Consider the following 56647-nt stretch of genomic DNA (forward strand, 5'->3'; position numbering starts at 1 on the left):
TCACTGTGGTTCCCGATATCTCACTGACCGTTCCTGACGAGAACGTCGATCTGTCTTCGCTTCTGAAGGACTCTACGCTCAGTGGTATTAGTGGTGCGTCACAGGTCGATGTGTTGACGATCAAGGAGACCTCGGGGGACGGCCAATTTGTGGATTCTGGTAAGGGGCCTCTCCAGTCCGCCATTTCCGCCGATGGCAAAACTCTGGTGCTGAGTGGCACGCTGGCAGAACTGAAAGCCGATCTTGCAAGCGGCGCGATCACCGCTACGGATCCCACGACGGCCGCGGGCACTACTGGTGGAACGGCGTCGCTGTCTTTCACTCTCTCACAGGATGCCGACAGCGCCACGGCTTCCGCAGACGTGGTTCTGCCGGGTTCCATGGTGACGAATATCGTCGATCCTGATGCTGGCAGCACGATCACAGCAACGGCTTCTGCACCTCTTACTGTGGTCAATGACAACGCGAGTCTGACTCAGGGCAGCACTTTTGTCCTGCAAGATGGGAGCACGGTCAGTGCTACGGAGACAGGGCGTAATGGTGACACGTTTGCCATGGGAGTGGACGGCGGAAGTTCCGCGTTAAGTTTGGCTAATACGGGCGAGGGTGTCAGCACGGTCGTCACCGCTGGCGGTGTCCAGACGGTGGATGCGTCGTCGAGCACGTCGCGGGTTACGGTTTTCAGCGGTGCGCAGTCTGTGGATTTCAAGGGAGGCACAGGCGAACTTGTGTCCAACGGTTCGGGCGATACGACCGATTGGACTGTTACCGGTACGTCCGGTGGTGACAACCAGCTCTGGCTGGGCGACGGGACGGCCACGATCAACGCGGGTGGCTTCAATCAGGTGATTCTGGGCAATGGTTCGGGCCTGAACGGCACGGTGGCCATCACGGGGGGCACGTCAGCGGATCAGGAAGAGGTTGATCTGTGGAATGGTTCGGGCACGACCGGAACGGTGACGCAGACGGGCGATTCCTATCTCACGGTGTTTGGCAGCAGCGCGGGCGGCACGAACGATGCGACGTTGAGCAATGGCATTGTGGCGCTCTCGGGTGACACAAGCGAGATCACGGCGCAGGATCAGGGCACGGTTCAGGTATGGGCCAATGGTGGAGCGACAACCTTCACCGATGCGGGAACGGGCGATGCCCAGTTCTATGAAACCGGTTCGGGCACCTTCTCCGTCAAGGACACCGGCGCTTCCACGGGTACCTTGACGATTGGTGTGTTCGCCGGTGCGAATGCGACGTGGACGGCGACGACGGCGGCTCGTCAGACCATCATCTCGGTGGCATCCGGCAACGGAACGGTTGTGACGGGCGCTGGAGTGGTAACGGCCCAGCAGATGGCCGATGCTGCCGTGACCTATAACCTTGGACAGGACGGTGTGTCGTCGCAACTCGATCTGACAGCGACCGGGAAGAACGCGGCCCTTATCAATACCGCTGGCGGTGTCCAGACGGTGGATGCGTCGTCGAGCACGTCGCGGGTGACGGTTTTCAGCGGTGCGCAGTCTGTGGATTTCAAGGGAGGCACAGGCGAACTTGTGTCCAACGGTTCGGGCGATGCGACCGATTGGACTGTTACCGGTACGTCCGGTGGTGACAACCAGCTCTGGCTGGGCGACGGGACGGCCACGATCAACGCTGGTGGCTTCAATCAGGTGATTCTGGGCAATGGTTCGGGCCTGAACGGCACGGTGGCCATCACGGGGGGCACGTCAGCGGATCAGGAAGAGGTTGATCTGTGGAATGGTTCGGGCACGACCGGAACGGTGACGCAGACGGGCGATTCCTATCTCACGGTGTTTGGCAGCAGCGCGGGCGGCACGAACGATGCGACGTTGAGCAATGGCATTGTGGCGCTCTCGGGTGACACAAGCGAGATCACGGCGCAGGATCAGGGCACGGTTCAGGTATGGGCCAATGGTGGAGCGACAACCTTCACCGATGCGGGAACGGGCGATGCCCAGTTCTATGAAACCGGTTCGGGCACCTTCTCCGTCAAGGACACCGGCGCTTCCACGGACGATGCGACGCTGACAGTGATGGAATTTGCTTCGGCGTCCGCCAGCGGCACGGTAACGGGTGGCAGCAAGAAGCTTGACGTCACGACGGGCGGCGGCACTCTGGATGTTGTTGCCGGTTCCGGCGGGCTTGATCTTTCCACTGCAGGCACGGGCGCGCTCACGCTCGATGTGACACAGGGATCGGACCACATCACGATTGCCAGCGGACACACCGGGGATGTCACGGTGATTGGTCGTAACCTGAATGCTGATACCAGTTTCTCGATTTCTGGCACGGCGAGTCAGGCGATGGTGGGAAGCAACCTGGTGGTCAGTCTGGACGATGGCCACACCGTAACGTTTGTGGGGGATGCCAGCAGCAATAATATGTCCTTGTTTCTGGCTTGATCCTATGTGGGGAGAAGCGGGCCTGATATGGTCCGCTCACGTCCTCGATAAGAAAAAGAAGTAGAGAATACTATTCGTTCTGAGCGAGGAGTTTCACAAATTTCTGTGCTCCGGGATGTCCGGCCTGCGCGGCCTCGCGCAGCATGGTGAGGGCGCCCTCTCTGTCTGAAAAGGACGGCTGTCCTTCCAGAGTCAGGCGTCCATACATATAGAGTGCCCCGGGATCTTTTATGGACGCACCAAGATGGAACCAGTTCATGGCCTGTGTCATGTCTTTGGGTTCCGCAATGACGGCCCAGTAATCTCCCAGCACGCAGGCGGCCCGGCCATGACCGTTTTGTGCCGCGCGGCGCAGCAAAGTTTCGCCGCGTGTCAGGCGGCGTAACCGTTCACGTCGATCCGTTTCATCTTCAACGGGGGGAGGGGCGTGATTTTCCACCATCAGGCACTCACCGAGCAGCGCTTGCGCGTCGAGATGATCCGTAGATGCGGCTGTTTCAAGATGGTGTCGCGCGAGGATCGCATCGCGCGGCAGAAATTGTCCCCGCGCGTACCATTGCGCTAGCAGATGATGTGCTGCCCCGAGCCCGGTTTGCAAAGGTTCTTTCAGGCGCTCCATGACGGACTCGACAGAAGCACCGGAGCGCGCTTCCAGATCGGCGAGCGCCGTTACCGCAAGCGGCAGACCGGCCTGCGCTGCGGCTTGCAGGGCTTCTAGCCGTTCCTGAGGAGCCTGCGTGCGTGTCCGGTCAAGCAGCCACACAAGGAAGAGAGAGGCTTGCGGGTTGGCGTGCGCGTGACCGAGGCGGGCCAGCCGGAACGCTTCCTGTGTCCGAGGGTGTTCTCTGCGTGATGCCTCAAGAGCTTTTTCGTCCGGAACCACGCCTTCCCATGCCAGTCGGGCCGCAGGATCGCAGGCTGGCCCGTCTCCCTTTGCTGCGGCCTGTTCCAGCCACCAGGCCGCGTGGCCGTGATGCGGCAGCGTCTCATGAGTGCCCAGCAGATAAGCCAGTCCGACGGTGCGCATGGCCTGAGCGTCTCCCTTGCGTGCCGCTTCAAGGGTTTTTTGGAGCGGGGTTTTTCGTTTCAGAAACCGAGGGAGAAGGTCACGCACGCAAGGAGCTTTCCAGATAACGGCAGAAGACGTCGGCCTAACATGTCCGCTTACAAGGGTCAGCCTGTCAGTCTTATGTCGGCGTTAATGTGTTGCTGGTTAGGTGTCTCACGAAAACGACATGTTGCGACAGGTGAGAACACGACGCGATGGAGCGGCTGTTTACATTCCTTCTCAGTGGACAGAATGCAGAGTCTCATCTGAGTGTCATTGCGATAGCGATCCTGACATCCGCTCTCGCGATCTTCTTTCTCTCGCGGCAATCGTTGCAGTCTCGTGAAAGCGTTCTCGCTTTCGGTGCCACGGTCACCCTTGCTGAACTTGGGACGTTTTTCGACACGTTCTGGTCGACTCATTCCAGTTTGTGGGGGACCAGTCCGGAGCCGGCGACAGTCCTTTCCGGGCTGGTCATCTGGGCATCAGCCACAGGGGCGGGGTGGCTTTATCGGTGTCATAGGCGGACCATAAAATCAGTCATTCTTGCGGGTAGCGTGCTCGCGTTCGGAATGACCTTTTCAGCGTTCTATATTCTCTGTGCGGCGGTTGAGCCGGGAGTGCTGGCTTACGATCTCTGGGTCGTGCTCTTCGTGCTGGTGTTGAGTGCCACACTCTGCGGTTTTGCTTTCTGGGAACTTGGCAGTCAGGCGGCCTCGCGTCCCCGGCTTGTGGCCACAGCCCTTCTTGCTCTGGCGCTGACCCTGCTTCCGTTGGGATGTATGGGGTCCGTTCTGCCGTTCGATCAATGGCTGACGCTCGTGCAGCAGCCCGACAGCGCATTATTTTCGCCGCTTGCCGTGTTGTGTCTGTCCGGTTTTACCGCCCTCATCCTGCTGTTTTGTCTCGCCTCATTGCTCGATATTCGCGTGGCCATCGCCCAGCGGCAGGAAAGCGATCGCATGAGGCATCTGGCGGATGGTACGTTTGAAGGGCTGCTCATCTGCCGAAATGAAACAATCCTCGATGCCAACAACCGTATTCAGGAAATGCTGGGGCTCGATCTTCCACAACTCCAGGAGAAGCGGCTGTCGGATTTGTTCCAGGACACCGGTTCCAAGCAGGATCATGTCTTTTCTGTTGGCGATCAGTTGAGGGTGGGAAATCCGGAGCAGAGGGAACTGCTCGGACCGAATGGGCGCCGTATTCCTGTTGAGGTTCTGTCACGCGAACTGCCGTATGTGGACGGGGAAGCGACCATTGTTGCGGTTCGTGATGTCACTGAGCGGAAAGCAGCGGAAGAACACATTCGTTATCTGGCTCTGCACGATTCGCTCACCTCTCTCCCCAATCGTCGCGCTTTGGAGAGTGTGCTGGGTCAGATTCTTGAAAAGTCCCACGGTGACGACGGGCCGCAGGCAGCCATTCTTGGGCTGGATCTGGATGGGTTTAAAGCCGTCAACGACACGCTGGGTCACCACGCAGGCGATCTGCTGCTCAGGGAGGTCGCGGAACGGTTCCAGTCCCAGCTTCGTGACTCTGACTACATTGCTCGCATCGGTGGAGATGAGTTCGTCATTGTCCTGCGTGGCGTCACATCGCCTGCCGATGCTCAGCAACTGGCTCAGCGTCTGTTGGCAAGTCTGTGGCAGCCGTTCAAATTGGGTGGCCATGATGCCTATGTGGGCGTGAGCATCGGTATCGCCATCTGTCCTCGCGATGGGCATTCGGCGCAGATGCTGCTGAAATGCGCCGATATCGCCATGTATCAGGCCAAACTTGCCGGAAAAGGGCAGGTCTGTGAGTTCCAGCGCGGCATGGATGTGGCGGTGCGGGAACGGCATGATCTCGAACTGGAGCTGCGCGCCGCGATCAGTCGTCATGAACTCATGCTGTATTATCAGCCGCTTTTTGGCAGGGACGGAAAGATCATCGGTTTCGAGGCGCTGGCGCGTTGGCCGCATCCGCATCGCGGTATGATCCCTCCCGATCGTTTCATTCCATTGGCCGAGGAAAGCGGTCTTATCGTGCCGTTGGGTGAGTGGGTGCTGCGCACCGCCTGCTCGGTGGCTGTCAACTGGCCTTCCGACCTCAGTATTGCGGTCAATCTGTCCCCCACACAGTTCCAGCGTGTCGATCTGGTGGGGACGGTGCGCGATATCCTGCATGAGACGGGACTGGCACCCTCCCGGTTGGAACTGGAAGTGACGGAAAACCTCCTGATGGAGGATGTGCCACGCGCTCTGGCGCTGGTGAAGGATCTGCGGGCGCTCGGGGTGCGGGTGGCGCTGGACGATTTCGGCACCGGCTATTCGAGCCTTGCCTATCTTCACGACTTCCCGTTCGACAAGGTGAAGGTGGATCGTTCCTTCATCAACAAGATCACCAATGATGCCAATGCCTGGACCATCGTGGAATCGATCATTGTCATGAGCCACAAGCTCAAGCTGCGCGTGACAGCGGAAGGAATCGAGACGGGCGCCCAGCTTGAACTCCTGACCGACCATGATTGCGACGAAATGCAGGGATTTCTGCTCGGTCGGCCCATGCCCGAGGAAGAGGCGAGCCGTCTCGCGGAAGTGGTGCGACAGGATTGCGATGCTGCCGATTGAGGCTCCTGCCTCGTGAATATCCACCCTGCAGGGTCATGGCATTGAGGCACTCGATCCTGTATCAGGAACGGTATGAACGACGCACGCACCGCCACATTGCATCGGGTCACCGGCGAGACCGATATCACCGTCACCATCAATCTCGATGGCACGGGCCGTGCGGTCATCGACACGGGGATCGGGTTTTTCGACCACATGCTGACGGCGCTTGCGCGTCACGGCATGGTGGATATCGACGTGACGGCCAAGGGCGATCTTGAGGTCGATTTTCATCACACGGTCGAAGACGTGGGCATCACGCTTGGGCAGGCGTTCCGCAAAGCGCTGGGCGACAAGAAAGGCGTGCGGCGGTTTGGGCATGCGCTTGTGCCATTGGACGAGGCGCTGGCCGAAGTGGTGGTGGATCTGTCGGGACGTCCATTCCTCGCATGGGATCTGCCGTTTCCGACTGAGAAGATCGGCATCATGGACACCGAACTATTCGAGGAATTTTTCCGCGCCTTCGCCATGTCCGCAATGATCACCCTGCATGTCACGCGCAAGGTGGGGCGTAACAGTCACCACATCGCGGAAAGCGCGTTCAAGGCAGCCGCGCGTGCCTTGCGTATGGCTGTCGAATTCGATCCCCGCGCGGTGGGCATCGTGCCTTCCACCAAGGGTGTGCTGTGAAAGTCTGGTCGGTCTGGGTGCCGGGGGCAGCCTTCGCAGGCCGCGCGGCGGAGCGGGAACTGCCAGTCGTGGTGCCGCAGACCGTTCGCTGGAGCGTGCTGTTTCTGGGCGGCATCGGGCTTGCGGGTATTGGTGCGCGTATCCCCGGAATGCTGGTGATCGCGCTCTCGGTCGTGCTGGCGGTGGTTTTGCGCGATGTGCCGTTGTTGCCGGTGATTGTCTTCGCGGGGCGCTTCGCGCTGGCGGCCTTCGGCAGCGAGCTGGTGGAGTGGAACCTTCGGCTGCGGGGCTACGTTTCGGCTGGCAGCGTGGTGGGGTCGTCGCGGGAAATGGCTCTTTTGCGCTATCTGGATGGACAGCACAGACGGGGGGCAGCTCAGCCTTCGGTCAGCGCTGTGTCGTCGATTCCGGATCCCTTCGCGCTGGCGGCGTCTGGTGGACACGGGCGGTCATGACGGAGAAGCGGATGTCCTCTCAGCGCGTGGTGGTCATTGATTATGATGGCGGCAACCTCGCTTCTGCCGCCCGGGCGGTGGAGGAAGCCGCGCGCCGTGCCCGCCTGCCTGTTACGGTCGAGATCACGAATGAGCCGGCCGCTGTCCGTGATGCGGATCGCATCGTCCTGCCGGGGCAGGGTGCATTTGCCGACTGCGCACGCGGAATCGAGGGCGTGCCGGGATTGAGAGACGCCATCATGCAGGCGGTGGAGGGGGGTACGCCGTTTCTCGGCATCTGTGTCGGTATGCAGTTGATGGCCGAGCGTGGGCTGGAGCATGGCGAGACAGCCGGCTTTGGCTGGATCGCCGGTGAGATCGCGCCCATGGAGGTTCCCGGCCTGCGCCTGCCGCAGATGGGGTGGAATGAACTGTCTTTCCCACAGGCGCACCCTTTGACAGAAGGGTTGGGAGCGCAGCCGCACGGATATTTCGTGCATTCCTATGCTCTGCGTGGTGCGCGTCCGGACGATCTGCTGGCGACCACCGATTATGGTGGCCTGGTTCCCGCCATCGTGGCGCGAGGCAATGTCGCGGGCATGCAGTTTCACGTCGAGAAAAGCCAGACTGTGGGTCTGCGGATTCTTGCCAATTTCCTTCGCTGGACGCCCGGGGTTGTGCCGGGATGAATCGGGTGTTTTCCGCAACCCCGCCGCCAGCTCTTGCCGCCGAGCGTGCGCAGGAACTGGACGACGATGATATCGACGCCTTGTGCGAGGCGGTGGACGCCGCAATTCTCGATGGGGGCGGTTTTGGCTGGGTGAAGCCGCAGGGGCGCTCGGTGCTGGAGCGCTATTATCGTGGTCTGCTTCTGGTGCCGGAACGAATGCTGTTCGTGGCGCGGCATCGGGGCGTGATCGTGGGGTCTGCCCAGCTTGTCCGTCCGCCGCGCAATAATGAAGCGCAGGCGATGAATGCCAGCGTCATGCATTTTCACATCGCTCCCTATGCCCGCGGTATGGGGCTGGGGCGGATGCTGCTCGACGAGATTGTGCAGTGCGCGCGGGCGATGGGCTATCAGTTCCTCAATCTTGACGTGCGCGAGACGCAGACAGGCGCCATCGCCCTGTTCCGCAGCATGGGGTTCGAGCAGTGGGGCACGCACCCGTCCTACGCCCATGTCGATGGCCGCATGTTGCGGGGCCATTATTTCGTGAAGCGGCTTCAGGAACAGAGCCGCATCGCGCAGAACGGATCCGACACCCCAGCCGATACGGGAAGACCGAAATCCATGAGCACCCGCGCCCTGACTCTCTACCCTGCCATCGATCTCAAGGACGGAGCCTGTGTGCGTCTGCGCCGGGGCGAGATGGATGACGCCACCGTCTATTCCGACGATCCGGGCGCGCAGGCGCGGGCATGGTGCGATGCGGGATTCAGCTGGCTGCATGTGGTGGATCTCAACGGCGCGTTCGCTGGACATTCGGCCAATACGGACGCCGTGAAAAAGATCGTGGCCAATGCGTCCGTGCCCGTACAGCTTGGAGGGGGGCTGCGGGACATGGCCGGGATCGAGGCGTGGCTGGAGGCGGGGATCACCCGCGTCATCCTCGGCTCGGTCGCGGTGAAAAATCCGGCGCTGGTGAAGGAGGCGTGCAAGGCGTTTCCCGGCCGTATCGTGGCGGGTATCGACGCGCGACAGGGACTCGTTGCGACCGAAGGCTGGGCGGAAGTGTCCGACATGCAGGCGACCGATCTTGGACTGCGGATGCAAGACGCGGGTGTGGCGGCCATCATCTTTACCGAGATCACCCGTGACGGCATGCTGGAAGGACTGGATCTGACCCAGACGGCGGAACTGGCGCGAACGGTGTCCATCCCCGTAATCGCCAGTGGTGGCGTGGGATCACTGGATCATCTCGCGGCGCTCAAGCGCGTGGCGGAAGAGACGCCGGGCATTGAGGGCGTGGTCGTGGGGCGCGCGCTGTATGATGGACGCATCACACCGGCAGATGCGCTGCGGGTTCTGTCCTGATGCTGAAACTCCGCGTTATCCCGTGTCTGGATGTGAAGAACGGGCGCGTCGTGAAGGGCGTGAACTTCGTGTCCCTGCGCGATGCCGGTGATCCGGTGGAGCAGGCGGCGGTGTATGACGCCGCGGGCGCGGATGAACTGACGTTCCTCGACATCACGGCCAGCCATGAGAACCGCGACACCATTCTGGATGTGGTGAACCGCACGGCGGAACGCATCTTCCTGCCGCTGACGGTGGGCGGAGGCGTGCGCACGACCGCTGACATGCGCAAGCTTCTGCTGGCGGGCGCTGACAAATGCGCCATGAACTCGGCGGCGGTGAAGCGGCCGGAACTGGTGAACGAAGCCGCCAACAAGTTTGGTAGCCAGTGCGTGGTCGTGGGTGTGGATGCGCGGTCCAACGGCAAGGGCGGCTGGGAAATCTACACACAGGGCGGTCGCGCGCCCACCGGTATCGACGCGGTGGAGTGGTGCCGGGAGGTCGCGGCGCGTGGCGCTGGTGAAATCCTACTGACCTCCATGGACCGTGACGGCACACGCTCGGGATTCGACCTCGATCTGCTTCGGGCGGTGAACGCTGCCGTGCGCCTGCCTGTCGTCGCATCGGGCGGGGTAGGAGCGCTGGAACATTTTGTGGAAGGCGCGAAGGCCGGGGCGACGGGTCTTCTTGCGGCGAGCGTGTTCCATTTCGGACAGTTCACCGTGCCTGAGGTGAAACAGGCGCTGACTGACGCCGGGCTGCCGGTGCGTCCCCCCGTGCCGCCCCTGACATTCTGAGACTGACCGGAAAGATCATGGCCAAGACACCCGAAAAGAAGAATGCCTCCTCCGCCAAGGTATTGCAGAAGGAAGCCGCGCGCCGCAGTGACGTGCCTGTCGATGCTTCCGTTCTCGACAGGCTGTTTGCCGTCGTGGAGAGCCGCAAGGGCACCGATCCTTCCATCAGTCATTCGGCGCGGCTGCTTTCGCGGGGCACCCGCAAGGTGGCGCAGAAATTCGGTGAAGAGGCAGTCGAATGTCTGATCGAAGCGGTCGCGGGGCGGCCGCATGAACTGATCGGGGAGAGCGCGGACGTGCTCTATCACCTTATCGTTCTGTGGGTGGACGCAGGGGTCACGCCCGATCAGGTCTGGGCGGAACTCGCCCGGCGCGAGGGCACCAGCGGGATCGCGGAAAAAGCGTCCCGTTCGTCCAAGACACCCTGAAGCGGAGGGAGTGCCGTCATGACGACAGATTATGATCCGAACAATATCTTCGCGAGAATCCTGCGCGGTGAAATCCCGTGCAAGAAGGTGTTCGAGAACGAGTGGGCGCTGGCCTTCCATGACATCGGGCCGAAGGCGCCGGTGCATGTGTTGGTAATCCCCAAGGGCGCCTATGTCTCCTACGCGGATTTCTCGGCAAAAGCCTCTTCCGATGAAATCGTGGGCTTCACCCGTGCGGTCGGTCATGTGGCGCAGATGCTCGGGCTTGAAGAGAACGGCTATCGCCTCATCAGCAATGTGGGGCCGCATTCCGGTCAGGAAGTGCCGCATTTCCATGTGCATCTGCTTGGCGGTGGACCGCTGGGCGCATTGATCGGACGCTGAACACACAGAGCCCGCACCCCTTGCTCCCATGAGCGAGGGGCGGCAGGGTGAGGCTTCCTTTACGGATCATCCAAGCAGGAGGTTTCCATGTCCGACACTCCCGAATCCCGTCTGGCCGCGCTCGGCATCGAACTGCCCACCCCGGCGGCTCCTGTCGCCAACTATCTGCCCTGGACTCGTTCGGGCTCCCTGATCGTGGTGTCGGGCCAGCTTCCCCTCAAGGACGGCAAGCTTCTGACCACCGGAAAGCTGGGTGCAGCCGTGTCGTCCGAGACGGGCGCCGAGGCGGCCCGTTACTGCCTGATCGGTGTTCTGGCGCAGCTCAAGGCCGCGATCGGGGATCTTTCCAAGGTCACGCGCGTGTTGCGTCTGGGTGGGTTCATTTCCTGTACGCCCGAGTTCACCGCCCATGCCGGTGTGATGAACGGCGCCTCCGATCTGGCGGTGGCGGTGTTCGGCGATGCCGGTCGTCACGCCCGTTCCACGGTCGGCGTGCCGTCCCTGCCGCTGGACGCGCCTGTCGAGGTGGAAGGTCTGTTCGAGATCGGCTGATGACCGGCTGGACGGTTTCCCTTCATGACCGGATCGGCAGTCTTTCCGCCAGTGAGTGGGATGCCTGCGCCGGAGATGGGAATCCGTTCGTCAGTCATGCTTTTCTTTCGGCCATAGAGGACAGTGGTTCCACCACACCGGAAACCGGCTGGCTCCCCCAGCATGTCGTGCTGCGGGATGAGGCGGGACACCTCGTGGCCACAGCACCCACCTATCTGAAGGCCCATTCCTACGGCGAATATGTGTTCGATCAGGGATGGGCCCGCGCTTTTGAGCAGGCGGGCGGGGATTATTACCCCAAGCTCCAGACAGCCGTACCGTTTTCGCCCGTTCCCGGCCCGCGTTTGCTGGTGCGGCCAGACGCGCCGGACGGCACAAAGGCCGCATTGGGGCAGGCACTTGCGCAGGTTTGCGGTGAACTGGCGCTGTCCTCGGTGCATGTGACGTTCTGTTCGTCCGAGGACGCCTCTGTGTTGACAGAGGGTGGCTGGTTGCCGCGTCTGGGCCTTCAGTATCACTGGCACAATCACGGTTATGGCAGCTTCGAGGACTTTCTCGGCGCGTTGGCGTCGCGCAAGCGCAAGGTGCTGCGGCGGGAGCGACGGGACGCCAACGCCTGCGGTCTGACGTTCCGGGCCGTGCGAGGAGCGGAGATTACGGAATCCCTCTGGGACGCGTTCTTTGTGTTCTATCAGGCGACCGTGGATCGGAAGTGGGGAAGCGCCTACCTCACGCGTCTGTTTTTCTCGCTGTTATCCGAACGGCTTGGCGATCGTGTCGTGCTGATGGTCGCTGAACAAGGAAACAAACCCGTTGCCGGTGCTCTGAATCTGATGGGCGCTGATACGCTTTATGGCCGCAACTGGGGATGTGTGGGGGAGTGGCCCTTCCTCCATTTTGAGCTGTGCTATTACCGGGCCATCGATTTCGCCATTGAGCACGGGTTGGCCCGGGTAGAGGCGGGAGCGCAGGGTGAGCACAAGATCCAGCGAGGGTACCTGCCTGCGCTGACCCACTCCGCGCATTGGATTGCGCACCCTGCGCTAAAGCGGGCCGTGACCCACTTTCTGGTCGCTGAGCGACAGGGCGTGCTGGCGGAAAAAGCGGCTCTGACGGAACTTTCTCCCTACCGACAGGATGGCTGACGACACGGTTATTCATGTTTTTGCATGACAGAAATGTGTTTTGCGCCTTGTGGGGCCGCGCGCGATTCTGTCATGGATAATTGTACGCATACGAATGATTCGTGTGTTGTCTTTTCGTGTGGGTTCGAACCGTCGCGTGTCAGATTCCATTGCCCCTGTGCAGGAAGCGTTGCCATCCCTGCCTTTGCTGAGACGCCGCTTCGGCCATCGACTGGCCCGTCTGGCGACGCATTGGCGGCGTGAGATCGATCACGATCTGCGCCGTTTCAACCTGACCGATGCGACGTGGCGCCCGCTTTACTATCTCGGCACCCTTGAACCGCCCGTGCGTCAGACCGATCTGGCACGCGCGCTCTCGGTCGAGGCGCAATCTCTCGTGCGGGTGCTCGATGTGCTGGAGCAGCGCGGCCTCGTCACGCGTGAGGTCGATCCGGATGACCGTCGCTCGAAACTGGTCGTACTGACACAGGAAGGGGCAGCCATGGGAAAGGCTGTTCTTGCCGTGGCGGATGACGTGGCGGCGCGGGTGCTCAGCGATGTGTCCGAGCGGGAGCTGGTTCTCTGTCTTGATGTGTTCGAGCGTGTCGGGGCAGCCCTGAACGCGGAACGGGACGATGAGAAAGTGAGTGGGTCGGTCTCCTCGTCTCTTCGTGCAAAAAAATCTGCATGAGCGCCGCAACTGGTGTTCTCTCCGATACACCGCCCGGTTTGTGGGCGGAAGTCGGCCGTGATCTGCGACAGCTCTGGGTGCGTAGTGGCCCCACCGTGCAGTATGCCCTGCGTGTCGGGCTGGCCATTGGTCTGGCGCTCTGGCTGGCCGGGTTCCTTATGCTGGAAAACCCGATCTCGGCCGTCACCACTGTTCTGATCGTGGCCAACCCCACGCCGGGCGCCCTGATTTCCAAGAGCATGTGGCGCATCGTGGGCACGCTAGCGGGCACGACGCTGGGCATCACGCTGATGGCGTCCTTTCCGCAGCAGCCAGTGCTGTTCTTTGCCGGTCTCGCTTCACTCATCGGTGTGGCGTGCGGCGTCGCCACGTTGTTGCGGTTCTACCGCGCCTATGCCGCCGTGCTCACGGGTTACACCATCATCATCATTTCGGTCAGCGCGTTTACGGACCCGGACCGCATTTTTGAAAGTGCCATGTCGCGCCTTTCGGTGGTGGTGATCGGGATCGTCAGTACCGCCATCGTCTTTCAGATCACCACTCTGCGCAGCCCCAACACGGCCACGGAGCGCATCGAGAAGCTGCTGCGCGATGTGCTGGCCCAGTTTGTGACGCTCACGGCGGTCGAGCGGGATGCCGCCGATCCACGCTCCGATGAGACAGGGCAGGCGGGCGCGTTCCGCGAGTTCGACACATCTACCTACAGCGCCCGCGCCCGGCTTCTGGCACAGGCGGGCGCCGTGACGGAAGCGATCGATTACGCCTCATCCGTGGATTATCAGGTGAACCGGCGTGCGGCGGCCCTGCATCAGGGTGTGGCGCGGCTGCTGGGTCTGCTCAGCACTCATCACGCTGCCATGCGGGCTGTCCCATCATCCGATGCGGCGCGTGTGCTGCAGGCGCGGATGATCTCCAACCGTCTCATGCGCGAACTGGCGGATATGCCCATGGAGCAGTTGCTCCACGGCGATCCCACGGTCATCCGCCAGCGTATTCGCGTCGCTGTTCATGGGATCGAGGCTCTGGCGCTGGAAACGCCGGATCTGGCCGGTCTGGCTGCGATCGATACGGAGCGCGATATCCTCGTGCAACTGGGGCTGGCGGTCGACAACCTGTCCGATCTGGCGTGGCATGAAAAAGGCGTGCGGCTGATGCCGCTGTTCGAATGGCCGGCAGCTCTGCGCAACATGTCGCGTGGCGCGCTCATCACACTGATGGGGTGTCTGACGTGGTACATCCTGCACTGGACGGCAGGCCCCAACGCTCTGGTCTATCTTATCTGCGCGTCCTGCCTTCTGGCCACGGCGCCTTCGGCCACCAAGGCCGCCGTTATGCTTTCGAGCGGCACGGCGCTGGCAGTGCCAGCATGTTACGTGTTCCGCACGTTCATGCTGCCGCAGACGGATGGTTTCCCGCTGCTGTGGCTCTCGCTCTATCTGTGCCTGCTGCCGGGAATCTGGATCCAGTTCCATCCGCGTTACGCCCTGCGCGGCTTCGGTTATGCCGTGTTCTTCAATGTCATGACGCAGGTGTCCAATCCCGTTCGTTATGAGGATATTCCGCTCATCAACAGCTGGTTAGCCTACTGGGTGGCGTGTGTGGGCATCGCGCTGGTGTTCCGGGTGATCCTGCCTGCGGACCAGCGGCTGGATGTCGCCCGGCTCGTGACGGCGCTGTGCCGCGCCGTGCAGCGATTCGCACTGCTTCCGCTGCGCTATCGCGTGATGTGGCTGAACTGGGAATATCTCCAGATGCAGCGTGTGCTGCGCCTGACCATGCGTCTGTCGCTTGTGGAGCGGCCGGAGCGTGTCTTTCATGTCACGGATGCGGCTCTTGCTGCTGTGGCACTCGGGCGCGTGGTGATGCGTCTACGCGGTCTTCTGCGGCTTGATGGCCGAGTGACATTGGCGCAGGAAAAACTGGTGGCAGAGGCCCTTGGCTCCCTGTCGGGACTGCGGCAAGACCCGCAGGCAACCGCCACCTGTCTGCGTCAGGCGGCCGCTCGGCTCCTTCCGCCGGAGGCGGCACGGGCGCAGGCGGGAGCGGCTGGAAAGGCGCGCGGAGAAGAGGAGATGAGAAGCGTGAGCACCGTCAGACGCATGGCTGCCTGTCTTGTACAGGCCGCACAGCTTATCGACGCCGTGCCGGGTTTCTTTCATAAGGGTGGCCCGATGCAACAAGGAGCCGAGCATCCTCTTGCTCAGGCGGACTTACGCCAGTTGATCATGCCTCGTGTGAAACGACCCGATTCGAGAACAGCCGGATGCTGACCGAGTTCAATCTCTTTGGTGTCTTCATGGCGCCGATCGTGGTCTATGCCCTCGTGGCGCTTCCCATAACGATGGTCCTGCGCTTTCTGCTCTGGTGGAGTGGACTCATGCGCTGGTTCTGGCATTTCGCCCTCTTCGAGGTCGCGCTCTATACCTGCGTCCTCTGTCTTTTGATTCTCTACGTCTGAGCAACCCGTCGCCAAAGGTTTTCGAGACACCACAATGCCTCTGCTCCGCACACTGATCCGCGTGATCCTGACACTGGCCGTCGTTTCTCTGGCCATCGTCCTTGGGGTGACTCTCTGGAACACCTACATGATCGCGCCGTGGACCCGTGACGGGCGCGTGCGTGTCTATGTGGTGGATGTCGCTCCTGAAGTCTCGGGCACAGTGGTGCAGGTGCCGGTGGTGGACAACCAGTTTGTCCACAAGGGCGACCCGCTCTATGTGCTCGACCCGGTCCGTTTCCGTCTGGCCATCCGTGAGGCTCAGGCCCGTCTGGACGGGGCGCTCGAAGACCTCAAGCTCAAGCAGAATGACGCACGCCGCCGTATGGGGCTGTCGGGTATTGTCTCGGCGGAAGAGCAGGAAGTCTTCAACTCGAACGTGGCCACGCAGGTGGCGGCGGTGGACGCAGCCCGCGCAGCGCTCGATGTGGCGAAACTGAATCTTCAGCGTTCGGTGCTTTATTCCCCGGTGAACGGTTACATCACCAACCTGAACCTACGGGTGGGTGACTATGCCACGGCGGGACAGGCGCGGCTGGCCGTGATCGACTCCGATTCCTACTGGGTTTACGGCTACTTCGAGGAAACGAAGATGTGGGGCGTGCATGTGGGGGATGAAGCCCGCGTCAAGCTGATGGGCTACAAGCAGATCATCCCCGGCCATGTCATCTCCATCGCTCGCGGTATCAACGACACCAACGGCAACCCCGACAAGCTGGGCCTTCAGGACGTGAACCCGATCTTTACATGGGTGCGTCTGGCACAGCGTATTCCGGTGCGCATCCATCTCGATCAGGTTCCTGAGGGTGTGACGCTGGCTGCCGGCATGACGGCGACGATCAGCGTCGGGCCTGAATCCCTCAGTCGTCGCGGCAAGCTGACCTCATGGCTGCAGGATCATCTGTGAGGCCGATGGACGTGATGATGTGCAGCATGTCCACCACGGCGGAGAGTTCTTCCTCCGATCAGCCTGCGTTCCGTCGCAAGGCGTCGCATCGTGGTCTTCTCGCCACTCTGCGCGGGCGTGTGCTCCCTACTCTTCTGAGTGGCTGCATGTTGGCGGGATGCACCGTAGGGCCGAATTTCCAGCCTGACCGCATGAAGGTGCCGGCGGGCTTCAAGGAGGCGGCAGAAGAAAAGCCTGCGACACCGGAGCAGATCGCGCGCACCGACAAGGAAATGACCGAGTGGTGGGCGTCCTTCAATGATCCGATCCTGACTCGACTGGTCGAGGACGCGATCAAGGGCAATTACGATCTGCAGGAAGCCGGGCAGCGCATCCTTGCCGAGCGTGCCCTGCGCGACAAGGCGGCTTCGGCCTGGTATCCGCAGATGGACGCCAATGCGGGCGGCGGCGATGTCCGTTATTCCATCAACATCGACAACTGGCCCCTGCGTCCTGGTAATCCGGCCAACCAGCCCGAAGCGTCCATGCTGACCTATGGCATGTCCGCGACATGGGAAATCGACGTGTTCGGACGTATCCGGCGGGCCGTCGAGGCGCATGAACGCTCTGTTGAGACATCCATTGAAGGTCGCCGCGCCCTTTTGATGATGCTGCTCTCGGAACTGGCCAACGATTACATGCTTCTGCGCGTGACGCAGTTGCAGATCCAGATCGCGACCGACAACATCAAGGTTGCGAAGGACAGTTTCGATCTGGCCAACCGCCTCTATCTCGAAGGCGTGGGGAATACGCTCCAGACCGCACAGGCGCAGGCCGAACTGGATTCCCAGATCGCGGCACGCGAACCGCTCAAAACGCATGTCTCGCAGATCTCCCACGCCATTTCGGTTCTGACAGGCAAGATGCCGGGCGAACTGGAGGATGAACTCAAGGTCGTTCGGCCATTGCCGAAAGTTCCTGAGTTCCCGGCCACTATGCCGTCCATCGTGATCGCCAATCGCCCCGATATCCGGGCTGCGGAGAAGCAATATGCGATGGCCACGGCCGAGGTCGGTGTTGCGGTGGCGGATCTTTACCCGCACTTCGTGATTCCGCTGAACTTCAATCCGAACGCGTCGGCCATGTATCAGGCGTTTCAGGCCAATGCGATGAGCTGGCAGTTCCTGATGATGGCCAGCCTGCCGCTGATGCACGGCGGCAAATACACAGCCACCATCCGCGCAGCACAGGCGGCGGCCGAAGCGTCTCGTCTGCATTATCGGCAGACCGTCCTCAACGGCTTCAAGGAAGTCGAGGATGCGATGGCCGCGTGGCATGACGACATCGAATATGCCGAGCAGTTGCATAAGGCCTCGGAAGACAGCGCGCTGGCGCGTGATCGGGCTCGTAGGCTCTACGCCGCCGGCCTGATCGGCTTCCTCGATGTTCTGACGGCAGAGCGCACCACTCTCGATGCGCAGAATCATGAGGCTCTTTCGCGGCTTGAGCGTCTGCGCGATGCGGTCAATCTCTACACGGCCATTGGCGCGGGCTGGCGTGGCGTGGCGCTCACGAGTTCCAGCCTGCCGGTGTCGTTGCAAACCCAGAACGCGTGGGCGCAGGCCTTCCAGCAGTAATGCGTGGCTGAACTCCAGTCGTGTCGGGACGTTGGGGAACGACCCCATTCGTTCCAACACATTTTTCCACGAAAGGATCAGGCCCATGGATGATGAGCCGAATTACGCCCGTCGCCTGGCCTTGATTCTGGGTGGTTTCATGGTGGGCTTCACCCTGATCGTCGTCGATACGTGGACGTTGATCGCCAATCCCGGTTACGGGCAATCGCTCTTCGTACTGATCCTGCGTTATCTGCCGCTGGTGGCGGGTGTCGCCATCATGATTGGCGCCTTCGTGCTGCTTCGCAAGCCGGTTGAGGACGATCCCGGCGTTGCGCCTGACGATGTGGACAACATGGACGGCGCCTGAGCGTCTTTACGCCGCGAAGGGCAGTTTCTTGAGGAAGGCGGAGAGTTTGTGCCGCCGCAGTTCCGAGCGGGCCAGCGCTCCGGTCTCCATATAATTCAGCTGGATCGTGTAACGCGGTCCGGCGTAGCGCCGGTGGCCGTGCCACGTTGTCGGACCGTTGGGAAAGACCAGAAGCGTACCGTTCACGGGTGGCACCTCGACAGCATAGTCCTCCACATCGTCCGGTCCGTTCAGAAGACGTAGACAACCGTCCTGCCGTGCGAACGCTTCCGTCGCCGGGTTGAGATAGAGCAGCACCGTCACGCGCTTGGCGGCAGAGTCGCAATGGATACGCCCGTCCTTTTCCCGTGTCCGGCCGCGCACGGTCAGCATGGTGGGGGCGTCATGCAGGTCGAGACCGAATTTTTCCGCAATGAGCCGCCGCAGTTCCGGCCCTTCCATCTGTTGGATCAGGTTTTGCATGAGCGGTGTGAGTGACAGGGATTCCGGCGGAAAGGAGCCGCCTGACTCGATCTGGGGCAGTGAGACATACAGCGCCTTCAGATCATCGGGACGGATGAAGTGCTCGACCACCAGATGCGCAAAAGGAGTCTGCACGACCGGTGCCGCCGCGAGAGCCGCGAAATCGGGATGAACGGAAGCAACGGTCACGGCGGTTCTCCTGCGCATGCGCGGGGGCTGGGTTTCAGGCGGCATCATAGAGGCACGCGAACCCGGTTTCCATATTTCGAGGCATTGCGAAAATGAGAGTTTGTTAAGGGAGTTGAGGGAAAATCGCGCGGGATATGAGCGTCATTCCCGCATCGCTGTCCCGGTTTCTCCGATCCGGCGTTCATCTGTTCATCGTGAAAGGCGTGCTGGAAGGGCGATGGCTCACGCGCGGTCGTGCGCTTGTGTACTGTCTTATCAGCGGCATCTTCAACTGGGGGTTGCTGCCTTACATCCTGTTGGCCTCACATGGTGGATACGATTTCCACGGTGTGCCGATCTGTTTGGATTTTGTCAGCTTCTGGACCGCATCCATTCAGGTGCAGTGCGGTCATGTGGCGGAAGTGTACAACGAAATCGCGCATCATTTGGCGGAAAAGGTGGCCTTTCACGGCATGACCTTCGGGAATGTCGCGTTCTATTACCCGCCTACATGGCTTCTGTTTTGCCTGCCTTTCGCTCTCGCGTCCTATTCGGTCGCGGTGGGGCTTTTCGAATTTGGAAGTATGGCGGTTTTTGTGGCGGTTGTGCGCCGCCTGCTGCCTCAGCGGTGGGCGTGGATTCCGATCCTGATGTTCCCGGGCCTCGTCATCAACATCGTCAATGGACAGAACGGTCTCCTGACCGGCTCATTTCTGGGGCTCGCCATGGTGTTGATCCCCACATGGCCGTTTCTGGCGGGCATGTCGTTGGGCGTGCTGGTCATCAAGCCGCAGCTTCTGCTGGCCGCGCCGGTCGTGCTGCTCTGCGCACGGCAGTGGCGGGTGATTGCGGGCGGCCTATGTTCCGGTCTGGGGTTGATAGCCGTGTCGTGGCTGACATTTGGACCGGCCGCATGGAACGGTTTCTTCCGCGTGAGTGCGATCGCGCGCAAGACCTACGAGATGTCCTACGTTCCGGCGTGGAAAATGCAGAGCGTGTTCACGTCCGTCCGCCTTCTGCACGGCAGTATCGCCATGGCCTATGTGGCGCAGATCACCATGACGCTGCTTGTGGTCGCTCTGGCCGGATGGGCGGTGTGGCGACGGCCAGCATCATCCTGCGCGGAGGCTGGGCGTGCGGATATGGCGGTGATGATCGCTGCCCTGCCGTTCTGCTCACCCTTCCTGCTGGATTACGATCTGGCCTGTCTGGCTTTTCCCATGGCGTGGGTGCTGGAGCGCGGGGTGCGGGGCGGTTGGTGGAGCGGTGAGAAGTTCGTGTTCTTCCTGATTTTTCTTTATTTGCCCGCCGCCCGTATCTTTGGGCGCGCTTTCCTGCTGTGTCCGACGCCCCCCATCGCCTTTCTGTTGCTGCTGGTTGTTGTGCGTCGGGCCGCACCTGAGCGGTGGAGGCAGGCCCGGGGGGTTTTGCGCAAGTGCGGTTGGAGACGCAGCACAGCCTCCATCGCGGGGGCGGGCGTTCAGGCCTGACGGTTTTCGATCAGGCTCCGCCGGATGGCCCGACCGCGCTCGATGCGATCCACGATGTAATCCGAATCGCCCCAGCGGATGGCGCGTGCCATGGCCTGCGCATCTTCGAGAAAGCGGGAGAGCATCTCAAGCACGGCTTCGCGGTTGGAGAGAAAGATGTCGCGCCACATAATCGGGTCAGAGGAAGCGATGCGCGTGAAATCCCGAAATCCACTGGCTGCAAATTCCAGTACTTCGGAGCGCGTTTCGTCCGCCAGATCGTCCGCCGTGCCGCAGATGGTGAAGGCCAGAAGATGCGGAAGATGGCTGACGATGGCGCAGACGCGGTCATGATGTTCCGGCGTCATGATGCGTGTGCGGGCGCCGCACAGTTCCCAGAGCGTGGTGATGGTGGTCGTGGCGGTGTCCGGCATACCGTCGAGCGGCGTGAGCAGGCACCAGCGGTTGTCGAACAGGGTCGCGAAGCCCGCGTCCGGGCCGGAATATTCCGTGCCGGCCATGGGGTGGGCGGGCACGTAAGGCACATCCGGGCGCAACGATGGGCGAATGGCGTCGATGACCGACACCTTCGTGGAGCCGGTGTCGGTCAGAATGGCGCCGGGCTTCATGGCAGGAATGGCGGTGCCCGCGACTTCCCCCATCGCCCCGACGGGCACGCAGAGCATGACGCAGTCCGACTGCGCAGCGGCGCCTGCGAGATCGTCCGTCACCTCATCGGCGATGCCGAGCTGGCGCACACGTTCCCGGAACGCCGGGTTGATGTCCACCGCGATCAGTTTCTTCGCAAGCGTGCCATCGCGGCGCCCCCGGTGGAGCACGGACGCGCCGATAAGGCCGGGTCCGACGACTGTGAGCGTCTCGAACAGAGGGGCAGCCGCGGACGTCATGACGTCATCCTTCCGGGTTGTCCGTGGCCACCTTGCCCGACGAGGGAAGAGGAGGGGCGGGGCGCTGGGCGTCAGGCTTGTGAAGGGCGCGCATTTCGCCCAGCTGCCACAGAACGAGGACAGGCAGACCGATGCCCACTTCGCGGCCGCGTCGCAGAAGCGACAGGGCGAGGCAGGTCGAGGCATCCAGTCCGAAGGCGTGCCCGAGCGTCATGTAGGAGCCTTCCTGCACGCCCAGCCCGGCCGGGATGAGGAAAGAGGCGGACATCAGCCCGCAGGTCACACCCTCCACGGCAATGGCGTCGGGAAAGGAGAGGGAGGCGCCCATCAGGTGGACAGTCAGCCACGTTACACCAGCACTGGAGATCCAGCCGACAAGATGGATGGCGGCGGAAGCGGAGATACGTCCGGGGTGGGACCACGCTTCTTCCATCCGCTCCTGTAGAGAATCCGCACCATTGACCATGGTGGTCTGCCACTGACCGGCAATATGGCGGCCAAGACCTTCCACGCCACGCCGAATGGCGGCGCCCCCGCGCTGCTGAGTCCAGATGAAACCGGCGGCCCCCATGGTGAGCAGGAAGGCACCGATGATGACGGGCCGCACGAGCGGGTTGGACGGCGTGCCGATGGCCAGAAGAGCGACGGCCAGAAGGATGAACACGATCTGCGCCAGCACTTCCGTGGTGATGTCCACCACATTGGCGCAGGCCGCCTCGGGCCACTCGACGCCACCGCTCTGGGCATCGCGCAGACCATGATGGCGACAGGTGGCGCGGATGCCGATCACAATGCCGCCAAGCTGTGAGAATGGCAGGCAGGTGGAAGCGGCATCGCGCACCATGCGGGCCTTGAACAGATGCCGGAAGCTCATGGAGGGGAAGGCGGCATGCCAGGCGGCGCCGAGCAGCACGTCTACGCCAAGTTGGGCGGCAACCGTGAGCAGGAAGCCACTGACGCCAATCCGGGTGACGGCCGTAAACACTTCCCGGATGCCGCTATGGGCCAGCGCGAAAGCGATAACGCCGAGGCCGATGAGGGTGAGCAGGATAGTGAGCTTCTTCAACGCGCTGGGCCGTCCGTGACTGTTGCAGCTCATCCCGTCCGCAGGCCATGCGGCAGGGGTTCGGAAAAGAGGCGCATGGGCGTGAAGGGCCTGTCGGCACAGGGACCGTTCACGGACATCGTGCGGATGCCGCGCGCCTGCTCCGAAACAGGGCGCTTTCCATACACCACCCACCCGTTGCACGCCAGAGCGTGGGATGAAAAGCCCTTTCCCGCTTGTGGGCTCTGGCGTCAGAGGTAAACATCGCGATAATCAGACCCCCTGTCCGTCCGTCGCGTTTCTCAGGGGAACTGCTTGCAATGACCGCACCGACGCTCGTTACGGGAGCCACGGGATTCGTGGGTTCCGCCGTGGCCCGGGTTCTGCTCGCCCGTGGCCATGACCTGCGCCTGATGGTGCGCAAAGGCAGCGACCGTACCAACATCGCCGACATTCCCGCCGAATTGGTGGAAGGCGATCTCTCCACACCCGCCTGCTTTGCCGATGCGGTGAAGGGATGCCGTTACGTGTTTCACGTCGCGGCGGATTATCGCCTGTGGGTGCCCGATCCCGCGCCGATGATGGCGGCGAATGTCGAAGGCACGCGCCTGTTGATGATGGCGGCGCAGAACGCGGGCGTGGAACGCATTGTGTACTGTTCCTCCGTGGCGGCGCTGGGTCTGATCGGGGACGGTACGATTTCGGATGAGAAGACGCCGGTACATGAGCACGGTGTCATCGGCATCTATAAAAAATCGAAGTATCGCGCCGAGCAGGAAGTGCTTCGGATGGTGCGTGACAAAAGCTTGCCCGCTGTGATCGTCAATCCGTCCACGCCTGTCGGTCCGCGCGACATCAAGCCCACGCCCACAGGCCAGATGATCCTCGATTGTGCGGCGGGTCGGATGCCGGCCTATGTCGATACGGGCGTGAACATCGTTCATGTGGACGATGTCGCGGAAGGCCATGCACTCGCGCTCGAGCGCGGCAAAATCGGTGAGAAATACATTCTCGGCGGTGAGAATTATCTGCTGGGCGACCTGTTTCGCATGGTGGCCGAAATTGCGGGCGTGAAGCCGCCCGCTATCCGCTTGCCGCAGGAAGTGATCTGGCCCGTCGCCATCGCTTCCGAATGGCTGTCACGCCGTTTCGGGATCGAGCCGCGCGTCACGCGCGAGATGTTGGCGATGTCGCGCAAGAAGATGTTCTTCTCCTCCGACAAGGCCATTCACGAACTGGGCTACAGCCCGCGGCCAGCACGTGAGGCGGTGACGGACGCTATCGACTGGTTTCGCAAGAGTGGGATGCTGCAATAGGGGCCTATGAGGATGCTAGTCTTTCTCACGACGCTTGCGACTGTTGTCTGGGGGCTTCTTCTCGCGTTTCATGGGCGGTTCTGGCAGGCTGGACCGATCCTGCGGCATGCGCGTCCGAAAGGAGCGCCACCTGTCACGGTTGTCGTGCCGGCTCGTGATGAGGCGGAGTCGATCGAACGGGCGCTCTCTACTTTGCTGGCGCAGGACTATGACGGCCGCTACCGCATCGTGATGACCGATGACGGCAGCACCGACGGAACCGGCACTCTGGCTCGCAATCTGCCCGATCCGCAGGGAAAACTGACCATCGTGAAGGGGGCGCCCCGTCCTGATGCTGAGTGGAGTGGCAAGCTCTGGGCCGTGCAGCAGGCCGTCGCCCGTGTGCAGGCCGACGATCCGCAGGATGAGGGCTATATCCTCTTTACCGACGCCGATATCGAACATGATCCGCAGCATGTCGCCACGCTTGTCGCCAAGGCTGAGGCGGACGGGCTGGATATGGTGTCGGAGATGGTGGAACTTAACTGCGAAAGTCCGGCCGAACGGGCTTTGGTCCCGGCTTTTGTGTTCTTTTTCGCGCTCCTTTATCCTTTTGCCCGTGTGGCCGACCCTAAAAGCCCTACGGCAGCAGCGGCAGGCGGCACGATCCTCCTGCGGCGTTCGGCTCTGGCGCGTATTGGAGGCATCGAATCCCTGCGTGGAGCACTGATCGATGACTGCACGCTGGCCGCTCATGTGAAGCGTTCGGGTGGGCGTCTCTATCTGGGACATTCGTGTCTCGCACGCTCCATCCGTCCCTATCCGCATCCCCGCGACATCTGGCGGATGATCGCGCGCACAGCCTATGTGCAGCTTCATTATTCCCCGCTCATGCTGGCGGGTACGGTGCTGGGGATGGTGCTGGTGTGGATGCTGCCCATGCTGGTGGCGCTGTTCGGCAAAGGCACGGCGCGCAAACTGGCGTTTGTCGCATGGGCCGCTTCCATGGGGTCTTATGTTCCTACCCTGAAACGCTTCCGCATGTCGCCGCTCTGGGCGATATCCCTGCCTGCTGTGGCGCTTTTCTATACGGCGGCGACGGTGGGATCGGCGATGGATTATCATCGCGGACGCGGCGTGCAGTGGAAAAACCGGGCTTATCGGGATGCCACGCACGCCGGTTGACGGCGTGGCGCGTGGGGCGGCCCTGAAGGACGCGCGGGGCAGGGAGTGTAGGCAGCCGCCTCCGGAGCGTGTAAACCACCGCGCCATGTCAGTGGATTCGTCATCTGTGGCCGGGGCCGTTACGCCCGAAGGGCTGGTGGAGGCTGTGCGTCGCGAGATTGCGGCGCATGGCGTCTCACCGTGGCAGGCGCCCGATGTCTCCTCCGGCAAGGGGCAGGCGGACGAGAACTTTCCGGTGGGATCGGTTCTGTTTGCCCGCCCGCTGCGGACGCATGTTCACGCTTATTACGATTTTGCCCGATTCAGCGACGACGTGACCGACAGCGCGCAGCTGACGCCACAGGAAAAGATCGCCCGTCTGGATGCGATGGAAGACATCGTACGTGGAAAGGCGGCAGCACCCCCGCGCAAGGACGCGCGTTCTGCCGCCCGCGTGCGGACCATGCTCGAAGAAACGGGTCTGCCCTGCGAGGTGGCGACGGACCTGCTGGTGGCCTTCCGCGAGGACGCAGTGAAGGATCGCTACGCTTCGATGGCGGAACTGGAGCGGTACTGCCGTTACTCGGCCAATCCGGTCGGTCGGTTTCTGCTAGGGCTTCACGGGGAAAGCGAGGCGACGTTCGTGGCCTCGGACGCGCTGTGCACGTCACTCCAGATTCTCAATCACCTTCAGGATTGTGGGGACGATCTGCGCAAGCTTGGTCGGTCCTACATTCCGCTCGATCTGCTCGCGGCGGAAGGACTGACGGCGGAGGCCGTGCTGGCGCGCGCAACATTGGCCGGTCTGCGCCGCGTATTCGATCTGATGCTGGATGACGTCGACCGACTGAACGCAACGGCGCGCGGCCTCCTGCACACCGTGCAGGACCGTCGTATGAGAATGTATTGCGGCGCGGTGGTGCGACTGGCGCATCTGCTGGCGGCGCATCTGCGCGCGGGTGATCCGCTGGCCGGGAGGGTGGCATTACGCCGCGCTGATTTCGGTCGCGGGATGCTTGCGGCGCTGGCCGCGTGGAAAGCCTGAGACGATGCGTGGAACATGGGTGTGGCAAGCCGCCACAAAGGAGCAAATGGCATGAACGAGACACTCGGTACGCATGATGAACCGACGCCGCTGGGCTGCGATCCCGCTGATCTGGCGCGCGTCGAAGCGATCGTCCGGCAGGCGGGGACCTCGTTTGCGACCGGAATGCGCATCCTCCCGCCCTATCGTCGTTACGGCATGTATGCGATTTACGCCTTCTGCCGCATCGTGGACGACATTGCCGACGGAGACGCGCCGTCGCTGCGTGGTGCCGAGCATGCCAAGGACCGTGAAGCACGGCTGAATGAATGGCACGCGCGCATCGCGCGTCTTTATGAAGGGCAGACGCACGACGCACTGGATCGCGTGCTTCATGCTGCCATCCGTTTCTTCTCGCTGCACAAGCATGACTTCGACGCCATCATCGATGGCATGACGATGGACGCGCTCGGCCCTATCGTGGCGCCTGATGAGGAAACGCTGGACCTTTATTGCGACCGTGTGGCCGCCGCCGTCGGGCGTCTGTCGGTGCATATCTTCGGTGACAGCTCGCATGACGCCAAGCGCGTCGCCCACCATCTGGGACGCGCGCTCCAGCTCACGAACATCCTGCGCGATGTGGGGGAGGACGCACATGCCGGGCGTCTCTATCTGCCACGCGATCTTCTGGCCCGTTTCGATGTACCGGCCGACCCGCAGAAGATTCTGTCCTCCGCCGGTCTGCCCGGCGTGCTGCAGATTATCTCCGTACGGGCGCGGGATCATTTCCGTGAGGCCTTCCGCATCATGAAGAAGTGCGACCGTCGCGCCATGATGCCGGCCCGTCTGATGGGCGGCTGCTATCTCGGGATTCTCGATTCTCTGGAAAAGCGTGGCTGGGACCATGCAGGCTCCGCCATGGACGTGTCGCCCGCCCGCAAGGCCGTGGGTGTGTTGCAGGCCTTCGCGGCCTGACGGCGATGGCCCGGCGCGTTCATATCATCGGCGGGGGCCTGTCGGGGCTGGCTGCTGCGGTGGAGATTGCGGGAAGCGGCCGCCATGTGGTGATTCACGAGGCCGGTCCGGCCTGCGGTGGACGCGCGCGTTCCTATGAAGACCGCAAGCTGGGCTGTCGTATCGACAATGGCAATCACCTGCTGCTGACCGCCAATGACGCCGCCTTTCGCTATCTCGGGCAGATTGGAGCGCTGGACACGGTGTGTGGACCGGACCGGCCGATCTTTCCCTTTGTCGATCTCGCGGATGGCACGAACTGGACGCTCGATCTGTCCATGGGGCGGGTGCCGTGGTGGCTGTTCAGTCCGCAACGCCGCGTGCCGGGCATGAAGCTGGGTGAGGTGATGGCGCTGCGCCGGTTGATGGAAGCTGGGCCGGACGAAGTCGTGTCCGCCTGTCTTTCGGACGGTGAGTTCTCGCGCCGCTTGTTGGATCCATTTTCCATCGCCGCTCTCAATACGCCCAGTGACGAGGCGAGTGCGGCTCTCCTTGGGCATGTCATTCGTGAGTCGCTGGCAAAGGGTGGAAAAGCCTGCCTGCCGCGTTTTGCCAAAGTGGGTCTTTCCGAGACTTTGGTCGATCCGGCGCTGGCCTATCTTTCCGTGATGAAGGCGGACGTAGGCACGGGGCGGCGTGTGACGGCCATTGAGACCGGTCTGGACCGGGTGACGGCGCTCTGTTTCCCCGACGAGCGGATCGAGCTTGGCCCGGAGAATGTGGTGATCCTTGCCGTGCCAGCACCTGTCGCCGCGTCCCTGCTGAAGGATGCGCTGCCGGATCTGGTGGTTCCGGACGAATTCGAGGGGATCTTCAACGCGCATTTCCGTCTCGACCGTGCCCCGTTGCCGCTCGGCAGTTTCGCGTCCACCGGTTTCGTGGGTGTTGTGGGCGGTGTGACTGAGTGGGTGTTCCTGCGCGATGACATCCTGTCCGTGACGGTGAGTGCCGCCAATCGCTACGCAGCACGGTCGCCCGAGGCGTTGGGGGCTGCGATCTGGCAGGAGTTGCGTCGGGTCATGGATACACTGCTGGACATGCCGCTGCCCGCCACTGTGCCGGAGCGACATCGGCTGGTCTGGGAAAAGCGTGCCACGTTTGCCGCAACGCCGTCGCAATTGCGGCGCAGACCGCAGGCGAAGACGGCACTTGCCAATCTCGCTCTGGCGGGGGACTGGACGGCCACGGGTTTGCCCGCCACGATTGACGGTTCCATTCGGTCCGGGGTTGCCGCAGTTCGGGCGCTGGGATTGCGCGGCGCTTACGAAAGCGGCATGCAACCGGCTGCCTGAGTCGTTGCGGGCTTTGGATAAGACATAGGGAGAATGACGGTAGGCCATGCTGGACGATACGACACATTCCGCATCTTCTGCTCCGGGCGGACCGGGTGCTGACGAACTGGAGAAGATTGTCCGGCGTGCCCATGCAGCCCTGGGCGGCAAGCAGAACGAGGACGGTCACTGGGTGTTCGAGCTTGAAGCCGACGCTACCATTCCGGCCGAATATGTCCTGCTGGAACATTTCCTCGACCGTATCGACGAGGATCTGGAGCGCAAGATCGGCGTCTATCTGCGCCGCATTCAGGGCGAGCATGGCGGCTGGCCGCTGTATCACGATGGCGAGTTCAACATCTCCGCCACGGTGAAGGCCTATTACGCCCTCAAATGCATTGGAGACGATCCCGATGCGCCGCACATGAAGCGTGCGCGGGAAGCAGTGCTCGATCATGGCGGGGCGGAGCGCAGCAACGTCTTCACGCGCTTCCAGCTCGCCCTGTTCGGGGAAATCCCGTGGCACGGCACGCCGGTCATGCCGGTCGAGCTGATGCTGCTGAAACGCTCGGCGTTCTTCTCCGTGTGGAACATGTCTTACTGGTCACGCACGGTGATTGCGCCTCTGCTGGTGCTGGCGGCCCTGCGTCCGGTGGCGATCAACCCGCGTGGCGTGCATGTGCAGGAACTATTCGTGACCCAGCCCGATCAGGTGAAGGACTGGATTCGTGGGCCGTATCGCTCGCGCTGGGGGCATGTGTTCAAGGTGGTGGATCAGGTTTTGCGCCCGACCATCAAGCTGGTTCCCAAGAAGACACATCAGAAGGCCATCAAGGCTGCCGTAGACTTCATTGAGCCGCGTCTGAACGGGATCGACGGTCTGGGGGCGATTTATCCCGCCATGGCCAACACGGTGATGATGTACCGCGCTCTGGGCGTGCCGGACAGCGATCCTCGCGCAAAGACGGCGTGGGAATCGGTGCAGGCGCTGCTCGTCGATCATGGCGATGAGGTGTATTGCCAGCCCTGCGTGTCGCCCATTTGGGACACTGGTCTTGCCGGTCATGCGATGATGGAAGCGGGCAGTGGGGCCAATCCCATCGAAGCGGAAGCCACGAAAGCCAATCTTGCCAAAGCCGCCGAGTGGCTTCGCGGACGTCAGATTCTTGACGTGAAGGGCGACTGGGCCATCAACAAGCCCGATCTGGAACCGGGTGGCTGGGCTTTCCAGTATCGCAACGATTATTACCCGGATGTGGACGATACGGCGGTGGTGGGCATGCTGCTGCATCGCCAGAACGATCCGGCCAATGCGGAGGCGATCGAGCGCGCCCGCAAGTGGATCGTGGGCATGCAGAGCACCAACGGCGGTTGGGGTGCCTTCGACATCGATAATGATAAGGACCTTCTCAACCACATTCCGTTTGCCGACCATGGCGCGTTGCTCGATCCGCCGACAGCCGATGTGACGGCGCGCTGCATCTCCTTCCTTGCGCAGCTTGACAATCCTGAGGATCGCCCGGTTATCGAGCGTGGCCTCGCTTATCTGCGCTCCGATCAGGAGAAGGATGGCTCGTGGTTCGGCCGATGGGGGACGAACTACATTTACGGCACATGGTCGGTGCTGTGCGCTCTCAACGCCGCCGATGTGTCGCATGACGATCCGATGGTGGTGCGGGCTGTGGAGTGGCTGCGTTCGGTTCAGCGGCCCGATGGCGGCTGGGGCGAAGGCTGCGAAAGCTACGAAGGTGGCCTGCACGGACAATATAAGGAGAGCCTGCCTTCACAGACCGCATGGGCCGTTCTGGGTCTGATGGCTGCGGGACGTCGTGACGATCCGGCGACGGTGCGGGGTATTGCGTGGCTGGCAGAGCACCAGAATGACGATGGCGAGTGGGATGAGCAGCCCTACAACGCCGTTGGTTTCCCCAAGGTGTTCTATCTGAAATACCACGGCTACCGGCAGTTCTTCCCGCTTCTCGCGGTGGCGCGGTATCGCAATCTCGGCAGCACCAATTCGCGTCAGGTGTCCTTTGGCTTCTGATGACGCTCAGGGCGGCCCGATCGGGTTTCTGGTCGGGCTGAAGGCCGAAGCGGATCTGCTGCGTCGGTTTTTTCCGGATTCGCCCATTGCGATCAGTGGGGCTACGCGTGATGGCGCCGAGCGAGGGGCGGCGCGTCTGGTGGCGTGTGGTGTGTCAGTGCTGGCGTCGTTCGGGTTGGCGGCGGGACTTGATCCGGCTCTGGCTCCGGGGACGATTCTCGTGCCGGATGCTGTTGTCGCGGAGGGAAAGCTTTTCCCATGTTCGCCATCTTTGCGGCGCAGGCTGGGGGCAGGATTGCGTGGCGTGGTGGCCGGTGCGCTGCTGCACAGCGACGTGGTGGTGCTGACGGCAGAGGAAAAACAGCGGTTGGCGCATGAGACAGGCTGCTGCTCGCTGGACATGGAAAGTGGCTTTGTGGCGCGAGCGGCGCAGAAGGCCGAGCGTCCGTTCGCTGTTCTGCGTGCCGTCTGCGACCCTGCATCGCGAACTCTGCCTCCGGCAGCGGCTCTGGCTCTCTCACCTGATGGTGGGCTGGGTGTGGGAGCGTTGGCGAAATCGCTCCTCTGTCATCCGTCCCAGATCGTGTCCCTGATAAAACTTGGCTGCGATGCGTCTTCCGCACGTAGAGCGATGCTGCGTTTTCTTGAATTTAAGGCTTCGACGGCATCGTCCTGATAACAGGATGCGCGACATTCTCTAATTGTGGCGCAACAATAATCTGTCTTGCGTCGTGCCGATTGTCTTCGTCGGCGTCGTGCAAGCCAATAAAATTTTAGTGCGCGCATGCCGGTGAGGGTGGCGGGCCAGTCGAAGAGGATTTCATGAACGCTCCTTTGGCGACGTCAAGGAAACTGACGCGATTCATCGGTTATTTTGACAGTCTTGATGGGCTGGAAGTGCGTGGGTGGGCGTGCGATCTGGCGACGCCACGCGTCCCGGTTGTCCTGCATGTGCTGCTGGACGGGCAGGAAGTCGGGCGCGTGACCTGTGACCTTCCGCGCCCCGATGTTCAGGAAAACATTGGAGTCATGACGCCGCAGCTTGGATTTTCCTTCCATCTGCCTGCGTCGGCGGCGGACGGAAAGCCGCATCGTGTGGGGTTGCGCTTTCCGGATCGGTCGGTGGTGCCGTGTCTGGTGGGCGCGGTGGAAGAGGCGTTCCAGGAAGATATCCTTGTCACTCTTCAGCCGCGTTATGTTTATGAGTCGTTCGTGGACGGTTTTGGGCGCGGGGCACTTCGAGGCTGGGTGCAGCGTCTTGACCCTGTGACGGGTGAACGCACGGGATGTTGCGAAGTCTCGGTCTTCGTGGATGGCGTGCCCTTCATGCATGTCCGCGCGGATCGTTTCCGTGGCGATGTCGCGGCGGCCGTGGGGGGCGACCCGAACTGCGGATTTGAGGTTGTCATACCCAAGCGGCGACGGGGCACCGGTCAGCGGAGCATCCGCTTTGTGGTGACGCCCGGTGATGTGGAGCTTCAGGGCAGTCCGCTGACCACGGCACTGGTGGATGACCGGCTGGAAGAACACCTACTGTCCATGAGCGAAACGGTGACCAATCTCCATCGTGAGATTGCCCGTCTGCGTGCAAAGATGCTCGATCTGCTGCCTGAGCAGCGCTACAGCCTCAATGATTACGATGCCTGGGCGCGCCGCTATTTCGATGGACTACGTGCCCGCGTGGCCGAGCGTCGGCGACAGCCGGGCATGCTGAAGCCCGAAGAGCAGCCGCTCGTGAGTGTGATCTGCCCCACCTACAAACCGGACATGACGGATTTTATCGCCGCCGTCGATTCGGTTGTGGCTCAGACATGGAGCAACTGGGAGCTGATCGTCGTGGAAGACGGCAGCAAGTCGCCCGAGGTGGCGGCCCGCATTGCGGAATATTCGCGTAATGATCCTCGTATCCGTCTTGTGCGCCTGAAGAAGAATCTGGGCATTGCGGGGGCGACCAATGAAGGGATCAAGGCTGCGAAAGGTGAGTGGATCGCCTTTTTCGATCATGATGATCTTCTCGTGGATGTCGCTCTGGAAGCCATGTTTCAGGCCGCGCAGGGATTTGAACCGCTGGTGATCTATTCCGATGAGGACAAGATTGATCAGGCAGGGTACTTTCTTGAGCCGAATTTCAAACCCGATTTCGATTACCGTTACCTACTGGGCTGCAACTATATCTGCCACTTGACCATGGTGCGGGCAGATGTTCTGGCGGAAGCGGGCGATCTGCACGCGAAATACGATGGCGCGCAGGATCATGATCTGATGCTGCGGCTGACGGAAATCGTGCCGCGCGAAGATTTTCTCCATGTGCCGGAAGTGCTGTATCACTGGCGCAAAACGCCTAATTCCACGGCGTCTACAGTGGCCAACAAGCAGTATGCCGTCGATGCGGGCGTGCGCTGCGTGTCGGACCATCTGGCCCGTGTCGGGCATGACGCGATTGTAGAGTCGATCAACGACATCACGATCTACAATGTGAAATGGAAGCTGGAAGACACGCCTTCCGTGTCCATCATCATTCCGTTCCGCGATCAGGTGGAGATCACCCGTGAATGTGTGAATCGTCTGTTGAGCAGCACGGATTATCCGGCGTTTGAGATCGTGTTGGTGGACAACTGGTCCTCGCAGCCGGAGACGCTGGATTTCTGCCGGGACATCGTGCGCGATAAGCGTGTGCGGGTGCTGACCATCAAGGAGGAGTTCAACTTCTCCCGTCTCAACAATCTCGCGGCGGCCACCTGTCGGTCCGAGTTCCTGTTCTTCATGAACAACGATCTATTCGTGGAAGATGCGTCATGGTTGTGGACGATTCTGGGAGAAGCTCGTGCTGCGGACGATATCGGCGCGGTTGGCGGCAAGTTCCTCTACCCCAACGGGACGATCCAGCATGTGGGTGTCGCGGTCGGGCCGGATGGCGTGGCGACGCATGTGCATCGCGGTCTGGCTGGTAACGACTACGGTTACATCGCGCGGGCGCTGCTCTGCCATGAAGTGTCGGCTGTGACGGCCGCGGGTATGCTGGTGCGCGCGGATGCCTTCCGGGAAATGGAAGGCTTCGATGAGGTCAATCTGCGCGTGGCTTATAATGATGTGGATTTCTGCCTGCGTCTGCGTGAGGCGGGCTGGCGCATCATCCAGTGCAACAACTTCGTGGCTATTCACCATGAGAGCCTGTCGCGTGGCAGCGATGATCGGCCCGAGCATGAAGCGCGCTTCTTTGCTGAAACGCAGTACATGCATGATCGCTGGAGCGAGAACTCGCTCTACCAGTACGACCCGGCGTATTCGCGGCATTTCCTGCTTGAACAAAGCTATCATGATCTCGCAAAGCCGGTGTAACGGTTGCGATCTTTCACTCCCTGATGTGACGGGAACCTGACCCTTTTGTCAGGTTCTTGACGCCGCTTTCCGCCTGTGTCCGCATGACCGCCATCGCGCCTGCTCCCACGATCATGGGGGCACGGTCCGGCGGTTCCATGCTCCACAGGAGGCCAGAGGCAATGACAGAGACTCAGATTCCCCTGACGCAGGATGAACTGACCGCGTTCGAGCGTTGGTGGCGTGCTGCGAATTATCTGTCGATTGGCCAGATCTATCTGCTTGCCAATCCGCTGCTGCGTGAGCCGCTGGCCCTTGAGCACACCAAGCCCCGTCTGCTTGGCCATTGGGGCACCACGCCGGGCCTCAATTTTCTCTGGCTGCATCTCAACCGCATCATCCGCCACAGTGGGCAGGATGTGCTGTTTATTGCCGGTCCGGGGCATGGGGCGCCGGGTGTGGTGGCCAGCACATGGCTGGAAGGCACCTATTCCGAGGTGTTCCCGGAAGTCACGCGCGACGAAGCTGGCATGGGTCGGCTCTTCAAGCAGTTCTCCTTTCCCGGCGGCATTCCCAGTCATGCGGCTGCGACCACGCCCGGCTCGATCCATGAAGGCGGAGAACTGGGATATTCTCTTTCCCATGCCTATGGCGCCGCGTTTGATAACCCGGATCTGGTTGTCGCCTGCGTGATCGGGGATGGGGAGGCCGAGACGGGACCGCTCGCCACGTCATGGCATTCCAACAAGTTCCTCGATGCTGCGCGGGATGGGGCCGTTCTGCCCATTTTGCATCTCAACGGCTACAAGATTGCCAATCCGACAGTGTTGGCGCGCATCCCGCACGCCGAGCTTGAGGCTCTTCTGCGCGGGTATGGGCATGAGCCCATCTTCGTCGAAGGCGACGATCCGACCTTGATGCATCAGGCGATGGCGGTGGCCATGGACCGTGCCTTCGCCATGATCCGTGACATCCAGACACAGGCACGAGGTGGCCATCAGCCGACAGTGCGTCCCGTCTGGCCGATGATCGTCATGCGCAGTCCCAAGGGATGGACATGCCCCAAGACGGTGGATGGTCTACGCACGGAAGGCTATTGGCGCGCGCATCAGGTGCCTGTGTCCGATCTGGCGCAGGGAGACCATTTGGCCATTCTGGAAAAATGGATGCGCTCTTACAGGCCCGAAGAACTGTTTGACGAACAGGGACGGCCACATGCGGACATCCTTGCTCTCGCGCCCGAAGGCACCAAGCGGATGAGCGCTTCGCCCCATGCCAATGGCGGCCTGTTGCGGCGTCCCCTTCGGCTGCCGGATTATACGCAGCATGCCATTGCCGTCACCGAACCGGGCAAGACCTGCGCGGAGTCGACGCGCAATCTGGGCAATTGGCTGCGCGATGTGATGATCGCCAATCGCGATCAGGCCAATTTTCGGGTGCTGTCGCCCGATGAGAACAATTCCAACCGTCTAAACGCGGTGCTGGACGCCACCAATCGCGCATGGGAGGCTGAGCGTTTCCCGTATGACGACCATCTTGCGCCTGACGGGCGTGTGATGGAGATCCTTAGTGAGCACACCTGCCAGGGCTGGCTAGAGGGCTATCTCCTGACGGGGCGGCACGGTTTCTTCTCGTGCTATGAGGCGTTCACCCACATCGTGGACTCGATGGTCAACCAGCACGCCAAATGGTTGAAAACATCGCGCGAGGTGCCGTGGCGACAGCCGATTTCATCGCTGAACTATCTGCTCACTTCGCATGTCTGGCGGCAGGATCATAATGGGTTCAGTCATCAGGATCCGGGCTTCCTCGATCATATCGCCACCAAGAAAGGCGAGGTCGCACGCATCTATCTACCGCCCGATGCCAACACTCTGTTGTGCGTGGCCGATCATTGCCTGCGCACGCGCGACACCATCAATGTGATCGTGGCCGGCAAACAGCCGGAGCTTCAGTGGCTGGACATGGATGCGGCCATCACGCACGTCACCAAGGGACTGGGGCTGTGGGAGTGGGCCAGCAACGACAAGGGCAACGAGCCGGACGCGGTCATTGCCTGCGCGGGCGATGTGCCGACGCTCGAGGCGTTGGCGGCCACGAAGCTGATCCGCGAATATCTTCCCGATGTGAAGCTGCGTTTTGTGAATGTGGTGGACCTGATGGCGCTCCAGACGCCGGAGCAGCACCCGCATGGCGTACCGGACGAAACCTTCGATGCGCTGTTCACGTGCGACAAGCCGGTGATCTTCGCTTTCCATGGCTATCCGGCGCTTGTGCATCGCCTGATTTACAAACGGGCCAATGCCGCCAATTTCCACGTCCATGGCTATCAGGAAGAGGGAACGACCACGACGCCGTTCGACATGACGGTGCTCAACAAGCTGGATCGCTTCCATCTTGTGCTCAACATCGTGCGACGGATTCCCTCGCTGGCGTCCAAGGTGGCGTATGCGGAAGAGGCGGTACGGGACAAACTGGTCGCGCATCGGCGCTACGTGGACAGTCACGGGCAGGACATGCCCGAAATCCGAAACTGGACGTGGGCATGAAGACTGCGGGCCTGAACGTCACGCCTGTCTGTCAGAGGGACAGGCGATAGCGCACGAAGTCATCGGCCTTGATGAATTCGTCATAAAGCCGTCGTGCGGGATTGTCGTTGCGGGTGTGCCAGTAGAGGCGCGACCAATGGCGCGTGGTCCCCAGATCGATCAGGTCACGGATCAGGGCGCGTCCGATGCCCTGACCGCGTGAAGCTGGATCGACGAACAGGTCTTCCAGATAGCACAGCGGGTCTTTCACCCATGTACCTTCGTGGAGGACGTTATTGGTAAAGCCCACAACCTGCCCCCGGGCTTCCGCAACACGACAGAAAAGCGCGGATTCCGGCGAAAGCAGGCGTTTCCATGTAAAGGCCGTTACCTCTTCGGGAACGGAGGATTCGTAGAACCGGTTGTAACCGGCCCACAGGTCACGCCATGCCGTCTCATCGGCGGGTTGGGCATCGCGGATTGTCAGGGAGAGAGTCATCGTGTCCCATTTTCGTTCGGTTTCGAAACGAATACGATGACGTATATGGCTGGAATGGCAAGGGAGGCTCCTGCCATTCCAGCCGAAAAGTCAGCTCACCAGACGCAGGCCGCGCCGTCGATCTCCCGGTGAACGCGGACCGCCCGGACCGTCTGGAGGCGGTTCGTCGAAGGGCAGGAAAGGGGAGGCGGCGTGTTCGGCGTCCTCATGCGGCGCGTCCGGCATCCGGCGGTGCAGATAGATGTTGGACAGCGCGCGAAACGCATAATCCAGAATGGATGTGGCATAAGCCGCGACCGGGTCGCCTTCCACGGTGCCGGCTGGTCCGAAACAGGAATAAGCGAAGCGTTCGACATATTCTTCCAGCGGCGCGCCATATTGCAGACCCACGCTGACCGCTTCGCTGAAGCTTTCCATCAGGCCACGCACCATGGCGCTTTCGCGCGCGGGCGTGAGCGCGATTTCACCCACCGTGCCGTCTTCATATTCCGCCGTGCGCAGGAACAGGCGATGCCCCCCCACGGAGGTTTTCTGGGCGATGCCGGTGTGGCGCTCGGGAAGAGGCCGAATGACACCACGGGGCAGAACGCGCGGCATGGGGCTGCTGATCGGATCGGGTCGTGCGGGCACACGGTCCACGAAACCGGCAAGAGCACGATACATCCGCATATGCGCGTCCGGGCCGGGCAATGGCAGAGGCATCTCGCCTGCCAGAGCGGAGGCGAGGGCGGCTTCGACCGTCAGACCGCGCGCGGCGAGGCGGGCCAGCGTGCTGACGGCCAGTTGCCCATCTGAGCGCAAAAGCGAAAAGACGGGGGCGATTCCACAGGCCTCGCAGCCGAGAAGGGCGTCGATCGGACCGGGTGAGGAAAACCCGGTCTCGACACGGGCTTCCGGCGTGTCGGTTTCCACGGCGGCGCGTGACCACGCATCGCGCATCACGGCGGCGAGGCCGGGAACGACCTGACGATGAGGTGTCAGCGGCAGATTGTCGCCACCCGTGCCTTCGCGTGCCACCAGCGTGGTGAGCGCCGTCAGGGAGCAGGCGGCGTCTCGCCCCTGATCGCTGTCGTAGTCGAAGCCGAGGGCCGCGAGACAGGCGTCAAGGTTGGTCAGCAGAAGTTCGCCCGCGACCGGCTGAGGCTCACCCAACGGGAGACCGAGCGCGTCGTCGGGCTGTGTCCGCTGTTCCGCTGCTGTGAACAGATCGAGCGGCAGTTCGCCATTGCGGCGGTCGGCCCGGGCTTTCGAGTCCGTGCGCAGAGCGAGACAGAGCAGGCGCAGCGCCGCGACAAAAGCGTCACCCGCAAAACCCTGATCCGGCAGGACAAAGGCGGCAAGGTTGATGACGAAGCCCGGTCGGCGGTCGAGCGCTCCGTGCCATACTGAGAGTGTGGGCGATGCCTGCCGCAGCATGAGCAGCCATGCGAGCGAGCGGCCGCTAATCGCGTTGCTTCCAGCGGCCCCGCCGTTTTCGCTTGCGATATCGGCGGCAAAGCGCTCGATCCAGCGGGTGGACTCGTCCGGCAGCCGTATGGTTCCGGTCCCGGGAATCATCCCGGCCAAGGCCGATGCGGCTTCATCCTCCCAGTCCTCGGGCAGCGTGACCTCGCGTGCGGGGGCATCGGGATCGGGGGTGGCCATGACGGTGCGTAGAGGCACACCATCCCAGTAGCGTCGAGCGTTCATGAGAGAGAGCTTATCGCTCCCCTCCGGCTTCCCGGAAGGAGGGGGAGTGGAGGATTGCGGGGAGAGGATACTCCGCAAAGCGGGGATATGGGGGATAACTTTCGTCGTCCCTGCTCGGCAGAACGTGAACGTGCCCAGAAACCGGGAGATGGACGTCTTTGCCCTGCGGTCGTATGGTTGAGATATGACGACGCTCGGCACTCTTCTTCATACGCGCCTGCATGGACGCCTTGTGGGCAAGGACAACGACGGACGCGCCTACTATGAGTCGCGCCGCCCGACCCGCAAGGGTGGGGGCGAGGAGCGCTACGAGCGCTGGGTAATCTACAACAAAGGTGAGGATGGCTCCGCTGTTCCGCCGGAGTGGTGGAACTGGATACATCACGTCGAGGACAAGCCGATCCCGATGGAGGCACGCAAGCCGTGGCAGTTGCCCGCGCAGCCCAATCTGACAGGCACGGCTGCGGCCTATCGTCCGCCCGGCAGTCTGTATGCTCAGGCCCAGCGTCCCGCCGCGACCGGTGATTACGAAGCGTGGACTCCCGAAGACTGAGCCTCTTTCCGGCTTGCGGCTGAAAGGTCGGGCTTCTGCGTTGCTCTTTGGGCCGCCTCCGTGGATGATGCGGCCCATCGGGTACTGTAGAAAGCGTGATGATGTCCGTTTCAACCACTTCCAGTTCCGCCGTCGCAGCGGCGCCGTTGCGGTCTTCGCGTTCGACGCTGGAGTTGCTGGCGGGTTTCGCCACAATGGGCGTTCTTGTCGTCATGCTGGCGTTCGCGGTGCTCGGAACGGGCCGCAAGAGTGACACAGGTTATCGGCTCACGGCCGGATTCTCTCATGTAGACGGGCTGGATGTCGGTTCCGACGTGCGGCTAGCCGGCATCACGGTGGGTCATGTCATGGCGCAGACCGTGGACCCGAAGACCTTTCAGGCGCGCGTGAGTTTTACCGTGCGGCCCGATGTGCAGCTTCCGATCGATACGGCGGCGATCATCACGAGCGACAGTCTGCTGGGCGGCAAATATATTGCGCTTTCCCCCGGAGGAGACACGCGGCTGTTGAAAGATGGTGGCAGTCTTTCCGAGACCCAAGGCTCGATCAGTCTTGAGCAGCTTCTGAGCAAGTTCATCTTCTCCGTGACGGACACACTCACGCAGGCCAACAAGGCGAAAGGTGCTGCGGCAGGTGCTGCTTCTGCGGGGAGTGGCGGAGACCTGCCCTGATGGACACACCCACAATCTGGCCCCAGTCCGATGGTACGCCTGTTTCCTGCACGGAAAAGCTGCTGGTCCTGCGGGAAAACTGGGAAGAGCTGCGTGACGTGATGCGCGACGCTTTCGAGGACGCGGTGCTTATGGGTGTCGATGAGGCGGCGATGCGGCGCCTGCTCGGGGACATGGTGGCCGGGCTGGCCAGCCCCCGTGCCGGATCGCAGTAAGGAAACGGAACACGATGCGCGGAATACGACGGGCGGCTCTGGCGGCGTTGACGCTGGCTGGAAACATGGGGTTGGCTTTGGCGGCCGCACCGCTGGCACCTCCGGCGATGTATCCTGCGGATACGTGGCAGGGACGGGACACGGCTGTGCTGCGGGTGCTCAACCGGTTGGATTCCCATGTGCAGACCCTCACTGTTCAGGCGGGTAGCACGACGCACTATGAAACACTGGAGATCGGTGTTGCGCGCTGTCTTCAGCAGGCGCCCACATTACGGCCCGATGCTGCGGCATGGCTGGATATTCAGGACACACGACCGCAAGGCGCGGTTTTTCATGGATGGATGCTGGCCGGAGAACCTTCGGTGGGGATTCTCGAAAGCCCGATCTACGATGTTCGGATTGTGACCTGTCAGGGCAACGAAGTGCTTCCGCCGCTGGAGCAGCCCAAGGTTCCCGTTCTGCCCGGTAAGGAGGCGGGTTCAGAGGACAACACAGCGGTCCTCCCGTCCGCTCCTTCACCACAGAGTGGTTCATCCGCCAATGAACTCAATGAAAACGATACGGGTGGCGACGCACCGCCGTGATGCGGGACATGGAAATGCGGCCTGTTTACGTAATGACAGTGAAGATGTGATGATCTCTCGTTCTGGTGAAGGCGGGGCGGGGTTGCGGTAACGCCCTTGCTGCCATCGGGGGTGTCCGGCATGCTGGCCGCTCTCCTGCTGCGACGAATCCCCGGCTCGTTCCGGGACCCGTGAAGCGCCAAGGCGTGAACGGTTTCGCCGTGGTGGCATGACTGGCACGCAGAGGAGCACTCGATCCGTGGTCGTTTCGACGCAAGACACGCCTCCCCCCCCGCAGCCACCTTTGTCGCGGGAACATTTGCCACTCGACCGGGTGGCGTTTCTTTTTGATTTTGACGGTACGCTGGTGGATATCGCTCCCACGCCGGAGTCCGTCGTGGTGCCTCCCGGCCTTAAGGAAGCCCTTGTCCGTCTGCGGGACGCCTGCGGAGGCGCGCTGGCCGTCATCAGCGGACGGCCGATCGATCAGGTCGATCATTTCCTGCCGAACATTCCGTTTGCCGTGGCCGGGGAACATGGCATCGCCATCCGTCATCGCCCGGACGGACCGATCGAGCGCGCGGCACTTCCGGCTGTGCCAAGCGAGTGGATCCGACAGGCGCAGGACCTCGTGGCGTCTTTTCCCGGCACACGTCTGGAACGAAAAGTCGGCGGTTTCGTTTTACATTATCGTGCCGCGCCCGAGGCGCAGGGGCAGCTCAAGAAGGCCGCCGACGCGTGGGTGGAGCCGACCGGCGGGCAGTTCCATGTGCAGGCCGCCAAGATGGCCTGGGAAATCCGACCGGCAGGCGTGGACAAGGGATATGCCGTGGAGGTTCTCATGGAGGACGCTCCGTTCGCAGGTCGCAGGCCGGTCTTCGTCGGGGACGATGTGACCGATGAAGACGGCATCCGCGAGGCGGTCCGGCTTGGTGGTGCGGGATATCGCATCGGCACCGATTTCCCCACACCCGCTGCGTTTCGCGCGTGGATTGCATCCCTCGTGCCGGCTCCGGCCAGCACCGGCAAGGAGTGAACATGGGACGACTGGTCATAGTATCGAATCGCGTGCCGGATCCGCGCGAGCGCAATCAGCCGGCTGGCGGTCTGGCCGTCGGTCTGGCGGATGCGCTGCGCGATGAGCCCAGCACGCTGTGGTTCGGCTGGTCGGGACATAAGAGCGAGGCGGGAGAGGGAGATCCGGAACCCCAACTTGAGACATATGGCAAGGTGACCTACGCCACCGTGCCGCTCACGCCCGCGCAGCATTACGGCTATTATCAGCGGTTTTCCAACGCCATCCTCTGGCCGCTGTGTCATTACCGTCTCGGTCTGATGAATTATTGCCGCAAGGACTGGCAGGAATATCTGGAGGTTAACCGGATGTTCGCCCGGCAGCTCAAGCCGCTGCTTAAGCCGGGCGATGTCATCTGGGTGCAGGATTATCATCTCTTTCCGCTGGGACAGGAACTGCGCAATCTGGGTGTGAATGTGCCCATCGGTTTTTTCCTGCATATTCCCTTTCCACCATGGAGCCTGTTCCGCGCGCTTCCGCCGGCGACAGCCCTTCTCCATGACATGCAGGCCTATGATCTCATTGGCGTGCAGACGGATGAGGATGCGGGTAATCTGCGCGAAAACCTGAAGGCGGCGGGTTACAATCATCCTGCCCGCGTCGTTGCCTGTCCGATCGGCATCGATCCCATAAAGTTCGGGGAGACGGCGGCCAACGCCTATGAGGGAGAGCCGATACAGCGTCTACGGGGCAGCCTGCATGATGAACCGCTCATCATCGGTGTGGACCGACTGGACTATTCCAAAGGGCTGGAAGAGCGCTTCCTTGGCTATGAGCGGTTGCTCACCCGCTATCCCGAACACCATCGGCATGTGACCTATCTTCAGGTGACGCCGGTTTCGCGCGGGGAAGTGGAGGAATATCGGCAGTTGCGCCGCCAGCTCGATGAGACGGTGGGGCGCATCAACGGAGCCTTCGCCGCGTCTGACTGGACTCCCATCCGCTACCTTACGCGCCCTGTGCCGCGTGAGGTTCTGGCGGGGTTCTATCGTCTGGCCGATGTGGGGCTGGTCACGCCCCTGCGTGACGGGATGAATCTGGTCGCGAAGGAATATGTCGCGGCACAGGATCCGCAGGATCCGGGTGTTCTGGTGTTGTCCCGTCTGGCGGGCGCGGCGCCGGAATTGAGTCAGGCATTGCTGGTCAATCCGCACGATGCGGATGACATCGCCGAAGCCCTGCATCGGGCGCTGACCATGACACGGGAGGAGCGTCAGCAGCGCTGGACAGGACTCAACACCGAAGTGTGCAGCACCACGGCCGAGACATGGTCGCGGGACTTCCTGCATGCGCTTCACTCCTCGCGGCGGGAAGCGACGGCTTGACCGTTTCGGCAGGACAGGCGAAGGGGCGTGGATGAGTCTCACACCGCGTCGTCGTATCTTCACTCGTGTGGAACGGGGGCCTGTGCGCCTGCCGGGCCTTCTTCTCGTGCTGGCTGGCGTGGCGGCACTGGGAATGGTCTGGTGGGTGCAGGACGGTCTCGGCATCATGCCGTGCGCTTTGTGCCTGTGGGAGCGCTGGCCATGGCGGATCGTGCTCGGACTGGGCGTGCTGTCGCTACTGGTTCCGCGCCGCTGGGCGCGTTCGGTGGCGTGGATGGGTATCCCGCCGCTGATTGCCGATCTGGCTCTGTGTGTGATCCACGCAGGGGTGGAATGGAAGTTCTGGCCCAGCCCATTGCCGGAATGTATGGGGCCGCACCTGCAGGGACAGACCATGGCGGAGCGCCTGGCGTCCATGCCGCTGCGGCCCGGTAAGCCGTGCGATACGCCGACCTACCTGTTCGACTGGCTGCCAGTATCCCTCACGGTAATGGAGGGACTGGCTGCCGTGGTCGTGCTGACGCTATTGCTTGGGCTTCTCCTTAGGGCTGACGGCGGCCGAACAGCAGGCTGACGACGAACAGCACGATGAAGATGAAGAACAGGATCTTGCCGATATAGGCAAAGTTGGCGGCGATGCCCGTAAAGCCGAAGACGGCGGCAATCAGGGCAAAGATCAGGAAGATAAGAGTCCAGCGTATCAGGTCCATTGAGATCACTCCGATGATGTTGAAAGATCAACGTCCTGAGAGGCTTCCCGGTTGCGCCGCGTTGTTACGCGCGGTGCAATGAAAGACACATTTTTTCTCAATGAATGAGTGTTCTCCCGGAAAAAAGCGATCCGGGGTATGGTCTATTGTGTCGAAGATGGAACAGAATGAAAGCGGAAGATCATGAGGGAGATCCATCATGTCCACCGCTGGCCAGCTTGCCACCACTCCACGACTGCCACGTGACTGCACGTTCGATGTGGCAGACTGGCAGATTCTTGCGCGTTGCTGGTACCCTGTCGCTCTGAGTCGGGAACTGGATGAGCAACCACTCGGTGTCACGCTTCTGGATGCACCACTCGTGTTGTATCGCGCGGAAGGAGGGATCGTGGTGGCGGACGACTTGTGCCCCCATCGCGGCGTCCCTTTGAGCATGGGCACGGGCAACGGACACAGCATCGCCTGCGCCTATCATGGTTTTCGTTTCGGTGTGGGAGGGCGTTGCGTGCATATCCCGGCTCACCCCGATAATGCCATTCCTTCCAAGCTCAATCTACGCACTTATCCTGCTGTGGAACGTTATGGTCTGATCTGGACCTGTCTCGCGCCGGAGGAAGGGGCGGTCATTCCGCCCATGCCACATTGGGATGAGAGCGGATTTCAGCAGATCAACTGCCCTTGGATCGATATCGCAGGATTTGCTGGACGGCAGGTGGAAGGCTTTATCGACGTTGCGCATTTCGCTTTTGTGCACACCGCCACTTTTGCCGATCCGAACAATGCAGTCGTGCCTGCTTATGTGCCGAAAATGACGGCGGACGGGTTTGAGGCGGAGTATCGCAGCAGCGTCGCCAATTATCCCATCGGTCATGAAAAACCCACGCCACCGGGGTTTGTGTGGTTGCGGCATTTTCGGGTGCATGTGCCGTTTGTCGCCACGCTGGAAATCCATTTTCCTGAGAATGGGCGGCTGGTCATCATGAATGCTGCGTCTCCCGTTTCGGCCCGTAAGACGCGGATGTTCGCGCCCATCTGCCGCAACTTTGGACAGGATGTGCCGGTCGAGGACGTGTACGAATTCAATCGTCGTGTCTTTGAAGAGGATCGGGCGCTGGTCGAGGCGCAGAAACCGGAAAATCTGCCACTCGATCCGACGCTGGAAGCGCATGTAATGGCAGATCGAAGTTCAATCGCTTACCGTCGGGCGCTTCGGAGTATGGGATTGAGCCGGTTCTTTACGGCGTAAGAAGTGCCTCGTTCGCAGTGTTCAGGTGAGCGTGGCAATAGGTGAGAAATTGGTCATGCCATATCGGGCTAGTGTGGAAAGACAGGCCATGGCCTCGTGTTTTTCCAAACTCTTGCCGTAAGGGATATTGCGGCGGAACCGTTCTTCCAGGCGTGCGATATAGCCACGTCTGGACCATGGGCGTTGCAGAAGTTCTTCGACCAGTTCTGGATATTTCCAAGGTATATCAATGAAGGCCGGAATGGTGGACTGGCTTTGCATCCCGGCGCGAAGGATCTGGGGAAATAGGGCGATGACGGTTGGGTCCGGTGTGCCAGAAAAGGCGGGGCGAGTATTTTTCCTTATGTGGTGCAGCAGACTGTGGGCAAGGGTACTGCCTTTGTGAGAAAGATGGCCAATCTGTGTGAGACGCGGATTCAGTTCGATGAAATGATACGTGCCCGTGCGTGCGCATCGCATGAAATCAAGACCGAAAAATCCGGACAATCCGAGCTTTTGGCAAGTAATGCGGGCGGCATGTTCCATTGCATCGGATTGCGTTATCTCCACGATGGTGGCGGCACCCGTGCGTCCCTGATGGGCCAGGACATTTACCGCCCGCGTGTCGAGCACTTTTCCCTGCCAGCAGGCCACCATGATATTCGCGGGACTGCCTTCAACATGTGCCTGCGCCATAACGGGTAAAGGTTGACGGAGTAGAGTGGCGTCAAGGAAAGAATGGGCGTCTCGATCGGCCAGCAAGAGACGCAGAGCGCTTTTTGATCGAACAGGATTGGAAAGACGTGTGAAGGCGTTTTCCATCTCGGCATAGGTGTCAGCAATCGCTACGCCTGAACCACCCCAACTGCGATCCCGTTTCAGCACCCATGGGCCAGGAGTATGGGCGCACCATGTTTTTACATCGTCCAGGCTCTTCATGTTCGCAGCCTTTGGGGTGGAAATGCCTTCTGCCCGCAAGACTTTGATTAGTTTCAGACGGGTCTCTACCAGAGAGAAGGCCGAAGGATTTCCAAGAGAATTTTCTAGAATCTCTCGGCATATTTTCTTTTTATCTGTTTTTATATCGGCAAGCTGATGAACTTGGTGCAAATCCAGAACGCTTCGATCATCTGCTGGAATGACCAGATCTGGTTTTAATTCAGAAATGATATTGGCCAGAACAGGCACGGCCTGAAAAACCGGATAGGGGCGGAATGTCGCAATCTTTTTCAGACAGTGCAGGGAATGTCCCCGAGGACACACGGTGTGCACTTTTACCTCTTCCTCAAGGAAGGTCAGGGCAAGGCGTGTGACGGAAGACCATCTTACCGATGAGATCAGCAGGACAGAAAAGTCTGTTGCCATGACAGGAGCCTTCCATTCAGATTTTGTGTGTCAGGATGCGGTGAGGGGATACCTCTTTGAAAAAGAGCGAGGAGAGAGTGTTGTTGAGGACAACGGTAAGAGCGGACTTGAGCGGGCTGTCAGTCTACGGGCGGTGAATCGCGCTCCCCATACAAAACGGAGCAATGGTCCAAAGCTTGCAGCGGCAGCAGGCCCAATAAAATGAAGTCCCGGCACAGTACTTTCGAAATATCTGGAAAGAACTGGCATGCCGTCTTCCGTTTCGATTTCCGGGAGTCGGTCGCGACTTAAGAACGGGAGACGCGAAAGGTCGATCCGTGCACCGGTTCCGGCTATTACGTGATCGACTTCTATTAATTGCCTGTTTCCTGTTGTGGAGTTTTCGAACTGGAGAAGAATTGTTCCGTTGTTGAAGGTGGCATCCTTCAGCATCAGGTTAAGATGTATGGGTACGTGCTCGCGCACGGTCGTTCCCGTAACCCAGCCGGCGGCAGGTCCGAGATGTCCATGTGTGATACGCAGCCGCAGATGGGAAGGCAGAAGATGAAAGACGTCAGGAAAGTCGCATGCTAGCCGCGAGCGCCATCCTGTTCCCAGTCCTGAGCGGGGTTTTTTGATGCGTGTGATTACACGCTGAAGACCACTCAGGGAGCGAGGCGGATTATTGATCCAGATTTTGGGTTGTCGGGTAAACAGGGCAGCTGTGGCTCCCGCTTTATGCAGGAAATACGCCGCATCGACAGCGGAGGAGCCTCCTCCGATGACAGCGACTTTTTTCCCAAAGAATTGTTCGTACGAGAGAAGATCGAATGTGTGATGGACTCTTTCGGAAGGCAGAGTCTGAAGAGGCTGGGGTCGTTGTGCAAAAGGACCGATCCCGACAGCTATGACGATATTGGTTGTACGGACGGTATCGCCGTTTTCAAGTTCGACATTGAACCCTGTGCGTGTCCGAGCGAGATGCATCACCTGCATCAATTCAAGTTCGGGCACATGTTGGCGTTGGAAGTATTCTCCGTAATCTGCAAATACCTTCGCCTTAATAGGGACGCCGATAGGAGCATAAGAATAGCCATGTTCGGTGCAGAACTGGTTCAATGTGCTGGTTCTGGCGGGATCGAAGAGGTCGAGAGCGAAGCCTTCGGCCTTGAGTGGTAATTCACGAGGTACATGATCGCGCCAGAACGCCATCGGGCGGCCGAATATACGAAAATTAGCGCCTTTTTTACGCAAATAAGCGGCGAGTGAAAGCCCGTAGGGACCAGCGCCTATAATGACGGTATCCGTAATCATCATGACATTCCCTTAAGGTAATGCCGTCCCTTCTTCCGGTTCATGATCGAGGAAGAAAGGACAATCACGTTGCCTAAAAGCCCAAAGGGAGGACGCTGCTTCTTAACGTAACGCTATGGTTTCATGATTGAGAAAGGAATTAAAAAAGATATAAGTACTCATAATTTTGAATTGGCAGTCTGCGTTGGATAAAAAAAGGACCGCGTTTCCGCGATCCCTTTCTTATGAACCGATGGTGGAAAGATCAGGCGAGAACCGTTGCCGCTTCCCGTCCGTTGATCGTCAGTCCATCACCATTGGCGGATATATTGACCTCTTCGCCGTCGTGAATGCTGCCTTCCAGCAGAAGTTCAGCCAGCGGATTCTGCAAGCTGCGCTGCACGACACGCTTGAGCGGACGCGCGCCATAGACCGGATCGTAGCCTTCATTGGCCAGCCACTGATGAGCCAGATCGTCCAGCTTGAGCGTGATGCTGCGGTCCGTGAGCAGGCTTTGCAGACGCGCGATCTGGATATCCACGATGTGCGTCATGTCCTTCTTCTGCAGACGTGAGAACAGGACAATCTCATCCAGACGGTTGAGGAACTCGGGACGGAAATGCGCCCGTACCGCTTCCATCACCTGTGCACGCACCATGTCGGTGCTCTCACCTTCCGGCTGGTGGGCCAGCACATCGGAGCCGAGGTTGCTGGTCAGGACGATCAGCGTATTGCGGAAATCCACCGTGCGCCCCTGACCATCGGTCAGACGGCCATCGTCGAGCACCTGAAGAAGGATGTTGAAGACATCGGGATGTGCTTTCTCGATCTCATCGAACAGGATAACCTGATAGGGCCTGCGCCGAACGGCTTCGGTCAGCACACCGCCTTCCTCATAACCGACATAGCCCGGAGGCGCGCCGATCAGACGGGCAACGGAGTGCTTCTCCATGAACTCGCTCATGTCGATGCGAAGAAGCGCTTTCTCGTCATCGAACAGGAACTCGGCCAGAGCCTTTGTCAGTTCGGTCTTACCCACGCCAGTCGGCCCGAGGAACAGGAACGATCCGATCGGCCGGTTCGGGTCCTGAAGTCCGGCACGGGCGCGACGCACCGCGTTGGCCACGGCTTTGAGCGCGGGCTCCTGCCCGACCACGCGCTTGCGGAGTTCATCTTCCATCCGCAGCAGTTTGGCGCGCTCGCCTTCCACCATACGATCTACAGGCACGCCGGTCCAGCGAGAGACGACGGAAGCAATGCTCTGTTCGGTCACGGCCTGTGAAACGAGGTCGCCCGAGGGACCGCTCTGGTCTTCTTCTTCCTGAGCCTTGGCGATCTTGGCTTCCAGATCCGGGATCACGCCATACATCAGCTCGGACGCACGACCGAGATTGCCCTGACGCTGCGCGACTTCGACATTCGAACGCGCTTCGTCCAACTGCTCTTTCAGCTTCTGGACGGCGTTCACGCGATCTTTTTCGGCGTGCCACGCGGCGTTCAGAGCGTCCGACTTTTCTTCAAGGTCGGCCAGTTCGGCATCGACTTTTTCAAGTCGCTCGCGTGACGCGGAGTCGTCTTCCTTGCGGAGTGCTTCACGCTCGATCTTGAGCTGAATGACACGGCGATCCAGTTCGTCCAGTTCTTCCGGCTTGCTGTCGATCTGCATCCGCAAACGGCTCGACGCCTCGTCGATCAGATCGATAGCTTTGTCGGGGAGGAAGCGATCCGTGATGTAGCGGTTCGACAGCGTGGCGGCGGCCACCAGTGCGCCGTCCGCGATGCGTACGCCGTGATGAAGTTCGTACTTTTCCTTAATGCCGCGCAGGATCGAGATCGTGTCCGCCACCGAAGGCTCACCCACGAAGACCGGCTGGAACCGGCGGGCAAGGGCCGCGTCCTTCTCAATGTATTTGCGATACTCATCCAGCGTGGTGGCGCCGATGCAGTGCAGTGTGCCGCGTGCTAACTCCGGCTTGATGAGGTTGGACGCGTCCATCGCCCCATCGGACCGGCCTGCACCGACCAGTGTGTGCATCTCATCGATGAACAGGATGATCTGCCCCTCGGCGGCTTCGATCTCCTTGAGGACGGCTTTTAGGCGTTCCTCGAACTCACCGCGGTATTTCGCGCCGGCAATCAGAGCGCCCATGTCGAGCGAGAGCAGCTTTTTGTTGCGCAGGGCTTCAGGCACATCGCCATTGACGATACGCTGGGCCAGACCTTCCACGATGGCGGTCTTGCCCACGCCCGGCTCACCGATCAGCACGGGATTGTTCTTGCTGCGGCGTGCGAGAACCTGAATGGCACGACGGATTTCCTCGTCGCGGCCAATCACGGGATCAAGCTTGCCCGCCTGCGCCACGGCGGTCACGTCGCGGGCGTATTTCTTGAGCGCGTCGAATCCGGCCTCAGCGTTCTCGCTGGTCACGGTGCGGCCTTTGCGGACAGTGGCGACGGCCTTTTCCAGCGCCTCGGCGGACGCACCGTTGTCTTTCAACGCCCGTCCGGCATCCGTGTCCGATGCGGCAATGGCTACGAGCAGACGGTCCTGAGCGACGAAGGAGTCGCCGGCCTTTTGGGCGGCCTGTTCGGCGTTGTCGAGCAGACGCACGAGATCCGGCGTGGCCTGCGGCTGTCCCGCGCCGCCGCCCTGCACTTTCGGCAGCTTGGCAAGAGCCTGTTCCACAGCGGCGAGGGCACCGAGAGGGTTGCCACCGGCGGCCTTGATCAGAGAGGAGGCTGCGCCTTCATTGTCATCAAGGAGAGCCTTGAGCAGATGCTCGGGGGTCAGTTGCTGATTGTATTCGCGAAGCGCAATGGTCTGGGCAGCTTGAAGAAAGCCGCGCGACCGTTCGGTAAATTTCTGAATATCCATATTCCTGTGTGTCCCTAATGTTTCAGGCGACGGTCAGGCCTCGTCCAACGTCCCTCCCAGAGGCAACGTGGCTTTGGTCTTGATCATGGAATCGATATGGGAACGGAAAGCAAAAGAACAAGACCCTGTCAGGCATGTCGGCAGCCCTGCCATGCAGGAGAGTGCCACGTGCCGCGGTCGAAACCTTAACTTTTCCTGCATTTCTCTATGCCACAGAACGTCGTTCATCTTTTTCGGCGGATGGAATGCGCAGGAAGTTAGGGATTGCCATTACGGCGCGGCAGGGCGGTGACGCTCTGCATCAGCAGATCGGCCGCATTGGAGGGATGTGCGCAACGGACCCTCATCTTCTGGTCTGCGATGATGGTCTTCCCCCGGAAGCTCTGAGCATGCTGGATGATGAAAGAGTGCGCTGGGTGGGCGGAACAGCCCGTGAGGCGGCATGGAACCGGAATCGCGGGCTTTATGGGCTTTTCACCTTTACCGATGTCGATGCTGTTCTGCTGATGGAAGAGGGAGTCGAACCGGCCATTCAGGGATGGGAACTGGAATGGCTTGAGGGAGCGTTGCGTTACGGTGCCATTGGGTTGGTTCCGTCTGACGTCCCCGTCCGGGAAACAGGTGGAGCCTGCACGGCAGAAGAACCCGGTCTGCTCCGCTGCGTGCATGGCGCGTGTCTCGCCGTCAGTCGGGAGGCATTCGGTGCGGTAGGTTTCATGGATACGCGAGTGGCCTCGGCGGTCAGTATGCAAGAAGATTACATGATTCGGCAGGTCCGGGCAGGCTATGGCGGTGTGATGTTGGCGCAGGAGGCGTGGTTTCTGGCGATTTCGGGCGGCATCGTTCAGGTGCCGGATTCCAGCGAAACGACGCCTCTTCCCGCAGAGCACGAAACACCTGTCTGGTGTCCGGCATGGCACACGGAACAGGAGAGGGACGCTTTCCTGTCTGAGTTTGCTGAACTGACGATGCGCCGTCCGTCCCCGATTGAAGCGCTGGTGCGGAACTTCGACTCTGAGGCGTATCTGCTTGCCAATCCCGATGTGCGGGCCGCCTCCATGGACGGGGTGGGGCATTATCTGTGCTATGGCCGCGCCGAGAATCGGCCCCTACGGCCAGCCTGACCTGTTCAACCTTGTTCGATGCGAATACGGGCTTCCGTCGCAAGCTGATCGACGCGCTCGTTCTCGGGCACACCGGAATGCCCGCGCACCCAGTGCCACGAGACATCATGCGGTTTTACGGCGTCTAGAAGTCTCCGCCACAAATCCATGTTTTTCACCGGATCGCCCGAGGCATTGCGCCAGTTGCGACGCACCCAGCCTGTGTGCCAGCGCGTGATGCCGTTTTTGACGTATTCGCTGTCGGTATGGATGGCCACGATGCAGGGACGAGTGAGCGCTTCGAACGCTTCTGCGGCGGCTGTCAGTTCCATGCGGTTGTTGGTGGTTTCCGTCTCGCCACCGGAGAGTTCGCGCTCGCGGCCCTTGCAGCGCAGGAGCACGCCCCAGCCGCCGGGGCCGGGATTGGGCCGACAGCCACCATCGGTCCATATTTCGACAAGGGCTTGTTCGTTGGGGGAGCTCTCGGCGTCAGACATGAACGGGGTTCACAGGCATGTCGGACAGAAAAACGCGGAGCTTTTTGACGTAATCCATAGGATCCTTGCGGGTGACCAACGCTCCGGCAGGCGTGTTCACCCAGTCATAAAGGCGTGTCAGGGCGAAACGGAGAGCGCCACCTGCACACAACGCAGGAAGGGCATCGTGTTCGGCTGAGGTGAGGGGGCGCACGCTCTCATATCCTGCCAGCAGTGCGTCGCGACGAGCCCTGTCAAAATGCCCGGTCTCATCGAAACACCAGGCGTTGAGGCAGATAGCAACGTCATAAGCCAGCAGATCGGTGCAGGCGAAATAGAAGTCGATGATTCCCGACACGCGGCCATCGAGGAAGAAGGCGTTGTCAGGGAAGAGGTCGGCATGGATCTGCCCGCGTGGCAGTGCTGCCGGATCGGAGACCCGGGGCCATGCGGACAGAATGCGCTTCAGAGCGAGGCGAAGCTCCGTGGTCAGACCCGGAAACGTCTCTTCCGTTCCCTGCGAAGCGGCGGCTTTGTTCAGTAAAGGCTGCCATGCCGTAGGACCGAGGCCGTTGGCGCGGGTTGGCACATAGGTCGTGCCAGCTTCATGCAATCGGGCAAGCGCCTCACCCAGTGGGCCGCAATGCTCCACCTGCACATGCCGGGGCCAGACGCCGGGAAGAAAGGTGGTAATGGCGGCCGGACGCCCCGCCAGTTCGCGCAGGGCATTGCCGTCACGTCCCGCCACAGGCAGAGGGCAGGACACGCCGTGCGTGGCGAGATGCTCCATCAGTCCGAGGAACCATGGCAGTTCCGCCGGGTTCACCCGCCGTTCGTAAAGCGTGAGGATAAAATCCCGAGCGACGCCGTCTTTTTCGGTGCGGAGGAGGAAGTTGCTGTTCTCGACGCCCTCCGCGATGCCGCGAAAGGCTACGAGATGCCCGATGTCGTAGTCGGTCAGGAACGAGGAGAGTTCCTCGTCCCCGACCTCGGTATAGACGGCCATTGCTACCCTGTGTTCAGCCGAGAGGGGCGGGGAGGCGGAAGGTTACGTTTTCTTCCTTCACCGTACGCTCTTCGATCTTCAGTGTGTATCGGCGGGCCAGCTCTTCCACCATTTCCTGCACCAGTGCTTCCGGTGCCGAGGCGCCAGCCGTGATACCCAGTGTCTGCACACCGTCGAGCACCGACCAGTCGAGGGCGGCCAGCTTGGGCACAAGGAGCGCCCGCTTCGTGCCGGACCGCTCGGCCACTTCGCGCAGGCGCTGCGAATTGGAGGAGTTGGGCGAACCGATCACGATCACCAGATCGCATTCGGGCGCGATTTCCTTGACGGCTTCCTGGCGGTTCGTGGTGGCGTAGCAGATGTCCTCGCGCTTCGGCCCTTCGATCAGGGGAAAACGCTCACGCAGAATTTCCACGATCTCGGCGGTGTCATCCACCGACAGGGTCGTCTGCGTGATGAAGGCGAGGCGCGTGGGGTCTTCCGGCTGGACCGTGCGGGCTTCCTCGGCATCGTTGATGAGCGTCACCGCTCCTGCGGGAAGCTGTCCCATCGTGCCGATGACTTCCGGGTGGCCGGCGTGGCCGATCATCAGGATATGGCGGCTCTCGGGACCGCCATTGGCGTAATGCCGTTCGGCTTCACGGTGGACCTTGGAGACGAGTGGGCAGGTCGCATCGAGATAAAGCAGGTTACGACGTTCGGCCTCGGCGGGGACGGTCTTGGGCACGCCGTGAGCGGAAAAGACGACATGGCCGTCTGCGGGCACCTCGTCGAGTTCCTCGACGAAGATCGCGCCCTTGGCTTCCAGTTCCTCGACCACGGTGCGGTTATGCACGATCTCGTGGCGAACATAGACGGGGGCGCCGTAGGCCCGGATGGCTTCCTCCACCACGCGGATGGCGCGATCCACTCCGGCGCAGAAACCGCGCGGACCGGCAAGCACGACGCGGAGCGCACGGGTCGAGCTGTCGGAGGTTTCGGAAGGAGAGGTGAGAGTGGACTGATCGGGCATGCTGTTCCCCAGACTTTCTGGCGGCGAAGGGCCGAAGCACGCGCCGCTCCGACCAAGGTCGTACATTGGATTCGTCTCGCCCTACGCAAGACACGTCGTTCGTGCAAGCCGTATCATGACCTGCGTCATGGGTCACTTATGGCGGAAGTGGTCGGAGAAAGCGGTTGAAAATGTGGCGCGGAGAGGAATTCTCCCGCTGCCGGTTTGCGCAAACGCATTTCTGTCCGATACTCCACCCCCTGTCTCGTTCGATGACACGTTTCGCCTCGGTTGATGAGGGAGGGGCGTGTCATGCAAGTCTGGATTACCGCATGATTCGGTTCTCGTCCCTGTGTTCGCGCTTTTCCCGACCGTCGGCGCGCCGGTCTTTTCCGAATCGCAGGTTGCCCCTGATGCGGTTTGCCGGTGTGGCCATGGCGCTCTCCCTGCCTCTGTGGCTTGTGGGATGCAGCGGTGAGGATGAAACGACTTTCGCGCCAAGCTGTCCGGCCATGCACATCCCGGCGGAGGTGGGCGACTATTACAATTACTCTGCCAAGGGGCCGAGTTTTAATCACCTTGTCACACATGCCAGCATCACGAAGCTTTCCGGGGACTGTCTGGCGGCTGGCAAGAAGACGCTGCGCACCCGTGTCGCCATCCGCATGCTTGTGCGTCGTGGGCCGGGCGCCACCAGCGACGAGTTCGTGTTTCCGTGGTTCCTCGCCGTCGTCCACAACGACAAGATCGTGGGCAAGCATGTGTTCAGTCAGACGGTTACGTTCCCTAGTGGACAGGATGCCATGGCGGTGGACACCCGTCTCGTGACGGTGGATCTGCCGATCCGCCCCACGACCGATGCCAGCGATTATCATTTCGAGGTCGGCTTCCAGCTTAGCCATACCCAGTTGGCCTATAACCGCGAGCACGGCATCCTTGCGTCCTTCGACGCCCAATGATGCAGGTTCCCCCGATGCGTGCGTTGCCGCGTCGACGGAAGAAAGCTAACGGGGTAGTCATCTGTTTCCCGGCAAGCGGCCAGATCGGTTGGAATCTGCCCGCGGGCTGGCGAGTGAATCGTAGGGAGTGTCTGTCGCGTGCGTGAGCGTTCCGTGAGTTCTCGTCCTGCCGCGCGCGTGTCGGCGCGGGAGCGGTCTGTCTTGCGCCGTGGAGGCGTCTTGCGACGGGCAGGCGTTCTGCTGGCCATGACCGGCATGGTCTCCGGTTGCTCATGGATCTTCGGCACCGATGACGGCAACAAGGGCGATGAGAAGCCCGTCCTGTCGCTGTTCGGCAGTGGATCGAAAATGATTTCGGGCTATGTCGGCAACGTGGTCGCGGACGAACCTCAGGCGGCTCTTGCCGCCATGACGGTGCTTCAGCGTGGCGGCAATGCGGCCGATGCCGCCACCGCTCTTGGGCTTGCGCTCTCCGTAACTCTCCCCTCGCGTGCGTCGCTGGGAGCCGGTGGCGCATGTGTGGCATGGCGTCCGGGTGACCGTGACGGTGGCAAGGCCTTCCTGTTCCTGCCCACAGGCGATGCTCCGGCGGACCGCGTGCAGGGTACGACCACCCATGCCGACCGTCCCGCCTCTGTTCCCATGCTGGCTCGCGGCCTGTTTCTGATGCAGCTCAGTCACGGCAGTGTCGATTTCGCGGAACTGACACGTCCAGCCATCCAGTTGGCCCGCAACGGAATCGAAGTGGGCAGCCAGCTTGCCGCTGATCTCGATGTCGTGCAGTCGCCTCTGCTGGCGGATGAAGGAGCACGAAAGATTTTTGCGCGACCCAACGGCACGGTCATGAAAGCAGGAGACATGCTGCTCCAGCGCTATCTGGCAGGGACACTGGAACGTATCCGTTCGGCCGGACCGGGTGATCTCTACACGGGCTCTCTCGCGCAGGTTGTGATTTCCGCCAATGCGACGACGGGAGCGGGTTTGACCATGGCTGGAATCCGGACATCCGTGCCTGTGGTGGCCACGCCGCTGACCGTTACTGTCGGGGAGATGCAGGTTTCCTTCGTGCCGCCTCCCGCCGATGGGGGTTACGGTATGGCTGTGGCATGGAAAGCGCTCATGAACGGGCGTTCGTCTTCCGATCTCGGGCGTCAGGCTGTTGCGGGTTGGCGTGCCAGCGAGGCCAAGGCGTCCGTGGGTACGTTGACGGCCCGGGCGCAGAGCCTGCTTCAGTCCGGGCATATTCCAACGGGCGGCGGCAGCAGCCTGCCCGATCTTCCGGCCTCCACTTCTTTTGCCGTGGCGGATCGGAAAGGAGGCGCAGTTGCGTGCGCCATCAGCATGGACAATCTGTTCGGGACGGGACGGGTGGCCGGTTCCACAGGGATCGTGCTGGGGGCATCGGCCCTGCATCGTCCACGTCCAATACTGCCCGCGGCTATCGCGCATGAGGATGGTCGTTTTCTTGCCGCGGCCACGGCGTCCGGTCAGGCGGATGCGGCGGATGCGGCCGCTGCCGCGTTGGCGAATGGTTTGCAGGGACAGATCAAAGCGACCACATCCATGGGGCGGGCTAACGTAATCGCCTGTCGTGGCGGTCTGCCCGGTGATGGACGACGTTGCCAGAGTTGGGTCGATCCGCGCGGTTCGGGGTATGGCACGGGCGCGACACAGGACTGAAACTGCGTGGAGGCGGAGGTTCATCCTCCGCCAAAGCTGCGGACAAGACTGCCGGCCATTAATTGCCAGCCATCGATCATCACGAAAAAGATCAGTTTGAACGGCAACGAGATGGTGGTTGGCGGCAGCATCATCATGCCCAGACT

53 protein-coding genes (2 of these 53 only partly in view) are annotated in these 56647 nt (G+C 61.3%); 38 read left to right on the forward strand and 15 right to left on the reverse strand.

Annotated elements, in window-relative coordinates; translation table 11 throughout:
* Positions 1 to 2417, forward strand: the 3' portion of a protein-coding gene (locus KUA11_RS09360; RefSeq protein ID WP_217410040.1) for a beta strand repeat-containing protein. Its footprint begins 1681 nt before the window's first position; the window shows 2417 of its 4098 coding nt (coding positions 1682-4098); its start codon lies beyond the left edge, outside the window; it ends in the stop codon at positions 2415 to 2417.
* Positions 2418 to 2487: 70 nt separating this feature from the next.
* Here the strand turns inward: KUA11_RS09360 and KUA11_RS09365 are convergent, their stop codons facing one another.
* The gene (locus tag KUA11_RS09365; RefSeq protein WP_217410041.1) at positions 2488 to 3444 is read right to left on the reverse strand and encodes a tetratricopeptide repeat protein; all 957 of its coding nucleotides are present in this window, start codon (positions 3442 to 3444) and stop codon (positions 2488 to 2490) included.
* 236 nt (positions 3445 to 3680) lie between these two features.
* Here KUA11_RS09365 and KUA11_RS09370 point away from each other — a divergent pair, with 236 nt between their 5' ends.
* The 16 genes from KUA11_RS09370 (at position 3681) to KUA11_RS09445 (ending at position 18539) form a co-directional block, all read left to right on the forward strand.
* Positions 3681 to 6077, forward strand: a complete 2397-nt coding sequence (locus KUA11_RS09370; RefSeq protein ID WP_217410042.1) for a putative bifunctional diguanylate cyclase/phosphodiesterase — start codon at positions 3681 to 3683, stop codon at positions 6075 to 6077.
* A 72-nt stretch (positions 6078 to 6149) separates the two neighbouring features.
* Positions 6150 to 6746 carry an imidazoleglycerol-phosphate dehydratase HisB gene (gene hisB / locus KUA11_RS09375; protein WP_217410043.1) on the forward strand — a complete coding sequence of 199 codons (597 nt, stop codon included), beginning with the start codon at positions 6150 to 6152 and terminating at the stop codon, positions 6744 to 6746.
* Entirely contained in the window at positions 6743 to 7201 is a 459-nt protein-coding gene (locus KUA11_RS09380; RefSeq protein WP_217410044.1) for a hypothetical protein, read from the forward strand. The genes hisB and KUA11_RS09380 overlap by 4 nt, the downstream gene beginning before the upstream one ends.
* An 11-nt stretch (positions 7202 to 7212) precedes the next feature.
* Positions 7213 to 7869, forward strand: a complete 657-nt coding sequence (hisH, locus tag KUA11_RS09385) for an imidazole glycerol phosphate synthase subunit HisH (RefSeq protein WP_217410045.1) — start codon at positions 7213 to 7215, stop codon at positions 7867 to 7869.
* A 5-nt stretch (positions 7870 to 7874) separates the two neighbouring features.
* Positions 7875 to 9215, forward strand: coding sequence for a 1-(5-phosphoribosyl)-5-[(5-phosphoribosylamino)methylideneamino]imidazole-4-carboxamide isomerase (hisA, locus tag KUA11_RS09390; RefSeq protein ID WP_408744176.1), 1341 nt, complete (start codon positions 7875 to 7877; stop codon positions 9213 to 9215).
* Entirely contained in the window at positions 9215 to 9991 is a 777-nt protein-coding gene (hisF, locus tag KUA11_RS09395; protein WP_217410047.1) for an imidazole glycerol phosphate synthase subunit HisF, read from the forward strand. Before hisA ends, hisF begins: the two co-directional genes overlap by 1 nt.
* A 17-nt stretch (positions 9992 to 10008) precedes the next feature.
* Positions 10009 to 10419, forward strand: coding sequence for a phosphoribosyl-ATP diphosphatase (locus KUA11_RS09400; RefSeq protein WP_166312926.1), 411 nt, complete (start codon positions 10009 to 10011; stop codon positions 10417 to 10419).
* Between the two features lie 18 nt (positions 10420 to 10437).
* Positions 10438 to 10803 carry a histidine triad nucleotide-binding protein gene (locus KUA11_RS09405; RefSeq protein ID WP_217410048.1) on the forward strand — a complete coding sequence of 122 codons (366 nt, stop codon included), beginning with the start codon at positions 10438 to 10440 and terminating at the stop codon, positions 10801 to 10803.
* 87 nt (positions 10804 to 10890) lie between these two features.
* Complete coding sequence (locus tag KUA11_RS09410) at positions 10891 to 11355, forward strand: RidA family protein (RefSeq protein WP_217410049.1); 465 nt, start codon at positions 10891 to 10893, stop codon at positions 11353 to 11355.
* On the forward strand, positions 11355 to 12500 hold the full coding sequence (locus KUA11_RS09415; protein ID WP_217410050.1) for a GNAT family N-acetyltransferase: 1146 nt from the start codon (positions 11355 to 11357) through the stop codon (positions 12498 to 12500). The genes KUA11_RS09410 and KUA11_RS09415 overlap by 1 nt, the downstream gene beginning before the upstream one ends.
* Before the next feature lie 157 nt (positions 12501 to 12657).
* A complete protein-coding gene (locus KUA11_RS09420; RefSeq protein WP_368040995.1) occupies positions 12658 to 13170 on the forward strand; it encodes a MarR family winged helix-turn-helix transcriptional regulator in 513 nt (170 codons plus the stop codon).
* Positions 13167 to 15440, forward strand: coding sequence for an FUSC family protein (locus KUA11_RS09425; RefSeq protein ID WP_217410052.1), 2274 nt, complete (start codon positions 13167 to 13169; stop codon positions 15438 to 15440). Before KUA11_RS09420 ends, KUA11_RS09425 begins: the two co-directional genes overlap by 4 nt.
* Positions 15434 to 15628, forward strand: coding sequence for a DUF1656 domain-containing protein (locus KUA11_RS09430; RefSeq protein WP_166312932.1), 195 nt, complete (start codon positions 15434 to 15436; stop codon positions 15626 to 15628). Before KUA11_RS09425 ends, KUA11_RS09430 begins: the two co-directional genes overlap by 7 nt.
* A gap of 34 nt (positions 15629 to 15662) precedes the next feature.
* On the forward strand, positions 15663 to 16574 hold the full coding sequence (locus tag KUA11_RS09435) for an HlyD family secretion protein (protein ID WP_166312933.1): 912 nt from the start codon (positions 15663 to 15665) through the stop codon (positions 16572 to 16574).
* 146 nt (positions 16575 to 16720) lie between these two features.
* Positions 16721 to 18190, forward strand: a complete 1470-nt coding sequence (locus KUA11_RS09440) for an efflux transporter outer membrane subunit (RefSeq protein WP_166313045.1) — start codon at positions 16721 to 16723, stop codon at positions 18188 to 18190.
* Between the two features lie 85 nt (positions 18191 to 18275).
* Positions 18276 to 18539, forward strand: a complete 264-nt coding sequence (locus tag KUA11_RS09445; protein ID WP_166312934.1) for a hypothetical protein — start codon at positions 18276 to 18278, stop codon at positions 18537 to 18539.
* A gap of 6 nt (positions 18540 to 18545) precedes the next feature.
* On the opposite strand, the gene KUA11_RS09450 is transcribed toward KUA11_RS09445, so the two are convergent.
* Positions 18546 to 19208 carry a 2OG-Fe(II) oxygenase family protein gene (locus KUA11_RS09450; protein ID WP_217410053.1) on the reverse strand — a complete coding sequence of 221 codons (663 nt, stop codon included), beginning with the start codon at positions 19206 to 19208 and terminating at the stop codon, positions 18546 to 18548.
* Between the two features lie 116 nt (positions 19209 to 19324).
* Here KUA11_RS09450 and KUA11_RS09455 point away from each other — a divergent pair, with 116 nt between their 5' ends.
* A complete protein-coding gene (locus KUA11_RS09455) occupies positions 19325 to 20659 on the forward strand; it encodes a glycosyltransferase family 87 protein (RefSeq protein WP_217410054.1) in 1335 nt (444 codons plus the stop codon).
* Here the strand turns inward: KUA11_RS09455 and KUA11_RS09460 are convergent.
* Positions 20650 to 21546: a prephenate dehydrogenase/arogenate dehydrogenase family protein gene (locus KUA11_RS09460; RefSeq protein ID WP_217410055.1), complete on the reverse strand. Its 897-nt coding sequence runs from the start codon at positions 21544 to 21546 to the stop codon at positions 20650 to 20652. The genes KUA11_RS09455 and KUA11_RS09460 overlap by 10 nt on opposite strands.
* Before the next feature lie 4 nt (positions 21547 to 21550).
* A complete protein-coding gene (locus KUA11_RS09465; protein ID WP_254454824.1) occupies positions 21551 to 22612 on the reverse strand; it encodes a lysylphosphatidylglycerol synthase domain-containing protein in 1062 nt (353 codons plus the stop codon).
* Positions 22613 to 22911: 299 nt separating this feature from the next.
* Between KUA11_RS09465 and hpnA the strand changes: the two genes are divergently transcribed.
* From hpnA to KUA11_RS09505, 8 genes are all read left to right on the forward strand, one after another.
* Positions 22912 to 23907, forward strand: coding sequence for a hopanoid-associated sugar epimerase (gene hpnA / locus KUA11_RS09470; protein ID WP_217410057.1), 996 nt, complete (start codon positions 22912 to 22914; stop codon positions 23905 to 23907).
* Between the two features lie 12 nt (positions 23908 to 23919).
* Positions 23920 to 25071 (forward strand): glycosyltransferase, encoded by a 1152-nt coding sequence (locus tag KUA11_RS09475; RefSeq protein ID WP_217410058.1) that lies wholly within the window; start codon positions 23920 to 23922, stop codon positions 25069 to 25071.
* Between the two features lie 85 nt (positions 25072 to 25156).
* Positions 25157 to 26095 carry a squalene/phytoene synthase family protein gene (locus tag KUA11_RS09480; protein ID WP_217410191.1) on the forward strand — a complete coding sequence of 313 codons (939 nt, stop codon included), beginning with the start codon at positions 25157 to 25159 and terminating at the stop codon, positions 26093 to 26095.
* Positions 26096 to 26146: 51 nt separating this feature from the next.
* Positions 26147 to 27049, forward strand: a complete 903-nt coding sequence (gene hpnD / locus KUA11_RS09485) for a presqualene diphosphate synthase HpnD (protein WP_166312942.1) — start codon at positions 26147 to 26149, stop codon at positions 27047 to 27049.
* 5 nt (positions 27050 to 27054) lie between these two features.
* A complete protein-coding gene (gene hpnE / locus KUA11_RS09490) occupies positions 27055 to 28380 on the forward strand; it encodes a hydroxysqualene dehydroxylase HpnE (protein WP_217410059.1) in 1326 nt (441 codons plus the stop codon).
* 46 nt (positions 28381 to 28426) lie between these two features.
* Positions 28427 to 30403, forward strand: a complete 1977-nt coding sequence (shc, locus tag KUA11_RS09495; protein ID WP_217410060.1) for a squalene--hopene cyclase — start codon at positions 28427 to 28429, stop codon at positions 30401 to 30403.
* Positions 30393 to 31079: a phosphorylase family protein gene (locus tag KUA11_RS09500; protein ID WP_254454825.1), complete on the forward strand. Its 687-nt coding sequence runs from the start codon at positions 30393 to 30395 to the stop codon at positions 31077 to 31079. The genes shc and KUA11_RS09500 overlap by 11 nt, the downstream gene beginning before the upstream one ends.
* Positions 31080 to 31225: 146 nt before the next feature.
* Entirely contained in the window at positions 31226 to 33742 is a 2517-nt protein-coding gene (locus tag KUA11_RS09505) for a glycosyltransferase family 2 protein (protein WP_217410061.1), read from the forward strand.
* Between the two features lie 13 nt (positions 33743 to 33755).
* Here the strand turns inward: KUA11_RS09505 and KUA11_RS17720 are convergent, their stop codons facing one another.
* Positions 33756 to 33881, reverse strand: coding sequence for a hypothetical protein (locus KUA11_RS17720; RefSeq protein ID WP_302480886.1), 126 nt, complete (start codon positions 33879 to 33881; stop codon positions 33756 to 33758).
* A 22-nt stretch (positions 33882 to 33903) separates the two neighbouring features.
* On the opposite strand from KUA11_RS17720, the gene KUA11_RS09510 reads away from it, so the two are divergent.
* Positions 33904 to 36270: a phosphoketolase family protein gene (locus tag KUA11_RS09510; protein WP_217410062.1), complete on the forward strand. Its 2367-nt coding sequence runs from the start codon at positions 33904 to 33906 to the stop codon at positions 36268 to 36270.
* A 31-nt stretch (positions 36271 to 36301) separates the two neighbouring features.
* Here the strand turns inward: KUA11_RS09510 and KUA11_RS09515 are convergent, their stop codons facing one another.
* Positions 36302 to 36748 carry a GNAT family N-acetyltransferase gene (locus KUA11_RS09515; protein ID WP_217410063.1) on the reverse strand — a complete coding sequence of 149 codons (447 nt, stop codon included), beginning with the start codon at positions 36746 to 36748 and terminating at the stop codon, positions 36302 to 36304.
* Between the two features lie 90 nt (positions 36749 to 36838).
* Entirely contained in the window at positions 36839 to 38437 is a 1599-nt protein-coding gene (locus tag KUA11_RS09520; RefSeq protein WP_217410064.1) for a TSCPD domain-containing protein, read from the reverse strand.
* A 184-nt stretch (positions 38438 to 38621) separates the two neighbouring features.
* Here KUA11_RS09520 and KUA11_RS09525 point away from each other — a divergent pair, with 184 nt between their 5' ends.
* The 7 genes from KUA11_RS09525 to KUA11_RS09555 all read left to right on the forward strand — a co-directional run bounded on the left by KUA11_RS09525 (position 38622) and on the right by KUA11_RS09555 (position 43413).
* The gene (locus KUA11_RS09525) at positions 38622 to 38990 is read left to right on the forward strand and encodes an NADH-ubiquinone oxidoreductase subunit NDUFA12 family protein (RefSeq protein ID WP_166312950.1); all 369 of its coding nucleotides are present in this window, start codon (positions 38622 to 38624) and stop codon (positions 38988 to 38990) included.
* A 98-nt stretch (positions 38991 to 39088) separates the two neighbouring features.
* A complete protein-coding gene (gene mlaD, locus KUA11_RS09530; protein ID WP_217410065.1) occupies positions 39089 to 39661 on the forward strand; it encodes an outer membrane lipid asymmetry maintenance protein MlaD in 573 nt (190 codons plus the stop codon).
* On the forward strand, positions 39661 to 39876 hold the full coding sequence (locus KUA11_RS09535) for a hypothetical protein (RefSeq protein ID WP_166312952.1): 216 nt from the start codon (positions 39661 to 39663) through the stop codon (positions 39874 to 39876). Before mlaD ends, KUA11_RS09535 begins: the two co-directional genes overlap by 1 nt.
* 14 nt (positions 39877 to 39890) lie before the next feature.
* On the forward strand, positions 39891 to 40460 hold the full coding sequence (locus tag KUA11_RS09540; RefSeq protein WP_217410066.1) for a DUF2155 domain-containing protein: 570 nt from the start codon (positions 39891 to 39893) through the stop codon (positions 40458 to 40460).
* A 283-nt stretch (positions 40461 to 40743) separates the two neighbouring features.
* Entirely contained in the window at positions 40744 to 41475 is a 732-nt protein-coding gene (gene otsB, locus KUA11_RS09545; protein ID WP_242006121.1) for a trehalose-phosphatase, read from the forward strand.
* 2 nt (positions 41476 to 41477) lie between these two features.
* Complete coding sequence (locus KUA11_RS09550) at positions 41478 to 42839, forward strand: alpha,alpha-trehalose-phosphate synthase (UDP-forming) (protein WP_217410067.1); 1362 nt, start codon at positions 41478 to 41480, stop codon at positions 42837 to 42839.
* Between the two features lie 31 nt (positions 42840 to 42870).
* On the forward strand, positions 42871 to 43413 hold the full coding sequence (locus tag KUA11_RS09555) for a disulfide bond formation protein B (protein WP_217410193.1): 543 nt from the start codon (positions 42871 to 42873) through the stop codon (positions 43411 to 43413).
* On the opposite strand, the gene KUA11_RS09560 is transcribed toward KUA11_RS09555, so the two are convergent.
* Entirely contained in the window at positions 43382 to 43549 is a 168-nt protein-coding gene (locus tag KUA11_RS09560; RefSeq protein WP_166312957.1) for a DUF1328 domain-containing protein, read from the reverse strand. The genes KUA11_RS09555 and KUA11_RS09560 overlap by 32 nt on opposite strands.
* A gap of 199 nt (positions 43550 to 43748) precedes the next feature.
* On the opposite strand from KUA11_RS09560, the gene KUA11_RS09565 reads away from it, so the two are divergent.
* Positions 43749 to 44795 carry an aromatic ring-hydroxylating oxygenase subunit alpha gene (locus KUA11_RS09565; RefSeq protein ID WP_217410068.1) on the forward strand — a complete coding sequence of 349 codons (1047 nt, stop codon included), beginning with the start codon at positions 43749 to 43751 and terminating at the stop codon, positions 44793 to 44795.
* Positions 44796 to 44816: 21 nt separating this feature from the next.
* On the opposite strand, the gene KUA11_RS09570 is transcribed toward KUA11_RS09565, so the two are convergent.
* The 3 genes from KUA11_RS09570 to clpB form a co-directional block, all read right to left on the reverse strand.
* Entirely contained in the window at positions 44817 to 46139 is a 1323-nt protein-coding gene (locus tag KUA11_RS09570) for an ATP-grasp domain-containing protein (RefSeq protein WP_217410069.1), read from the reverse strand.
* A gap of 30 nt (positions 46140 to 46169) precedes the next feature.
* A complete protein-coding gene (locus KUA11_RS09575) occupies positions 46170 to 47435 on the reverse strand; it encodes an NAD(P)-binding domain-containing protein (RefSeq protein ID WP_254454826.1) in 1266 nt (421 codons plus the stop codon).
* Between the two features lie 241 nt (positions 47436 to 47676).
* Positions 47677 to 50286, reverse strand: a complete 2610-nt coding sequence (gene clpB, locus KUA11_RS09580) for an ATP-dependent chaperone ClpB (protein ID WP_217410070.1) — start codon at positions 50284 to 50286, stop codon at positions 47677 to 47679.
* Positions 50287 to 50531: 245 nt separating this feature from the next.
* Between clpB and KUA11_RS09585 the strand changes: the two genes are divergently transcribed.
* A complete protein-coding gene (locus tag KUA11_RS09585; RefSeq protein ID WP_217410071.1) occupies positions 50532 to 51410 on the forward strand; it encodes a hypothetical protein in 879 nt (292 codons plus the stop codon).
* Positions 51411 to 51415: 5 nt separating this feature from the next.
* On the opposite strand, the gene rnhA is transcribed toward KUA11_RS09585, so the two are convergent.
* The 3 genes from rnhA to ispH are packed head-to-tail and all read right to left on the reverse strand — an operon-like array spanning position 51416 to position 53883.
* Positions 51416 to 51886: a ribonuclease HI gene (rnhA, locus tag KUA11_RS09590; RefSeq protein WP_217410072.1), complete on the reverse strand. Its 471-nt coding sequence runs from the start codon at positions 51884 to 51886 to the stop codon at positions 51416 to 51418.
* Complete coding sequence (locus KUA11_RS09595) at positions 51879 to 52871, reverse strand: homoserine kinase (protein WP_217410073.1); 993 nt, start codon at positions 52869 to 52871, stop codon at positions 51879 to 51881. Before KUA11_RS09595 ends, rnhA begins: the two co-directional genes overlap by 8 nt.
* A 13-nt stretch (positions 52872 to 52884) precedes the next feature.
* Entirely contained in the window at positions 52885 to 53883 is a 999-nt protein-coding gene (gene ispH / locus KUA11_RS09600) for a 4-hydroxy-3-methylbut-2-enyl diphosphate reductase (RefSeq protein WP_217410074.1), read from the reverse strand.
* A 392-nt stretch (positions 53884 to 54275) separates the two neighbouring features.
* Here ispH and KUA11_RS09605 point away from each other — a divergent pair, with 392 nt between their 5' ends.
* Together KUA11_RS09605 and KUA11_RS09610 are read left to right on the forward strand one after the other, a co-directional pair.
* A complete protein-coding gene (locus tag KUA11_RS09605) occupies positions 54276 to 54821 on the forward strand; it encodes a hypothetical protein (RefSeq protein ID WP_242006113.1) in 546 nt (181 codons plus the stop codon).
* Positions 54822 to 54959: 138 nt separating this feature from the next.
* Positions 54960 to 56501, forward strand: a complete 1542-nt coding sequence (locus KUA11_RS09610; protein WP_368040990.1) for a gamma-glutamyltransferase — start codon at positions 54960 to 54962, stop codon at positions 56499 to 56501.
* A gap of 20 nt (positions 56502 to 56521) precedes the next feature.
* Here the strand turns inward: KUA11_RS09610 and fliP are convergent, their stop codons facing one another.
* A protein-coding gene (fliP, locus tag KUA11_RS09615; RefSeq protein ID WP_217410076.1) for a flagellar type III secretion system pore protein FliP crosses the window boundary here: on the reverse strand, positions 56522 to 56647 show its 3' end. 645 nt of this gene lie beyond the right edge of the window; only the last 126 of its 771 coding nucleotides appear in the window; its start codon lies off the right edge, out of view — the gene reads right to left on this strand; its stop codon occupies positions 56522 to 56524.

It is taken from the genome of Acetobacter estunensis (assembly GCF_019083805.1).
GTDB classification, from domain to species: Bacteria; Pseudomonadota; Alphaproteobacteria; order Acetobacterales; family Acetobacteraceae; genus Acetobacter; species Acetobacter estunensis_A.

Excerpts from the sequence above, each read along its gene's own strand:
- KUA11_RS09365 (WP_217410041.1), bottom strand. The coding sequence starts at position 3,444 with ATGCGCACCGTCGGACTGGCTTATCTGCTGGGCACTCATGAGACGCTG.
- KUA11_RS09370 (WP_217410042.1), top strand. The coding sequence starts at position 3,681 with ATGGAGCGGCTGTTTACATTCCTTCTCAGTGGACAGAATGCAGAGTCT.
- hisB (WP_217410043.1), top strand. The coding sequence starts at position 6,150 with ATGAACGACGCACGCACCGCCACATTGCATCGGGTCACCGGCGAGACC.
- hisH (WP_217410045.1), top strand. The coding sequence starts at position 7,213 with ATGTCCTCTCAGCGCGTGGTGGTCATTGATTATGATGGCGGCAACCTC.
- hisF (WP_217410047.1), top strand. The coding sequence starts at position 9,215 with ATGCTGAAACTCCGCGTTATCCCGTGTCTGGATGTGAAGAACGGGCGC.
- KUA11_RS09400 (WP_166312926.1), top strand. The coding sequence starts at position 10,009 with ATGGCCAAGACACCCGAAAAGAAGAATGCCTCCTCCGCCAAGGTATTG.
- KUA11_RS09405 (WP_217410048.1), top strand. The coding sequence starts at position 10,438 with ATGACGACAGATTATGATCCGAACAATATCTTCGCGAGAATCCTGCGC.
- KUA11_RS09410 (WP_217410049.1), top strand. The coding sequence starts at position 10,891 with ATGTCCGACACTCCCGAATCCCGTCTGGCCGCGCTCGGCATCGAACTG.
- KUA11_RS09415 (WP_217410050.1), top strand. The coding sequence starts at position 11,355 with ATGACCGGCTGGACGGTTTCCCTTCATGACCGGATCGGCAGTCTTTCC.
- KUA11_RS09425 (WP_217410052.1), top strand. The coding sequence starts at position 13,167 with ATGAGCGCCGCAACTGGTGTTCTCTCCGATACACCGCCCGGTTTGTGG.
- KUA11_RS09430 (WP_166312932.1), top strand. The coding sequence starts at position 15,434 with ATGCTGACCGAGTTCAATCTCTTTGGTGTCTTCATGGCGCCGATCGTG.
- KUA11_RS09435 (WP_166312933.1), top strand. The coding sequence starts at position 15,663 with ATGCCTCTGCTCCGCACACTGATCCGCGTGATCCTGACACTGGCCGTC.
- KUA11_RS09440 (WP_166313045.1), top strand. The coding sequence starts at position 16,721 with ATGTTGGCGGGATGCACCGTAGGGCCGAATTTCCAGCCTGACCGCATG.
- KUA11_RS09445 (WP_166312934.1), top strand. The coding sequence starts at position 18,276 with ATGGATGATGAGCCGAATTACGCCCGTCGCCTGGCCTTGATTCTGGGT.
- KUA11_RS09450 (WP_217410053.1), bottom strand. The coding sequence starts at position 19,208 with ATGCGCAGGAGAACCGCCGTGACCGTTGCTTCCGTTCATCCCGATTTC.
- KUA11_RS09455 (WP_217410054.1), top strand. The coding sequence starts at position 19,325 with ATGAGCGTCATTCCCGCATCGCTGTCCCGGTTTCTCCGATCCGGCGTT.
- KUA11_RS09460 (WP_217410055.1), bottom strand. The coding sequence starts at position 21,546 with ATGACGTCCGCGGCTGCCCCTCTGTTCGAGACGCTCACAGTCGTCGGA.
- hpnA (WP_217410057.1), top strand. The coding sequence starts at position 22,912 with ATGACCGCACCGACGCTCGTTACGGGAGCCACGGGATTCGTGGGTTCC.
- KUA11_RS09475 (WP_217410058.1), top strand. The coding sequence starts at position 23,920 with ATGCTAGTCTTTCTCACGACGCTTGCGACTGTTGTCTGGGGGCTTCTT.
- KUA11_RS09480 (WP_217410191.1), top strand. The coding sequence starts at position 25,157 with ATGTCAGTGGATTCGTCATCTGTGGCCGGGGCCGTTACGCCCGAAGGG.
- hpnD (WP_166312942.1), top strand. The coding sequence starts at position 26,147 with ATGAACGAGACACTCGGTACGCATGATGAACCGACGCCGCTGGGCTGC.
- hpnE (WP_217410059.1), top strand. The coding sequence starts at position 27,055 with ATGGCCCGGCGCGTTCATATCATCGGCGGGGGCCTGTCGGGGCTGGCT.
- shc (WP_217410060.1), top strand. The coding sequence starts at position 28,427 with ATGCTGGACGATACGACACATTCCGCATCTTCTGCTCCGGGCGGACCG.
- KUA11_RS09505 (WP_217410061.1), top strand. The coding sequence starts at position 31,226 with ATGAACGCTCCTTTGGCGACGTCAAGGAAACTGACGCGATTCATCGGT.
- KUA11_RS17720 (WP_302480886.1), bottom strand. The coding sequence starts at position 33,881 with ATGGAACCGCCGGACCGTGCCCCCATGATCGTGGGAGCAGGCGCGATG.
- KUA11_RS09510 (WP_217410062.1), top strand. The coding sequence starts at position 33,904 with ATGACAGAGACTCAGATTCCCCTGACGCAGGATGAACTGACCGCGTTC.
- KUA11_RS09515 (WP_217410063.1), bottom strand. The coding sequence starts at position 36,748 with ATGACTCTCTCCCTGACAATCCGCGATGCCCAACCCGCCGATGAGACG.
- KUA11_RS09520 (WP_217410064.1), bottom strand. The coding sequence starts at position 38,437 with ATGAACGCTCGACGCTACTGGGATGGTGTGCCTCTACGCACCGTCATG.
- KUA11_RS09525 (WP_166312950.1), top strand. The coding sequence starts at position 38,622 with ATGACGACGCTCGGCACTCTTCTTCATACGCGCCTGCATGGACGCCTT.
- mlaD (WP_217410065.1), top strand. The coding sequence starts at position 39,089 with ATGATGTCCGTTTCAACCACTTCCAGTTCCGCCGTCGCAGCGGCGCCG.
- KUA11_RS09535 (WP_166312952.1), top strand. The coding sequence starts at position 39,661 with ATGGACACACCCACAATCTGGCCCCAGTCCGATGGTACGCCTGTTTCC.
- KUA11_RS09540 (WP_217410066.1), top strand. The coding sequence starts at position 39,891 with ATGCGCGGAATACGACGGGCGGCTCTGGCGGCGTTGACGCTGGCTGGA.
- KUA11_RS09550 (WP_217410067.1), top strand. The coding sequence starts at position 41,478 with ATGGGACGACTGGTCATAGTATCGAATCGCGTGCCGGATCCGCGCGAG.
- KUA11_RS09555 (WP_217410193.1), top strand. The coding sequence starts at position 42,871 with ATGAGTCTCACACCGCGTCGTCGTATCTTCACTCGTGTGGAACGGGGG.
- KUA11_RS09560 (WP_166312957.1), bottom strand. The coding sequence starts at position 43,549 with ATGGACCTGATACGCTGGACTCTTATCTTCCTGATCTTTGCCCTGATT.
- KUA11_RS09565 (WP_217410068.1), top strand. The coding sequence starts at position 43,749 with ATGTCCACCGCTGGCCAGCTTGCCACCACTCCACGACTGCCACGTGAC.
- KUA11_RS09570 (WP_217410069.1), bottom strand. The coding sequence starts at position 46,139 with ATGGCAACAGACTTTTCTGTCCTGCTGATCTCATCGGTAAGATGGTCT.
- KUA11_RS09575 (WP_254454826.1), bottom strand. The coding sequence starts at position 47,435 with ATGATGATTACGGATACCGTCATTATAGGCGCTGGTCCCTACGGGCTT.
- clpB (WP_217410070.1), bottom strand. The coding sequence starts at position 50,286 with ATGGATATTCAGAAATTTACCGAACGGTCGCGCGGCTTTCTTCAAGCT.
- KUA11_RS09585 (WP_217410071.1), top strand. The coding sequence starts at position 50,532 with ATGCGCAGGAAGTTAGGGATTGCCATTACGGCGCGGCAGGGCGGTGAC.
- rnhA (WP_217410072.1), bottom strand. The coding sequence starts at position 51,886 with ATGTCTGACGCCGAGAGCTCCCCCAACGAACAAGCCCTTGTCGAAATA.
- KUA11_RS09595 (WP_217410073.1), bottom strand. The coding sequence starts at position 52,871 with ATGGCCGTCTATACCGAGGTCGGGGACGAGGAACTCTCCTCGTTCCTG.
- ispH (WP_217410074.1), bottom strand. The coding sequence starts at position 53,883 with ATGCCCGATCAGTCCACTCTCACCTCTCCTTCCGAAACCTCCGACAGC.
- KUA11_RS09605 (WP_242006113.1), top strand. The coding sequence starts at position 54,276 with ATGCGGTTTGCCGGTGTGGCCATGGCGCTCTCCCTGCCTCTGTGGCTT.